This is a genomic window from Leptospira alstonii serovar Sichuan str. 79601 (assembly GCF_000347175.1).
GTDB classification, from domain to species: domain Bacteria; phylum Spirochaetota; class Leptospiria; order Leptospirales; family Leptospiraceae; genus Leptospira; species Leptospira alstonii.
Genome location: NZ_ANIK01000056.1, coordinates 1 through 56,099 on the forward strand (window position 1 = coordinate 1; position 56,099 = coordinate 56,099).

Consider the following 56,099-nt stretch of genomic DNA (forward strand, 5'->3'; position numbering starts at 1 on the left):
CTCAGACCTTGTGTTATCAATGAACCTCGTCAGAGATGGATCCTAAAGGATAATTCCTTTTGGACTGCGGATGGGTTTTATCGTTTGAAGGATACCAATGGTACGGCTATATCTCAAGAAACTCTAAGGACAATTATAACCACACCTTAGACTCTTCGATGGACGACTGGACGAAAACCGTGGCCACTCCCGGAAACATCAGCATTAAAACTTTCATAGCTTGGAACTTGGGAAACGACCGCTACTTCATTAACTCCAAAGGCTCTGAAAAAAATACCACGTCCATTTACTACAATCCAGAAAGCGGACATCTCGCTCAATATAATCCCGCTAACGGATCTCTCTATTGTATGTATTCTAAGGTGAATGATAATAAATGGAATTGGGTTCAATGGGGATTGTGCAGCGACGCAGCGATCAGTAAGGATAATCCCGCCTATTGGAACGTCCAACTTGAAACCGACGAGGGAGGGATGATCACCGACTACAAAGGTAATGTCCTAAGAGTTACCAGGTATGGATCGAATTGGGGCGTTGCATATGCAGCTAAACCTTCTTATTTGGAAAAAGATACCGCCAATAGTCCGACCTCTCTGTTTACCGTTGATAAAAATTTACTGGATTGGGCGCGTTACACGGCGGGCAATCTCGGTAAGACAGGACAGTATTGTCCGGCCGGTAACAAGGGAAGTCTTGCATATAAAAGGGTAAAAAGAACCTTACCGTCCGATTTTCAATTAACGGATGAGTGGATTCGAAGACTATTTGCGATAGCGGTTTCGGTTGGACCCGTAGGTGAGGGCGATGCCCATGGGATGTGCGGCGTTTGTCTGCTTCATAGCTTTCAGATGATAGCTGAGCTTCAGGAGTATCATTCTCAAGGACCTCTTCAGAGTGGAGGTTACTTTTTCGATACCAACTTCAATGTGGATCCTTTCGTCTCGTTTGGACAACGTTATCCGCTGTTGGATATGTTGCTGACGGATATTCCTAGAATATACGGTCCCGCCAATAGGAGAACCGTACAGTTAGCATTGGCATCGGCTAGAACTATGTTGCCTCAGTACAACTGGATTCTTTCTAACGAATACTCTACTCGGTCCGCGATACGATCCCACATTAACACACTTATAAATTCTCCCACCGGAAGCATTTGGCTGGGATTATTATGGCAACGTGATACGGATGGAACGATATCAGGGCATGCCGTTCCGATTCTTAGGACCTCTCAGGGGATCGTGGTAATTACAACGAATTCGTATTCGTATTCGTTTTGGCCGGGATTTGACCTGTTCAGGAACGATTTAACACCCACCAGCGATCCGCTCCAGGTAATAAATAGACTGGAATCGAGTAGGACTCTGACAGGATTTACAACGATACAATTAGCTGGGGTTTACCACAATACTTTCGACTTCGTAATTGCTAACAGGAATTGCACCGGAGAAGGCGAAGACAGAAGAGGTACAGGAGAATACCCGACCGGCGCATCCGTAAATCAGTGTCCGGAGGAGGGGCGATGCACACGGCTTTAAGTCGGTGATCTGGAATAAAACTTTTCCCAATTATCCCGAATAGGACATAGAGGAATGTGCCCTATAGATGAAAATTCTTCTGATTGAAAAGTCTTACTAATTAATTGGGAGATTAACTATAAATTAGATACATTTATAACGTATTTTATTTATAGTTAAAAAGAGCAATTTAGAGCAAAAAAGATATTTTACAAAGATCTGGGTACAATATATCTGGGTCTATAAGTTAGTTATAGGATTTTAGGTCATTTTTAGGTAGATTCGCTCTATAGAACCCTTGTAAGAGTTTGTTTAAATTGGTAAAATTACTGGTGAAAATATACATGGATATGCCTTTTTGCGGAATTTCCCCAAATTCAGAGTTCGATAATTTCTCTCATTTAATTTTAAGATTCTCATAAACCTGCCCAAATGAACCTAACAAATCTTTCATTTGTATTATTAGCTCAAAATCACAACCCTACCGTGGTAGTAGAAGATTTCTGGAAAAGCGTAGGCGTAATTAATGACGCTTCAGAAATTAAAAAAGAAAACCTTATAATTACACCTGGCTTGTCGCAATTACATCTGGAATCAGGTGAGAAAATTGTTGTTGATCCAAATAGATTCCAGGTTCTTAGCAACTCTAAAGAGAAATTAGTTCACATTTTAAACAGCTATTGTAAGAATCTTCGCTATATTCAGGGACAAGCACTTGGATTTAACTTTAATATAGTAACGAAACCTAACATATACAAAGAATATTTAACAAGAATTTTATGGGATGCAGTCCCCGATCTAATTAACTTAGCATTTCAAAAAACATATAATAATTCTATTGCAACAATCAATCTGGACATAAGTTCAGAGGATCAGGCCGTTTTTTCATTTAACTTTAATTATGACTTTGTAAATACGGCATTAGGTGATTTGAAAATTAATTTTCAATTAGAATGGGAAAATTGTGAAAATAATGCTAAAGATTTTGTTTCCAATTTAGAAAAAGGGAGTTTAAGCAAAGTATAAATTATGGAAGAGATCTTCAATTCACTTACTTTTTACTCAACAATAATTTCTAATGATCTAATTTCAGTATCAAATAAAATATATCAAAAGCGACTATTATATTTATTTGATATTGAATTGAAGAAAATTTCAAGTGAAACCATCAAAAAAGATTTAAAAAAGAAGTTCAATGAATTTCTCAGTATTATGTATGATATTCTTAATGGACAAGAACATGTGAAGATTTGTCCAGATCCGTCGGTTTATCTTATAGGGAACTATGGAACCAACTATAGTATTCATTTTGAAATTTTTCCCTCTTCCGAAAATGCAGATGATTCTCTTGAATGTGCCATGACAATTTTTCATAATAAAGAAAATATTGCAAATGAGTTCGGCCTTATTAATGAGATTGCAAATAGTTTAAAAGCCTTTATTCAAAAAACTACAATTAACGATGAGAATCATATTCCTAAAACGGCTCCTAGAGTTTCTGCTAGATCTCTTAATTCGATTTCAGATCAAAAATCAAATGTATCCAAATCACCTTCTACCAAAGCCTGGATACCAGCTTTATAATTTCGACAATTTAGAGTATCAAGATCATTGGTTATTGAGATTTACAGAATGTGATCTTAATGAACCAATGCTGATTGAAGAAAAATTAAACCCTGCAATTATTGCAAAAGAAGAGGGAGAGTTCACGCGGTATTCCATAAATAAAATGCCTCCATCTAGAACAGAGGATATAAAAATTAAGGTTTTAGATCCGTTTCCTCCTCCTTTTTATGAGAGTAATGCAACTGAATTTATAGAATCAAAAGATATTCGATTTTTTATTGAAAATAAACGAAGATTTTTTGGTTTAAAGGTCAAAGATTTTCATAATCATGTTGGTAAATTTCCTAAAACCTTACCAGGGAAGCCGTCCGTAGAAGAAACTAAGGAATTTAAAGTAATCGTTCTTCACAAACCGTTAATGGTTAATTTCTCTCACTGTGAATTTCAAATTACTATTGATGGAAATCCAGTGGAAAAATTAGAGAGTAAGGGTTGGGGCCAAAAAGTTCGACATCTTATGAAAGCTCGAATTGTTGAATTAGCAATTGCCTCGTGGATTTAATCGTCAAACATCCAATAGATCTTTAGGCTTTACTTTCAACCTCTTTGAAATCTTAAAAATAGAGTAAGATTATCCATTTTCGAAGTCCTTAATAATAATATGAACCTTACTAATATATTTATGGAAGCATTAGAAGTTACACCTAGAGAAGCAGGAAGATTTATTTATATGCATTACGGTATTTATTTACCAAATGAGTGTAAGATTTTCCATAATAGGTATTTACATTTAAGATATTATCTTCGCAAGATTTTGGACAAATTTTCTGAAGTAGTTTCAGCTTATCCTCTAGGGATTTTTCTTTATGAACTTTCAAAAAGGGTATATACTCCTGATATTCTTCTAGGAAAACTTTTCGCTGAAAATCCGGGAATTCCTGAAAAGATTCGTTCTGACGTACGAGAGATATATGGGGAGCCAGAAGGAGACTCACGACCATTTGTATATCGTGTGAAGCATCGTCGCCGCATTGAACGCATACAGGAGAGTTGGTTGTATAAAAACTTCCACAAGAAAAACATTTAGTGATTGTTATTGATTTACATTTTGAACAGAATACTGGAGGACTCAAATTAGACGAATACCTTTCGAGTTTTAAACATTCTTCGTTATTACATAATGTATATCTATATGAAATCATAATTTCTTTTTCTATCATAGAACATTAAAATTCATTTATATGATTTAAGTTGTCAATTTGTTTTCTATTTTATTTCCCTTATAGGACATAGGATTTGTCTTTCATAATTTTTTTTATACTAACTATATATGGATAAATCTCAAGAACAAGTTTTGGATATTCTTATAGATAATATCCATAATAAGAATAATGATGAAGAAAATCATTACTTAAAAGAAGCTTATAAGATTCATCAAAGATTATCTCGAATGCAAGATAGCTGGGTTTATAAGTTATTTTTGAAGATCCAGAGTGGCAACCCATTTAGCCATTGGAAGAAGTGAAGCTTTTAAAATTACAAACGGAAGTCTTGTAAGTTGCGTTGCAATGGGCTGTTCGTAAACAAATGCTACAAAAAACCATACATTCTCTTTATTAATTTCTGAATTAAATTGTTCAATGGAATTATTCGGAATACCAAATGATAAAGGAACTGCTTCTAAACCAGAACATTTCCATAAAGCCCAGGGCAAGTATTCATTGTCAAATAATACTATTGTTAATTCTCTTTTAAAATAGTTTGAAATACCACTTTGCCAAGGGAGGGTAGCTTGCCGAGTATGATAAATTTCTTCACTTAACTTTGAAGATAGTCTATTCGCCTCATCTTTATATGTTTCACTCATTTTGATTATTACAGTTAATAATTCAGAAATTAATTTCTGAATTGTTGTTAGGAAATGTCAATAAAATTAGATTACATTTTCTTATAGGACATTAGAAAATTAGGCTAAAATTGAGTTTCTTCTTATCGCACCGAATGATACAGATTTACCAACTCAATCCATCGAGCCAACTTTACTTCGTTTTCCTTAGATTTAGGTAAATCAGTTGGCAATTGTAAACGTAGATGGATGTCAATGTAAGCGTTAAGGAGCCTCGGATTTACTGAGAATTACGTAAGATTCCAATCTTCTTGAGTGAGATAATTCGTGATGTCAGATATCGATCCTTTGCTTTTGGGCATACTTTTTAACTCCTACAATTCTATCAGTGGGAATCATTGAAGAATGAATTTCTGAAATTTGCCCAACTAATGGAATATGGAACTAATAATCACTGAAGAATATGCAGATAAAATCGCTGAAGAATTACGACTCGCAATAAGAAAGGCATTAGTCGGCAGACCTTTTTCATCTATTGAAGATGGCATAGTTTTTGAAGATCATACAGCGATTATGGGTGGATTTGCCGACCCTGCTGGTAAATTGATCATACATCAGCATAACCAAGAACGTCCTTATTATAAAGGTAGTTATCGAAAAATGTTAGATATTACTGTTCAATTTTGTAAGGGCTATGTGAATAACTTCAAGGAAGTTTGAACTGATACTCTTTATCGTCAAGCCTCAGCAATAGTAATTTCCTAAGATCTAATTCACAACTATTAGCAATTTGTCTTAGATTTCTTTCAAAACTTTCCAGATTTTCAGTCTTGATACCTTTTAAAAAACAAGTAGATCTTGGTATCTTATCGTCATTATAAGGATGAATAATTGATAAACAAAGATCCTTTAAACTTTCATAGAATTCTTTATAAGCTTCTATCGAAGCTTCTTTGCTGTCTGGGATCTTGTGTGCGTCAAAAGAAATAAGTAAATCCATAATTTAGGATTTGTATAATGGCATTAGAATGAGTCAAACATTTTATTCTAATAAACTCCTCTCTAATAACTCATAGAATATCTTCTTATTCTTCCTATTATTGAACTTAAAAGTAAATTCATCAATATAAGCTTGCAAATACTTACCTGATACATGATGAAAAGAACCGACCAAGCCTCTTTTAAATATTGACCAAAATGCTTCCACATTATTTACATGGATTCCGTTAAATGCATATTGATGTTGACTATGATTTATCTTTTGATGCTCGTAACCTCTCTTATCAAGAATCTTATAAGATTTAAATTCATCAGTCATAATTGTAGAGTCTTTAGTTGCTACTTTTTCTAATATTTCTAAAAGCTGTTTTCCAGTTAATTTCTGACCTAGCTTATTTGGAAGAGCGACAGTTGCATAAATTTTATCTTTTTCACGATTATATACACCAACAATAGGTGTCTTTAAAGTTCCCCTACCTCTTTTTGGTTTTTGTTTAATTTTAGGACTAGTGGAAACATATGCTTCATCGATTTCAAAAATTGCTTTGAAAACATTCTTAGTTGTAACCTGTCCCATGGCCTTACGGATTTGATGAACCATTCTCCAGCTCGTTTTATAAGACCCTCTAATCTCTCTATGAACTTGACAAGCTGACATTCCTTTCTTTGCATTTGTTACAAGATGAATTACATAAAGCCATTTTCTTAAATCTAATTTTGAATCCTTGAAGATAGAGGACTTAAAAATACTGAAAGAATTGTTACATGAATTACATTGGAATTTTCGCGGAGTCTCTTTCCTGTGTACAACTCTTTTAGAATCGCAATGGGAACAGCGAACACCTTTGGGGTATTTGATATGAAGAAAATAGTCAATTACATCCATTTCTGTAGGAAACCTTTCCATTAGTTCCAGAAAAGAAATTCCGATTGCTCTGACTATAGTGGTTTGACTACCCTTGCCCATAAGCAATATTATAAGGACGGAATGGACAAAAATGGGAGAAGCAGAGAAAAAACTCTCAAAAGCTCAAGAAAAAAAGATCCTGAAAATAACAGAAAAGCTCAGAAGTAATCCTGAGCTAATTTTGTGGGTTGAATTAGCAATCTCTCAATATGAAAAAGTAACGAAAGGTAGGAAAAAATTTAAAGAGTAATTTTGCTACTATTTAAATATCAAATCACAGGATTAAAAAGATGCTAACAGAAGATCTTATTGCTAAAGATGCCATATTAGAGAGACATAGGAAACGAGCACTTCGTGATACAAATAAATCTACAGAAACAAGAATCGTTGAATTTTTAAAAGACAAACAATTTAAGATTACTGGCTTAGGTTATCCCAAAGATAAAATCATATTAACCTTAGAAATAGCTCTTCCCAATACAGATGAAGATTTTTTCATTTCAGAAGAAATATCTAGTATTCTAATAGATGCCCATGGAGGAATTAGTTAGGATTTCAATTCTCGAAAACAGAAGAATTAAGACTTTCAATATCTACTTGGGATGAAGGCAGAATTTCACTTATATCAATAACATTGAACTTTCTTAAATGTGGGCCAGGTATAATGAGGTCTAATTCAAAATTTAGATAGAGATTATCAGAGTCTATTTTTTCAAATGAATTTATTTTTCCTGTTACAATTTCATTGGAATTCGTAAGGATAGTTATTACTTCTCTATCAATTTTTCTTCGCAAATTGATTTCACTTTTTATGATATTTACATATTTATTATGGTCATCTATATTCATAATAGCAAAATGGATATACGCAAAATCAGATTGTCAATCTTTTTTATTAAAAGTATAAAAAACTAAGCATTCATTATATAATAAAAGAGAATAGAATTTATTATTTCATGTTTCTATTATATTCCGAATCAAATAATTCATTGATTAAAATCAATGATCCAACCCTTCGGCGATATTTGGATTTTTTTATTTTGCCGGAAATTTTGATGTACTTCGGTTTTCCAGGAAGCACAATCCAAGCAATAACTGGATTTGTTAAAATAAGAGATGCCGGAAGAAAACAATGATAGAATAATAGGGATCACGTATATTAGGGTAGCGGGAATTCTAAAATTGACTTTCTTGAAACAGAAAAATAAATATCCGATCACTAACATCGTGTTCGGAAGATAAAAATATCTTCCTCCTCCAATCAACAAATCGGGATACTTTGGATTCACCGCGAATATATAAGTTAAAATAGAAACAGTCGCAGAGCCGATCATCAAAGAACTTGCAAATTTATCTCTTTCTTTAATTGCAAACAAAACCAAACCTGTAAAGAATAGGAACAATACGTTTTTTAGTTTTATCCACGATTGAATATCTATTAAATTCAAGATCGAATATCTACTACCGATTTCTCCAACAAAGGAACCTAATAAGATCCTGTAAAAATAAACAAGATTAAACTCTTCCATCGAGAAGCTGAATCTATTGTGAAGAGAGTTATTGTTATTAAGTATGAAAATTGAATATATCTGAATGAGAACTGGAAATAAACTGAATATTAAAAATTTATATTTTTTCTGAGATAGGACTAAATATATATAGATTGGTAAGACAAAGATGGCGACTGGGCCGTTCAGTAATGCAATCCAGGATAAAAAAACATATAGAATATTACGTGCTTTTGAGATTTGATTCAAGTTATCCATGCCGATCAGAATCAATATCCACGGAACGACAAAATGCAAATTAATCGAATTTAGAAAAATTTCTTCCGAGGGCCCGGTTAATAATATTAACGTGAATGAGCAAATTATCTTATTCTTAAAAGAATGTAAACGTTCGTTTTGTGATAAGCTAATCAAAATATGAGGAACCAACCAGATGGAGAGGGAAAACAGGATCATAAACATCGGAACCGTTTCCAAAGGAAGTAGGCTGCTTACATACGAGAACGTTCTGGGAAGTAGGGAATAATATCCGAGTTCGGGTTTGAAGATCGTTTTAAATCCGTAAAGATACGCTTCTCGAAAATAAATTGTTCCTTCTTCCGCCCACAATTGAGGTTCTATAAAAAGACGAAGGTCTCGAATCATTATAATTAAGAAGGGAACTATAAGGAATCGGACTTCATTGAGAACTTTAACTTTTAAAAAAACTTCTGAAGTTAAGAGTCTCTTATGAATTCTAAAATGTTTAAGTGGTGATTTGAATATACATAAGACATTTCTATCATTTAAGATCATTCCAAGCCTCTATCTACGCACGTTTTTCCGTGCTACATTCGATTGACACACGAAAATCTGTGTGTTTAAAATGTCAAGTAGGGCACATAATTTCGTGTGTGGAATATGAAGAATTTATCCGGAAAGTTGGACAGAAAATAAAGGAAATCCGGGTAGCGAAAGGCATTACTCAGGAAGCGATGGACGAAGGAGACTATGCTATTTCTTACCGGACGGTGCAAGATATCGAGAATGGGCAGTCCCACCCATCGGTACGTTCTATTTTTAAGATATCGAAGAGGTTGAAAGTAAAACCGAAAGATCTATTGGATGTGTGAAATTTGGAGGGAAATTAATATAATTCTTACCTTACTATTTATATTTATACTAAGGGGAGATTTATTAAAGTTTTCTATTGACCTAAGAATCTACTAAATATATAATAAGGGGGGGGGGGTTGTATGGATAAGATTAAATTAACAGATTTACTTAGTGATCCTGAGATGATGGAAGTCCTCAAGACTATTTCAAAAGAGAGAGCAATTGTTCGTCGATCCTTACAGGCGAGAACCGGATTAACTAGAAATAAACTATCTGAGCTAGTCTCTAAATTAAAAGAATCAAACTATATTAATTCAAGTCGAACTAGTCCATTTGAAGACTTTGATTCAATTTTCATTACTGCTAATGGCTTATCTGCCGAAAGAGAATTAAATAAATTAAAAATTACTAAATGACGGATTGAGTAGATACAATTGGATATCCCCTCTATTAGTGCGTATGTATTTCTTTTTACCTTAGTGAAAGTTGCACTTGAGCTAATACACAGCTCAAAATCATCATTCAGTTCCCTTCTTAATTTTTCATCAATATTATATTTAGTAGTCTCGTCAATAGTTAATATGCTGGCTTCGATTTTGTGTTTTCCTATTTTAAAAGATAAAATGTCTAATGATCTAAAATCAAGTTTTGCTTATGCGTTTTTAGCCACGTTTGCTTCTGAAGCGTTTGTTAGAAATTTAAATATGTCTTTTTTCGATATAGGTATACTATCCATTCGAGACTGGTTAAATAAAGTAAAAGAGCTTGCGATAGGAGCCACCTTGTTTAAGGCTGAGGCAGATTCAACTCATTCAAGACACAAAAAGGTCGATGAACTTTTGAAAAAAGTTTCCGATGAACAATTGGATTTCCATATAAATAGGCTCTTTACGGAAAATGTACTCGCATCAGATATTTTAACTGATGCTGGAAATAGTAATGATCCTATATCATACAAAGCTTGGGCGATTGTCAGTAATTTCCCCTTGGAAGCAGACGCCTTAATAAAAAATAATAAATACAGACCAAATATTGCTAATGTTATTAATTAACTAATTTTAGCCTAATTTTTCAATGTCCTATTTTGGGATAATTGGGAAATTTATCAAAAAATAGCATTTACCTGTCAAAATTAGTAGGTATCCGACCATTGAGGCTATTCCTAAAATATCCCATAATTATTGTAGTATCTAACGGGACTCCTTTTTGATGAGAATTATGGATTTTTGCTAATTCTAATAATCTTCTTTTAACTTGATTAATTGCGGCTTCTTCGATCATTGATCCTTGATAAATGTAAATCAATTTTCGTAAAGAATTTAAATTGACACATAATATTAAAATTTCAATAGTTTGAATATTCTAAATGCGTCATTTGGAGAATATTTTCTGTGAAAATTATTATCGATATCAGCCCGGCTATTGTTACAGAATTAAATAAACCTGTGGTATTGTCCCAGAAGTTAAGATTTGTTGCATTCGTTCAGGTGTTATTTCTTGATTTTGATCCATAAATTTAAGTTCATCTTAATTAGTAGGTCCTATTGAGGCAAATAACGATATTATAGAAGCTATAAACCAACTTATCATTGATAAGTTGGTTATGGGAGGGCAAGACGATTCGATATTTTTAACTGATTTAGGCTATAAATATATCGAAAAAAATCTTTAATTTAGATTTTTCTAATTGGGTATTATATCTCTTATTGTAATCGGATTGTCTAATACACCTAACTTTATTTCTATATAATCTTCACGTAAATTATTTAAATCAAATTCTGGCATTTTCAAATAATTTATAGGAATGAAATTCTCTCCATTCTCACTAGTAAAGCTAAAGTTGTAAGTATCAACATAGAATTTACCATTTTCTATATCATTTTTTTTCAAATCATGGGTGACGATTTTTAAGGTAAAAACGTCTTTTATAAATTCTTCAAATGGGAATGAAATTTTCAGAGGGACCGAGCTTTGTTCAAAAACATCCATTACTAATTCAATCTGTTCTGGGAGTATTCCAGATACTTCAAATCGTTTTTTTAATTCTTCTTTGTCTATTTCTATTGCTGGATTCATAATATCTTAGTTGAAGTCAAAATTCTACTGAAATGGTAATTTACCACATTTTCAAATGTCTTATTTGGGAAATCATTAAATACAAATACTATTGACAATTTAAATCTTCGTATATTGTTTTTGTCTAAAATAAAATCAAAATAATAATGGATGTAAAAATGTATGATGAATAATAAACCAGCAAGTGCAGCACTTCCAGATAAAGGTCCCGAAAGTGATGGGGAGCGAATAGAAAGGATTAGGAAAAGAATACAAGGATTTGTATCTTTATCTACTATTACTTTGGAAGTAATGTTAACCAACGGTATTTCTATTTCTGGTGTATATAAAACGTTCTCTATTTCAAATCCGAATTTAGGGTATGCTACAACTGAAGCTTTTTTGATTCTTACATTGTCAGATGGTGAAGAAAAAAGTATTAACTTTTTGAATATTATTGATATAAAGAAGCAAAGCAATAATTAGTTATCTATTCTCTGTAAAATTTTAAATAGATCATTTTCTATTTTATTGTTCTCAGGAGAAAAGGGTAATCCATCAAATTTTACTAAAACTTCAAGAATAAATCCATCTGCTTCCAAGCTATGAGAGTATTTAATTAAGAAGGTACTTTTATTGTTTTGTTTCAATAGCTCAAGTAAAGACTCTTTAACTTCAGATTTAGTATTTTCCATAGGTAGTTAGATTAGTAGATAAAAATGGATTTGAGATTGTTAGTTTTTAGCTTAATTTCTTAATGTTTTGTTTGGATAATTGAGAAAAAATGGGTTTTATTAAACAACTTAAAAGTAGTTTGGGATACCTAATTATGAACAAATATACAGATAAAGAATTAGATCAACGCCATGTTCGTGCGATTAAAAGTTGCATTGAAAAGTTTAGGAAAGGTGATCAAATTACAATACATATATCTAATATTTACAATGCTATTATCGGAGAATTTTTGGAATTTACATTTGATGCAGATGAAGTTTCAGGTATTTTAACTTATCATAGCCAAGAAGAGAATCAAACATGTTCTTTTAAATTGATAGAATCGGTTAAATGGGTTTGAGACTGTTCACTCTTTGATATATTTTTCTCTACATACACACTCCAGATTAAATCCATAAATTTTATATAATCCTCATGATTCTCAGGAGAACTTTCTCCTCTATAAAAAACTCTGATTTTTAAATCAAAGTGATCGGCAGGATCACTTCCAAAGGCATGAGTGTGAGTAATCTTAATATCTTTATCAGCGAGGAATTCTTTTATTGTTTGTGAGAAGAGTTCTAAGTTTTTTTCCATATTTACATAGTAGTTTTAAAGCATACTAATTAGGCTTAAAAAACCATATTCTCCGATGTCTTTTGGGAAATCATTAAGCATAAATTTAATTGACAATTTAATTTTTACCATATTAATCATTGGCAATGAAAAACGATGATATTTCAGATCGGAATGAGCATGTTCGAGTAATTAATAGTCTTTTAACTTTTAGGAGGACTTTAGATAATGATATAATTACAATATCAGTTCGGAACGAAGGTATAATCATAGGGAAGATAAGGGACAATGAAAAAATTCCAACCAATAATGAGTCATTATTGTTTAGGTTTTTTCTTATCGATATAAATAGCAAGCCGTATGAAATCGATGTAGATCTAATCGAGCAAGTTTTTGAGACACCAAAAGAAACTATCGAAGAATTTAAACAAAGAGGATTTTAAAATTTCTTATTAGAAACTAATCCATCGGCTACATCCACATATAAACAAAAAAGTTCTTCTTTAAGGAAGACTGAGTCTAGATTCTCTTTTATATCTGGAAATGTGATCTTTAGCCCTATCTGACATGTGTTCTTATCTTTACCATCTTGATAATGAATAAAATCTATTCTTTTATCTTTTAAAAATTCTAAAAGACGATCTTCAATTGTATTTTCTTTCGCATCAAGTCGGTAATTTTTATGCCTTTTTAAGATAGCTTCTTTGGTAAAATTTTCTGGAATTAAATTCATAATTCATTAGTTAGTTTAAATCATCCACCATTTCATATGTCCTATAAGGGATAATTGGGAAACTTTTTTACAAACATATCGTCTTATTAAAAATGAGAGTTCCGGAGTAGACCCGCATCCGAGGCGCGTTATTCGCTTTTCCCGACCAATAATCCGATTTTTTCCTTCCCTTTGGTCCAGTGCCAATCGTTTCGAGCGTTGAAGTAAAGGAACCATCTCTTTTGCGTCGAATGAAACTTTACGTCTAAGGCGTAAATGTGGCTCCTCATCCAACCGGAAGTCGGCGCAAGAATCGGTTTCTGCGAAAGAAAATCCCAGGCGAGCCCGTCGGAAGAACGCAACAGATAGATCGCGGAACCCGAGCGACCGGCGGAATTTCGGTAGATACAGTTTTCAAAACCTACGTATCCGTCCTCCGTTTTAAGAACTTTGACGGCGCCTGCGGCCAGGTTGCGACAGGAAGTGTCCGGCGAGATCAACGGACTTTGGAAAGGTTCATAGGGTCCCGAGATTTCATTCGCTTGTGCAACGCCGACGTAGGTCGGTTCGCAAAATCCGCAATCGGGAATTAAGGTGAGCGACGCGCTGTAATAGAGTCGATATTTGCCGTCCGCCTTTACAAGACAGGGATTGCCGATCGATTTACCATAACGCGGATCTGCGTGCCAATCCAGGGACGGTCGAAGGATCGTTTTCGGCTCCGACCAGGTTTTCAGATCGCCGGAGGTCCGCATTTCAATCTGCGAGTTCCATTTCCAAAACGTAAACCAGGAAAAAACGATCTGAAACGGGGTATATCGTTCATACAATAAATAGAATATTCCTTTTTCTTTATATATAAACGGCCTCATCGCGTGTCGGAATAAAAGGCGGCCCTTATCCCATTTGAGCCCGTCGTCGGACGCGTACCGATGTATGCCGAAGAGAGTATGACAGAAAAGATGAAATTTACCGTCCGGAGATTCGGATCTTTCCAGAAACGACGGGTCTGCGATAAGCGGAGTGAAACGCGGGCTTTCCAATACGGGATTGCCCGGATATAAACTCCAATGGATCTGCTTGAAGTCGGATATTTTCAAGAAGTGCGCGCCTCTACCGTTTATTCCGTTTGCAACGGATTGGACTCCAGCAATTTCTTACGTTCCTCGTTCGAAAGATCGACGAGGGCCTTCATTCTTTCGTGGAACTTTGGGAAGTTACGGTCCGCTTTTTCGAATTCTTTGTGAAAAAAATCGGAACCGGAATGATAGCGAAGATAACCCACAAAGTCCTCGTTGTTCCAGTTTTTAGAAGCGAGTTTGTCGATGTGAATCGTTTTGAATTCTTGTTTTGCGGCAAGAAGAGAGTTTTTGAATTCGTTTAAGATCCGTTTTTTACCTTCCAGTTTTTGCGCGTCGTCCAGTTCCGAATCGTATAACATTTGCAATTTGCCCGCCGTGGAAACTAGGAGTTTCCTGAATTTCCGCGATTCTTCCTTGTGCAGAAGAATTTCCTTTTTGATCGGACTTTCCTTTCCTTCTACGGATTCCAGATAATGAAAGGCTCCTTCCTCCTCCACGAAGCTCGCATAACTTTCGTTAAACGAAGAATCGCCCGGAAAGTAAACGGTGGCGTGCGCCATTTCGTGAAACACAAGCGAGGCTACTTCGTACGATTTCGTATCGTCCAACTGGGAGGAAAAAATCGGATCTTCGAACCAACCTAGAGTGGAATAACCCGCGGTAATTCGGATCCTCGTATCCAATCCTTTTTCTTTGAGTAATTTTTCCTCTTCCTTCGCCTTTTCCAAATCAAAGTAACCTTTGTAGGGAACGGTCCCCGCAATCGGAAACCACCAAGTATAAGATTTCAGTTTGAGAGGATAACAAGCCGCAACGTGCCAACCGATTTCTTTCCGATCCAACTGTACGAAACTTTTAAACCCGGCGGAAGGATTCAGAGCCAATTCTTTGATTCCGTATTCTCGAAACGTTTCGACTTGTTGCAGTTTGGTTTTTAATTCGTCCTTCGCGTTCGCGTCTTGGAGAATCGACGGAATCGATTTTCGTTTTAATAAAATGCCCAGTTGTCCCGTTCCCAAATGCCAGAGATAACCCACACATCCTTCGAGAGTCAAACAAAGAACGAATAAGATTAAGATTCTTCCTATAACTCTTCCGAATGGGATTCCGGTTTTCGATTTACACTTGTTCGTCGAACGGAGAGAATTGAATTTAGATTCTAACATGAAATTTATACGTTCACTCCCAAATGTAGTCGTCATCAACGGAATTTTAATCGCCGTCCTCGTATCGATTCTGATTTTTCCGAAGGATTGTTCGTTGTCTTCTCTTTTCTCCGGTAAAAGACCGATCAGCGCCCGCGAACAAAAGTCGGCGATCGAAATTCAAAATTCTTTTCGAAACGTTTATCATTTCGCCAAGGATTCGGTGGTTTCCATTCGAACGAAAAAAAGCGAATCAATCGTAAGCCCGTATCACTACTTCGATTTTAGAAACGAAAGACTGGCTTCTTTCGGAAGCGGATTTTTCGTTCATGAAAAAGGTTATATCGTCACGAACTATCACGTTATCGAAGGTGCGGAAAGTATCGAAGTCATCACATCCAACGGAAGCGTTCATTCCGCAAAGTACGTCGGAAGTCACGAACGCGCGGACATCGCCCTTTTAAAAATCAGAGAAGGTTCTGGACTGCGCGCCGTTGTATTCGGCGATTCGGATAAAATCGAAGTCGGAGACTGGGCGATAGCGATCGGTTCTCCCTTCGGTTTGGAACGTTCCTTCAGCGTGGGAGTCGTTTCCGCAAAGTACAGGGAAGACTTGGACGAGACCGGACAAACTCATATTCAAACCGACAGTATGATCAATCCCGGAAGCAGCGGAGGACCGCTCTTAAATATTTACGGAGAAGTGATCGGAATCAATCGATTGATCCGAAGTGAAACGGGTCGGAACTCCGGAATCGGTTTTGCGATTCCGAGTAACTACGCGCTTAAGATCATACGAATGATCGAGTCGAGTCCAGGCAGACATATTCGTCCGGCGATTCTCGGAGTGATGGCGACGGTTCCGCTTCCGGATCATAGGATCGCATTGGGAATTCCGGAGTCTTGGACGGGAGTTTTGGTTTACGATATGGATCCTCAGTCTTCCGCCGAACTGGGAGGAATCAAACGTTACGATTTTATTCTGGAAGCGAACGGAACTCCGATCAAAAATATTAATGATTTGCGCGAACAGGTTGGAATAGTGGGACTTGGGGGCAAGATCAAGCTCCGTATCTACCGGGAAAAGTCGATGTTGGAACTGCCGGTTAAACTGATTCAGAAATAACGAGTGGGAATTTTTTAGAGGATAGACGGGATGAGAAGAAACATCGTTCACAGCGGAGCGGACGCTCTGATCTATGAAATCAGACAGATCGTAGCCGTCGCAAAAAAATTGGAGCTTCTGGGCCTTCGGATCACCTACGAAAATATAGGAGATCCGATTTTAAAAGGGGAATCCGTTCCCGATTGGATGAAAGAAATCGTATCGGGCCTGGTGATGAAAGACAAGTCTTGGGCTTATACGGCCACGCAAGGTCACGAGCCTACTCGTAAATTCCTCGCCCAAAAAGTGAACGAAAGAGGAGGGGCCCAGATCACCGCGGACGATCTTTTTTTCTTCAACGGACTCGGGGATGCGGTCGCAAAAATTTTCGGTTTTATGAGAAAGGAAGCGAGAGTGTTGGGACCGAGCCCCGCGTATTCCACCATTTCCTCCGCGGAAGCCGCACACAGCGGATATGAACACCTAACGTATAACCTTCTTCCGGAACACAATTGGATGCCGGATCTGGAAGAGATCGAAAACAAGGTGCGTTACAACGATTCCATCGCCGGAATTCTACTCATCAACCCGGACAATCCCACGGGCGCAGTATATGATAAAACTCTAATGAAAAAGATCGTTTCCATCTGCGAAAAATACGATCTTATGCTAATATGCGACGAGACCTACGCGCACGTGAACTATTCGGATCACGGACCTCTTCATCTTTCGGAGGTCATCGGAGACAAGGTTCCGGGAATGGCGCTCCGATCCATTTCCAAGGAATTTCCTTGGCCGGGCGGTCGTTGCGGGTGGTTGGAGGTGTTCAACAAGGACAAGGATCCGGTATTCAGCCGTTACATAAAATCGTTGTTAGACGCCAAGATGCTCGAAGTATGTTCTACGACTTTGCCTCAGATGGCGATCCCGGAGGTGTATTCCCATCCGGATTTTATTCCTCATTTGAAAAGAAGAAACGAAAAGTTCAAAAAACGAGCGCACGCGGCGACCGAATACTTTGCCGGATTAAAAGGCGTAAAGGTCGTGGAACCCAAGGGGGCGTTTTATCTAACCGTGGCGTTTGACGAGGACGTATTGAATTCCTCCATGAAGTTGAACGTGGAGAACAAGAAGGCGGACGAATTCATCCAACCCCTTTTGGCTTCCGCCGCAAACGACAGAAGATTCGTATATTATCTTTTGGCTTCCACCGGGATTTGTGTGGTTCCTCTCTCGGCCTTTTGCACGTTAAAGGACGGATTTCGGGTAACGTTACTCGAAGAGGACGAAACTAAGTTCGATTGGATCTACAAAACTCTTCGAGATAAGATCGGCGAGTATATCGCTTCCGCCTAACGCAGATCTTAAACGGAAATGGGAATTCGCATTTGAAAGGGCCGCTCAAGATCGGACTTATGGATTCGGGGATGGGCGGTTTGTCCGTTCTTAAGGAAATTCTAAAATACGAAACCGATTTCGAAATCGTATATTACGGAGATCTAAAGAACAGTCCTTACGGGGAAAAAGACGCTTCTGCGATTTTAGAACTGACTCGGAACGTATGTTTGCGTCTCGTTCGGGAAAATGTGAACGCCATCCTGTTGGCTTGTAATACCGCGACTTCAGCCGCCGCGGAGACTCTTCGAAAAGAATTTTCCATTCCCATATTCGGAATGGAACCCGCGATCAAACCCGCGGTTCTGCAAAATCCCGGCAAAAAAGTCGCGCTTCTCGCGACTCCCGTCACACAAAGGGAAGAAAAATTACAGAAACTGAAAGCGGAGCTGAACGCGGAAGAGTTGATCGTTCCGATTTCCTGCCCAGGTCTCGCCGGTTTTGTGGATCGCGGGGATTTTACGGGCGCCGAAAACTATTTGATTCCGATATTGAACGATCTTTGGGAACAAACGATCGAAATCTTGGTTTTAGGTTGTACACATTACGTTTTTCTAAAACAAATAATCCTTAACAACTTTCCCGGAGTGAAACTCTACGACGGAAATCCGGGAACGGTCAGGCATCTCTTGAATACCCTGGGAGCGGAAAAGAGGAACTCCGGTAGGAAAGAACGATCGGCCTATAATCTGATTTTAAACGGGGAAAACGAGTTTCATATCCGACTCGCCGAAAAACTTTTAAATTTGGACGACACGTTCTGACTCGTTGCGGGTTATTGCGAGTGGTTTGGTTTTTACATACAATAAAACGCAAGCGTTCCGACAGGAACCACACTAATTTTTGACAAGCCTATTCTTGGAAATAAATTTCCAAAACGATTTTAAAATTTTTAAAATAAATTTCCAAACTTTATGCTAAAAAATGAATCCGTTTTTTTCGATATAGAGTATAATACCAAAACTCCTCTGTAGAGGATTCAATCGGAGTGTATATGATCCGTATATTAATCGCGGTCTCGATTTTATTTCTTTTCACCGTTTGTAAACCCAAGTCGGCCGAAAGCGCGGACGCGGTAGTCACCTTTCTCAAAGGAAAGGCTTCCGTAGTGGAAACGGGCAAGGACCTTTCCCCGCTTGCAAACGTGACCGAAAAACAATCCGTAAAGACGGATTCGGACGCGGTCTTGGATCTCACTTCCAAACTCGGAAGTTTCCGTCTTTTGGGCGGAAGTACGGCGACCTTAGCCGCTCTCAATGCGGACAGCGCATCCTTTCAAGTTTCCGAAGGAAACGTTCTGATCAAGGCGGCTAAACTCGCAAAAGGTCAGAGCCTACTCGTGGACACTCCGACCGTAGTCGCCGCCGTTCGAGGAACTCAGTTCTGGGGAAGAGTGAACGGTAAGGACGAGACCGGAACCTTCGCGGTACGAGAGGGAGCCGTAGAGATCACTCGTAAATCCGATAACGCCAAAGTTCTGATCGAAGCGGGACAGGCAGTGGATTTAAAACCGGGTGAGAAGGATTTGAAAGCGAGAGCCGCCGCCAAAGAAGAATTGGCCGCAATGGAACAGATCGACCAAATGAAATGATTTCCTGAATTCCCGAATCTTCGTCCTTAAGTGCCGGATTTCCCGTATGGATCCGGTTTTTTTTTGTGTGCAGGGATTTTGATTTTCTAAAGGCTATTCTAAAAAGAATCGGAACCGTTTAGAATGGAAGAAAAGATCACATACAAAAGCGCCGGTGTGGATACGGAAAAGGGAAGGGAGTTCGTTCAAAAGATCAAACGAAACGTAGAATCCACACACGGTCCCAGAGTGTTAGGCGGTCTTGGCGGCTTTGCGGGAGCTTACGACGTCAGCGTCCTTAAAAAATACGATCAACCCGTTTTACTTTCCGGAACCGACGGCGTCGGAACAAAAATAGAACTCGCGCGACTGTTGAATACGTTCGATACGGTCGGCATCGATCTTGTGGCGATGTGTGTGAACGACATACTCGTTTGCGGAGGAGAACCTCTTTTCTTTTTGGATTATATCGCATGCGGAAAGTTGAATCCTGAAAAGATGGATCGGATCGTAGCCGGAATCGTTCAGGGATGCAAGCTGTCTAACGCGGCCTTACTGGGGGGAGAAACCGCCGAACATCCGGGAACGATGGAAGAGGACGAGTTTGATCTCGCCGGTTTTGTGGTCGGCGCGGTCGAAAAGGATTTGATGATCGACGGATCGACGATCCGACCGGGAGATAAAATTTTGGGACTCGAATCCAGCGGACCTCACAGCAACGGTTTTTCGCTCATTCGTAAACTTTTATTGAAGGACGGAAAACATCTTCCTTCCGATCCGGAGCGGGTAAAATTTTTAAAAGACTACGCACTCAAACCGACTCGGATTTACGTATCTAGTATATTAAAACTTTTGCAAAAGGTTCCGGTCAAGGGAATGGTCCACATCACCGGAGGCGGTTACCAGGAAAACGTACCGAGAGTTCTTCCGCAGGGAACTCGGGCGAAATTCTATAAGGACAAAATTCCTTCCGGATATTTTTTCGAGAGGATCAAAAAGGATCATAAACTCGACGAGATGGAACTTTTTGCGACGTTCAACATGGGAATCGGTTATATGCTGGTCGTTTCCGAGGAACACTCGGATATCGCCCAAGAATTTTTAGAATCGACGGGAGAATCCGTTCACAGAATCGGAGAAATCGTTTCCGGCAATAAGGAAGAGGTTCTTTTCGTTTAACGGCGTATCTATGATCACGATCGTCAATCTGCTTCGGTCTCCCATTCTGGTTCTTTCCAGAAAAAATCCATTCATGCTTTCCAGGCTTACTTTTTTTTACGTGATCTTAGGAATCGCGGGAGGACTTTTTTCGGCGGCGTTCTGGATGTTTTTGGAATATCTCACTCGTTTTACTTCGGCGATTTCCGGAATTTATACCGTACCGTTTATGACGGCGACCGGATTGTTTATCGGGCTCATCATTCATTTTTTGGGGGAACCGGGAGAAATCTCATTAGTAATCGATAATATACGATTTCGAGGCGGAAAACTGGACGCGGGCCAGAATCCTTCCATGGCTTTTTCTTCGATCTTGAGCATTTCCGCGGGGGGAAGCGCGGGCCCGGAAGCGCCTCTCGTTCAGATTACGGGTTCTTTCGGGAATTGGTTTGCGGAAAAACTGGGTTTAACCGGAGAGGAATATCGTTCGATGACGATCGCCGGAATGGCCGCGGGTTTTACTTCTCTTTTCGGATCTCCTCTGGGAGGCGCGTTATTCGCGCTTGAGATTTTACAACACAGGCACGTCGTGGAATATTATAAGGCTCTTCTTCCCGCGTTTTTATCCAGTACTTCGGCGTTTTTTGTTTTTCTTTGGATGACACATATCGGTTTACAACCCACTTGGCAGCTTCCTCAATACGTTCCCGGAGACATTCAAGATTTCTTATATGCTCTTTTGTTAGGGGCGGGCGGGGCGGCTCTCGGATGGATGTTTTACGGCTTATTCATCGTCAATCGTTGGGTTTATTCCAAAATTCCCGGACAAATCTATTGGAAAACGTTATTCGGCGGTCTCGTGTTGGGTTTGATCGTCTGGCAGATCCCACTCACCCGTTTTTTCGGACACGATCAAATGAATCGAATCGTGGAAGATAAATTTACTCCGATCTTTTTGTGCGCGCTGATTTTTTGGAAAACCTTTGCGATTACGACCACGGTTGCGAGCGGTTGGAGAGGAGGTGTGATCATACCTCTGTTTTTCCTCGGAGCCTGCGCGGGAAAACTTCTGTTCAATTTTTTTCCGAGCGAAAACGAATCGTTTCTGATGATCTGTTTGATGGCAGCGGTAAATTCTTCCGTGACTAAAACGCCGATCTCAACCACGATTTTGTTATCCGAATTGACGGGCCTTTATAGTTTTACACCCGTTTTGATCGCGAGTCTGAGCGGTTACTTTTTATCTCCTAAAGAACCGTTCATTTCCACTCAGGGCAAAGAAAACTAGAACCGTTCAAAAAAATCCGCCGTTTTTTTAAACCTCGTTTTGAAGGAAAAAAAGGTGTCGTAGCGGCCGAAATTCAATTTTTGCGAGCGGACGTTTAATTTTTCTTCTTGAGTTGTGAGCTGTGCGTCGCCTGATTTCTGCCGTTCGTTTTCGAATGATAGAGGGCTTTGTCGGCGTTTTCTATTAGAGACGTTGAATAATCGAATTTCTTAATTTGTGTGTTTTTATCGAAATTTTCGGTTGCTACTCCGACACTGATGGTAACGGATCTTTTTTCCCATGCAAATTCTCTCGTAACGGTTACCAATTTTTCCGCCAATTCGATCGCTTTGTCTTCGGATGTATTGGGAAGTGCGATGATAAATTCTTCTCCTCCGTAACGGGCCAAGACGTCGCTTCCGCGAAGTGTTCGGGTCAAAAGAGAGGCCAAAGTCGTCAGAACCTGATCTCCCGCGGGATGACCAAATTGATCGTTGTAATCTTTGAAGTGATCAACGTCGATCATCAACAACGACAAAACATTTTCTTGCCGTTGTGTGAGACTGATGAGATAATTCATCTCCTCGTTGAAGGATCTTCTGTTTTTCAGTTTTGTGAGAGGATCGGTATACGCCTGTTCGAACAACTTATTGTTTGTGTTTTTAAGTTCTGTTGCCAGTTGACTGATCTTTTGATTGGACTCGACGAGATCGGTGATATCTCTCGCGATCGCGTAAATCAATCCGGTTTTTTGATTCGGGAAAGCGCTCCAGGAGAAGTGTCTATAACTTCCGTCGACACAACGATATCTATTGTAAAATGCAAGAGTGGGGGCCCCGAATTTCAATTTTTCGACTTCATTTACAGTAGCTTCAATATCCTCGGGATGGATAAAGTCAAGGAAAGTGTGGGTAAGAAGCATCTCTTCGGACCATCCGAGAATTCTCTGAAAAGAAGGATTGATTAGTTTGAAATAGCCGTCCGTTCCTGCGATACAAAGCATATCCAAAGAGACGCTAAAAAATTGAGTCAGATCGTATTGGTTTTCATCGTTCATATTTGATTTTGTTTAATAAGTATAACGCTTTTGCGAATATTTACTCGTATCTCCTGATTGATAATAAATCAAAAATCGTTACGATTTAGTTTGAAAATTATGCGTAACTTGATCCCTTCCGTTGATTTTGGAATGGTACAAAGCCCTGTCCGCATCTTTGATTAGGTTTATCGAATAATCAAATTTATTAATTTGGGAATTTTTATCGAAATTTACGGTTGCCGCTCCGACACTGATGGTAACGGATCTTTTTTCCCATACAAATTCTCGGACAACGGCGACCAAATTTTCCGCTACTTGTACGGCTTCTTCCTGCGAAGTGTTGGGTAACGCGATTATGAACTCTTCTCCTCCATAACGTGCGGCGAGGTCGTTTGTACGAAGCGTTTGCTTGAGTAGAAACGCTAGATTGATTAAAACTTTATCACCCGCGGGATGACCGAATTGATCGTTGTAATTTTTAAAACGATCGGCATCGATCATAAGCAAGGACACGGAACTTCCTTGTTTTTGTGCAAGCTAGATGAGGCAATTCAATTCTTCGTTAAAGACACGTCTGTTTTTGAGTTTGGTAAGAGGATCGGTGGAGGCCTGTTCGTACAACTTATCGTTCGTTTCTTTGAGTTCGGAAGCGAGTTGACTGATTTTTTGATTGGATTCGACGAGCTCGGTAATATCTCTTCCGGTTATGTACACCAAACCGGCCTCCAGATCCGGAAAGCCGGTCCATGAAAAGTGTTTGTAGGTTCCGTCCGCACATTGATAGCGATTTTGAACGGACGATCTAGGAACTCCTCCGTCCAATTGTTTGAATTCTTGCATCGATTCTAAATCGTCCGGATGTAATAAATGAAAGGGATCTCGTCCGAGTAGTTCTTCTTCCGACCAGCCAAGAATCCTGTGAAAGGACGGATTTATGGATATAACGGTGCCGTCTAATTTTTGAATGGAAAATAGATCCAACGAGTATTTGTAAAATTTTTCAAAATCGCATTTGTTATCGTTTTTCATTTTAATTCTCTCCGAATTCTTCCTAAATTATTAGAACTTCGCCGACGATACGATTTGAGAACCGTGTGTTACGCGATTTCTTCCTCTCGCCTTGGATTGATAGAGGGCTCGATCCGCTTCTCCAATAAGGTGAGTTGCGCGATCTTCGTTCAAAATCGGTTCGTTTTTCTCAAAATTCGAGGTGGCAATTCCGACGCTGATTGTAATCGATCTTTGATCCCAAGAAAATTCTCGGATTATCGTTACCAATTGTTCCGCGACTTCGATCGCTTTTTCCTCGTTAGTGTCGGGTAACGCGACTACGAATTCCTCTCCTCCGTAACGCGCCAAAACGTCGCTTCCACGCAGTGTTCGAGTTAAAAGAGACGCCAGAGTCGTAAGAACCCGATCTCCGGCGGGATGACCGAATTGATCGTTGTAATTCTTAAAAAAATCCACGTCGATCATCAATAAGGAAAGATGGCTCGAATGTTTTTGGGCTAAATGAACCGAACGATTCAATTCCTCGTTGAACGCCCTTCTGTTTTTCAGTTTTGTGAGAGGATCGGTATAAGCCTGTTCGAACAGCATATCGTTCGCTTCTTTGAGTTCCGTTGCCAGTTGACCGATCTTGCGGTTGGATTCGATCGTTTCCGTAATGTCTCTCGCAATCGCATAAACCATTCCGCTTTTATATTCCGGTACCGCCGTCCAAGACAACGTTCTGTAATATCCGTTTGTACAACGATAACGATTTTCAAAGGAAACGATCGCGGAGCCGGATGCGAGATCGCCGGCAATTTTTTGAGTGGATAAAAGATCTTCCGGATGAAGGTAATTGTAAGATCCTAACCCGAGCAATTGTTCTTCGGACCAGCCGAAAATCCTCAGAAAGGAAGGGTTTACGTGAAGTACGTGTCCGTCGTCCATCCGCGCTATGACGAGTATATCCAATGAATTGTGAAAGAATTTTTCGTAATCGTATTGCATAGCCGGATTTTTTTTACCTTTTTGACTTTATTCGAATCGAATTCGCGTAAAACGATAGTTCGTCTTGGATACGTTCAAATTAATTTTAAAAAAATATCATATTCAAATCAATTAATGTATTTGAGAGCTATGTGTCGCTCTGTTTCTTCCGTTCGTTTTCGAATGATAGAGGGCCTTGTCGGCGTCTTCTATCAGAGACGTTGAATAATCGAATTTCTTAATTTGTGTGTTCTTATCGAAATTTTCGGTTGCTACTCCGACACTGATGGTAACGGATCTTTTTTCCCATGCAAATTCTCTCGTAACGGTTACCAATTTTTCCGCCAATTCGATCGCTTTGTCTTCGGATGTATTGGGAAGCGCGATGATAAACTCTTCCCCTCCGTAACGGGCCAAGACATCGCTTCCGCGAAGTGTTCGGGTCAAAAGAGAGGCCAGGTCGGCTAAAACCCGATCTCCCGCGGGATGGCCGAATTTGTCGTTGTAATCCTTGAAATGGTCTACGTCGAGCATCAGCAGGGATAGAACGTTTTCTTGTCGTTGTGTGAGTTTGATGAGATAACTCAATTCTTCGTTAAAAGCCCTTCTGTTTTTAAGTTTTGTAAGCGGATCGGTCGATGCCTGTTCGAACAACATCTCGTTGGCTTCCTGGAGTTCGACCGCCAAACGACTGATTTTCCGGTTCGACTCGATGGTTTCAGTAATGTCCCTTCCGGTCATATAGACTAAACCGGACTCTAAATCCGGAAAGCCGGTCCATTCAAAATATTTATAACTTCCGTCGAAACAACGGACGCGGCTTTGAACCGATAATTTCGGCGCGCTTGGGTCCGAAGTCTCTAATTCATGTTGGATGGATTCCAATTCTTCTGGATGTAAAAGATGAAAGGTGGAACGGCCGATCAGTTCCTCTCTCGGCCATCCCAGGACCCGTTGAAAGGACGGATTTACTTCAATAACGGTTCCGTCCATTCTTTGGATGGCAAATAGGTCTAAAGAATAATTAAAAAATTTTTCAAGATTAAATTCGTTTTCGTAATTCATATTGAATCTTCCCAAGATATAATGAATGTATAATGTTCCTTCGTATTCGAAATCATGCAAAACTTTTTTAAAAGAACGAAAATCAATATAATATGAAAGCGGCTCAATGTATTTGAGACCTATGGGTAACTCGATTTCGTCCGTTGACTTTCGACTGATAAAGAGCCTGATCGGCGTTTTCAATCAGGGAGGTAGAATCGTCTTCGATTCTTACCTGTTGTTCGGAAGAATCAAAATCGGAGGTGGCAACGCCCACGCTAATCGTTAACGACATTCCTATCCATTGGAAGTCTCGGATTGTTTTTACCAGTTTTTCGGCGACCTCGATCGCTTCCGCTTCGGGAGTATCCGGCAGTGCGACCACGAATTCTTCCCCGCCATATCTCGCCAAAATATCGCTTTCACGAATTGTTTTCGCAAGTAAAGACGCAAGATCGATTAAGGCCCGATCTCCTGCCGGATGACCGAATCGATCGTTGTAGTCTTTGAAATGATCCACGTCGATCATCAATAAAGACAAGGAATCTTTCTGTTTTCGCGTAAGATTGACGAGATAATTCAACTCTTCGTTGAAGGATCTCCTATTTTTGAGTTTAGTGAGAGGATCGGTCGATGCCTGTTCGAATAATTGGTAGTTCGCTTTTTTAAGTTTTGCGGCGAGTTGTCTGATTCTTCGGTTCGAATCGATTCGTTTCGTGACGTCCCTTGCGATTGCATACAATAAACCCGCCTTAGGATCGGGAAAAATGGTCCATGAAAGATGTTTATAAGTTCCGTTGGAGGATCGGTATCGATTTTGAAAGGATAAGACGGGGACTCCTTGTTTTAATTTTTCAATTTCTTTTAAGGTAGGTTCTATATCTTCGGGATGTAATAAATCAAAAGGGCCGAGCCCGAGTAATCTTTCCCGGGGCCACCCAAGAACGCGTTGAAACGACGAATTAATTCGAACCACGGAACCGTCTTTCAATGTGGAAATACAAAACATATCTAACGAATAATCGAAGAATTTTTCAAAGTCGTATTCATAGTCTTCATCCATTTTAAGTCTCCTTTGAATTTCGCGGACATATATAGGGAACCTACTTCAAAGCGATTCTTAGAAAATGGTAACACGTTTGGTTTTATTTAATTCAAATTTATTTTAGGATTTTATCTTAGAACTGTGTACGGCTCTGTTTCTACCGTTTATTTTCGAATGATAGAGCGCCTGATCCGCATCCTCTATAATATTCATAGAATGATCTAAGTTAGTCGCCGTCGGGCCGAGATGATTCAGATCGGATGTCGTAATTCCTACGCTGATCGTAACGGACCTTTTTTCCCATTGGAATTTTTCGATCACGTTCACCAGCCTTTCCGCGATTTCGACCGCCTCTTGTTCGGATGTATTCGGCAGAGCCACGATAAATTCCTCTCCGCCGTACCGCGCCGTCACGTCGTCCTTTCTAAGAGTTTTCGTCAAAAGATGGGCTAATTCGATCAAAACCTTGTCCCCAGCGGGATGCCCGAACTTGTCGTTGTATGCTTTGAAATGATCCACGTCGATCATCAGTAAGGAAAGAGGATTCGTTTGTTTTTGAGAGAGATGAATGAGAAGACTCAATTCCTCGTTGAACGCCCTTCTGTTTTTGAGTTTTGTCAGCGGATCGGTCGATGCTTGTTCGAACAACTTGCCGTTGGCTTCCTTAAGTTCCGCGGCCAGTTGGCTGATCTTACGGTTGGATTCGACCAATTCCGTAATATCCTTTCCGGTCACATAAATCAAACCGGAAGTAAGATCGGGAGAGGCGGTCCAGGAAAAATATTTATAGGTTCCGTCCAAACATAGGAAACGATTTTGAAAGGAAAACGACGGTACACCTTGGTTTAATCTTTCGAATTCTTGAGCGGTACTTTCCCTGTCTTCGGGGTGAAGTAAATGAAACGGATTTCTTCCGAGCAGTTCCTCTTTTTTCCAACCCAGAATACGTTCAAAGGCCGGGTTCACTTGTAGTACGGTTCCGTCCAATCTTTGAATCGACAATAAATCCAAGGAATTATTTACAAGTTTTTCAAGATCGTATTCTTTTTCAAAGTCCTTCATTCTATAGTTCCATGGATCCGATTTTTACGGGGAAACATCGCTTTCGTTTTGAATCCGGGAGAAATGAGTGATTCGATTTCTACCGTTCAGTTTTGAGAAATAGAGCGCCCGGTCCGCTTTGTCGATTAGATTAACGGAATATTCCAAATTTATATTTTTACAGTTCGGGTCGAAATTGGAAGTGGCAGCGCCCACACTGACCGTCACGCTTCTTTTTTCCCAATTGAATTCTCTCACGATTTGAACCAGCCTTTCCGCGACTTCGATCGCTTTGTGCTCGGATGTGTTCGGTAGGGCTACGATGAACTCCTCTCCGCCGTATCGGGCGAGGATATCGTCTTTTCGAAACGTTTTCGTCAAAAGAAGAGCCAACTCGACCAAAACCTTGTCCCCGGCCGGATGACCGAATTTATCGTTATAATCCTTAAAGTGATCTGCGTCGATCATTAACAGGGAAAGAGGATTCGTTTCTTTTGAGGAAAATTGAGCCAAACGATTCAATTCTTCGTCGAACGCCCTTCTATTTTTGAGTTTTGTCAACGAATCCGTAGAAGCCTGTTCGAATAATTTGTCGTTGGCCTCTTTTAATTCTTGGGCCAATTGACTGATCTTTTGGTGGGATTCGATCAGCTCGTTGATATCCTTTCCCGTAACGTAGACCAATCCGGACTCTCTATCGGGAGAGGCGGTCCAAGCAAAATATTTATAGGTTCCGTCCGCGCAGATGTATCGATTTTGAAAGGACAAGGTTTGTAAACCTTGATTCAATTTTTCGAATTCTTGAAAGGTAATTTCCCTATCCTCGGGGTGAAGCAGATGAAACGGGTCGCGACCCAGTAGCTCCTCTTTTTTCCAACCTAAGGCTCGTTCAAAGGCGGGGTTTATCAATAAAACCTTACCTTCCAAGTCCACGATCGACAATAAATCCAAGGAATTATTCACAAGTTTTTCAAGATCGTATTCTTTTTCAAAGTCCTTCATTTTATAGTTCCATGGATCCGATTTTTACGGGGAAACGCCGCTTTCGTTTTGAATCCGAGAAAAATGGGTGATTCGATTCCTACCTTTCACTTTGGAAAAATAGAGGGCCTGGTCCGCTTTTTCAATTAGATGAACGGAATATTCCAAATTTATATTTTTACAGTTCGGATCAAAATCGAAAGTGGCGACGCCCGCGCTGACCGTTATACTTCTTTTTTCCCAATCGAATTCTCTCACAATTTGAACGAGTCTTCCTGCGATTTCAATCGCCTCTTGTTCGGATGTATTCGGCAACGCCGCGATGAACTCTTCTCCGCCGTATCGGGCGAGGATATCGTCTTTTCGAAACGTTTTCGTCAAAAGACGGGCCAATTCGATTAAAACCTTGTCCCCGGCGGGATGACCGAACTTATCATTGTAATCCTTAAAGTGATCGGCGTCGATCATTAATAGAGAAAGCGGGGCTTTCTGTTTTTGGGAGATTTGGATCAGTTGATTCAATTCCTCGTTGAATGCCCTTCTGTTTTTGAGTTTTGTCAACGAGTCGGTACAGGCCTGTTCGAATAACTTGTCGTTGGCGCTTTTGAGTTCCGTCGCCAGTTGACTGATCTTACGGTTGGATTCGATCGCTTCGGTGATATCCCTTCCCGTAATGTATACCAAACCCGCTTCCAGATCCGGATAACCCGTCCAAGAAAAATGTTTATAAGTACCGTCCGCGCACCGGCAACGATTTTGAATGGAATATTTAGGAATCCCACCGTCCATCGCTTTGAATTCCTCTATGATCGATTTCTGATCGTCCGGATGTAATAGATGAAAGGGACTGCGGCCTAAAAGTTCCGCTTCCTTCCAGCCGAGAATCCTTTCGAAGGACGGGTTTACGGAGATGACCGTGCCGTCCATTCTCTGAATGGAGAATAGATCCAAGGAGTAATTGTAGAATTTTTCAAGATTGTATTCGTCCTTATATTTCAACTGATTTTCCCTCTTTATAAAATTGAATGGAAAGCCGCACGGACTTTTAACGGTGATCTATTTTCGACCGCAACGGTGGAACCGTTAGGCGTTCGTTCGAGTTTGTTTTTTTTAAAAGTCGGATCACGATGGGATTTGTGAACAATGAGTGGCTCGGTTTCTTCCATCGGCTTTGGATCGATAGAGCGCACGGTCCGCGTCTTCGACGATTTCGACGGAAAGATCGGTAGTATTACAATAGTTCGGGGAACGATTGAAATCCAGGGTAGCGATTCCTACGCTGATCGTGATGATGGATCTGTTGTCCCAGGATTCTTTTCTAACCGTGGTCACCAACCGATTCGAAACCTCGATCGCCTTTTCCTCACCGGTGTCGGGTAACGCAACTACGAATTCTTCCCCTCCAAAACGCGCCAATAAATCGCTGATTCGGAGGGTATACGTAAAAACGGAAGCCAAACGGATTAAAACCCGGTCTCCCGCCGGATGGCCGAACTTATCGTTGTATGCTTTGAAATGATCCACGTCGATCATCAGTAAGGATAAAAATCCCTTTTTTCTGTTCGTGATAAGGATGAGATCGTTTAATTCTTCGTTGAAGGTTCTCCTATTCTTTAACTTTGTGAGAGGGTCCGTAGAGGCTTGTTCGAATAATTTATTGTTTGCGTCTTTGAGTTCGGCCGCGAGTTCGTTGAGTTTTCGATTGGATTCGACCAACTCGGTGATATCCCTTGCGATCGCGTAAATCAATCCCGCGCGAAGATCGGGAAAGGCCGTCCAGGAAAAATTTCTATATTCCCCGTCGCTGCAACGATAACGGTTTTGAAAGGATACAATGGGCGCTCCCTGTTCCAATCCTTTTACAACTTGAGAGGTCGGTTCTACGTCCTCCGGATGCAGAAAGGTGTAAGAGCCGAAAGCGAGAAGATCTTCGCTTTTCCAACCGAACGCTTTTTGGAAAGAGGGATTGATTCTGAGAACGTATCCGTCGAGTTTCGCTATACAAAGCATATCCAGAGAAAAATCGAAGAATTTCTCGATGTCATATTTCATTTCCTCATATTTCATACTTTTCCTCGAATCAGAAGGAAATAAATAAAATTTTGAAAAAGAAGTTCTGTCATAAAGATTCGGTTCGAGAGGTTGGATACGTTTTGCGAAAAGGGTCTTTGTATGAAAGAAAAACGATTCCTTGCGGATGTTTTTCTTTTGCCTCTGGGATAAAAGTCGTTTACTGATAAAACCAACTTTATAACTGAAAAGAGGGGCTGCAAAGTAAAAAACGAAAATAAGAAACGAATGCAATATAATTATTTGTATTCGAATTATAGAATGTTTACCTTGGAGCAATTGAAATTATAAAAACGGATGAACGTTAGATGTAATATATATTCTTTGTAATTCCAAACGAAAAAAAATTCGCCAGTTGATAATGTGAATTTAAGATACGATCCAATCATAACGTCGCAAAAGTTTCGCACATTTTAGAAAGGGAATCGGATCGGATGTTTTCATTTGAATTCATAGAATAGAGTTGTTGAAAAATTCAATAGTGAAGATTAACAAAACTGCTTCAATCGTCCATTTCAATGAAACGGAAACAAATGGGGAGTTAATTTTTCAACCACTCTATTGTGTAAGAACTTCCACTCAGTGGATCTTATAGATCTGTAAAAAGTCGACGCTTCTTACACTGGTTCCCGGAGCTCCGGAGAGAATCACGACCTTGTCGCCCGGAAAAAGAATTTCGTCCTCTTTGAGTTTCTGATTCATGTATGCGATCATATCCTCCAATCTCGTAAAAAAAGGCATTACAAAAGGAATCACTCCTCGATAGAGTTTCATCTTTCTCGCCGTGGTTACAAACGGAGTAAAAGAATAGATCGGAACCTTCGGTCTCATCTCCGAAGTGATCAACGCGGAATAACCGCTTCTCGTAAAATTGACGATCGCTTTTGCATGAATCCCGTGAGCGATTTCTCTTGCGGCGTTACCGAGCGCGGTCCTTTCGGATTCTAAGAAAGTTTTTTTAATATTCCAGTGGATTTCGTAGATATGATCGATGGTTTCCGTTTCTCGAATGATCTTAGACATGATTTCAACGGACTCGACCGGATAATGACCGTTAGCCGATTCTGCGGAAAGCATGACCGCGTCGGTTCCGTCCATGACCGCGTTTGCAACGTCGCTCGCCTCCGCGCGGGTCGGTCTAGGGTTTTCGATCATCGATTCCAACATCTGAGTCGCGGTGATCACCGGTTTACCCGCTTGATTGAGTTTGTAGATGAGTTCTTTTTGAAGAATCGGAACTTTCTCCGTATCGATCTCGACTCCGAGATCCCCTCTTGCGATCATGATTCCGTCCGCGCGTTCTATAATTTCTTCTATGTTTCCGAGCGCTTCCGGTCTTTCAATCTTCGCGATCAATCCCGTGTAGGTTCCCTGTAATAAGGATCTCGCCAATTCCAAATCGGCGCCCGTTCGAACGAAGCTGAGAGCGACGTAGTCGACTCCGAGAGAGAGCGCAAATTTCAAATCTTCCACGTCCTTTTCGGAAAGCGCGGGGGCGGAGATGGGTGTTCCGGGAAGATTGATTCCCTTGTTGCTCCATAGGATGCCGCCTACGATCACCTTTAAAATCGCCGAGTCCGATTTTTTAGAAGCGACTTGCAAAACTAGTTTACCGTCGTCGATGAGGATCTTATCGCCTTCTTTGATGTCCCCGATCAGATTCGGATAAGTACAACCGATCGTATGTTCATCGCCTTGAAAGTCCGGGTCGGGAACGATTTGAATCTCTTGGTTTTTATGGAGTAGAATGGAATTGAGTTTTAATTTTCCCGTTCGGATTTTTGGGCCTTGCAGATCGGCCATGATTCCCAAAGGAGATCCGGAAATTTGTTCGCATTTGCGTAACGTGTCGTAAACTCTTTTGTGAGAATCGTGAGTGCCGTGCGAAAAATTCATGCGAGCGATATCCATTCCGGCCTTGAGGATGGAAAGGACCGTCTCTTCGGAAGAGGAAGCCGGGCCGATGGTACAGACGATTTTGGTTTTTTTCTCGTTCCTGATTTTCATGAACGGCAATTGTAGACAAACACCTTCCGTTGTTCCAGCGAATATTTCCTCTTTACGAACTGAAACCGGAAAATAGAATGAACCAAAAATAGGCGCCCTCTTCTTGGAGAAGCAGTTAGAACGAATTGGTTTGGTATATCACCCGGATTATAACTTAGATCTGGGACCTCATATATTTCCGGCAAGGAAATACCAAATGGTTTATGATCTTGTAAAACAAGATCATAAACTCGCGGATCTGTACGTATATAAGCCGGATCCGGCTAAGGATAAGGATCTCGCGCTCGTTCATACCAAAGAATTTTTAAAAGATTTTTTTTCCCTCAAACTTACGGAAAGAACTCAATATTCCGAACTTCCACTTACCGAACAAATCGTGCATAGTTTTGTTTTAGCGGTGGGAGGTACGATACTTGCCATGGAACTGACTCAAAAATACAAGTTCGTTTATCATATCGGAGGCGGTTTTCATCACAGTTTGCCCGATCGGGCGGAAGGGTTTTGTTATTTGAACGACGCGGCGATTGCCGGTAAATTATACCAAAAGACATATCCCGGTAAAAAAATTCTTTTTATCGATTTGGATCTTCATCAAGGCAACGGAAATTCCGTCGTATTTCAAGAAGACCCGGACGCGTTTACATTCTCCATGCATCAGGAAAATTTATATCCAAAGAAGGAAAGATCCGGACTCGACGTTCCTCTCGAAGAAGGAACCGAGGACAAAAAATATCTCGAACTTTTGGTAGAATCCTTACGTAAAATCGAATCGGAGTTCAAACCGGATTTGATTTTTTATATCGCGGGCGCCGATCCTTTCGAAGGGGATTCACTCGGGGATTTGAAACTTACGTTTCAAGGGTTACGAAAGAGGGATAAGATCGTCAGAGACTTTGCAAACAAATTAAACGCACCCACGGTGATTCTTCCCGCGGGCGGCTACGCGAAAGACTTTTACGATACGGTAACGATTCATTACAATACGATTAAAGTATTTGCGGCCGATTGACTATGAGCATTTTTTCCGACTCCGATAAGAAAAAAGGAAATCCGGGATTTTTAGACGGTCAAGAGCTGGGAATGATCGATATTGCCGGAGAACTTCATACTTCCCTCGGAATTGAAAATAGACTTTTCAATCGTTTTTCTCGGGAAGAAATGAAAGATATGTTCGAAAGTGCGGGGATCTTTCGAATTCTTCACGCGAGAGGTTATCACGACTATGGGATTTTTTTGGACGGAATTTCCGATATGGACAATCGGATTTATATCAAAGATCCTTCGGGCGGAATTCTCGTTCACATGCGTTTAAAATTTTCCGACTTTCAGTTTAAAAAGCTGGATCAATCCTATAAGCTCGTTTATATTGACTGGCTCTTGACCCAGAACTTAAAGATGAAGAATATGAAAGCCAAAAAGAAACTCTATCAAGGACAGGAATATCCGGGGCTTTCTCTAATGAACGAGATCACTGGTTTTATCAGAATTCTCGCCGCCAAATTGGGAGCTTACGGAGCCTTCAACATTCCGGAATATTTTCACGATGCGGTCCTATTTCATAAGTCCTTTCAATTTGTGGATCCGGAAAAGGAAGGCCGGTTTCGTGCGATTCTTCAGTCCTTCAGCAGGACCAATTTGAGGGAATTGAGCGATCAAATTCACAACGAAAAGATTTACGAGGCTTCCGCAAAAGAACTTTACGTTTGGAAATACGGGGAAATGGTTTCCTGTATCAACGGTTATCTTGAATCGACGCTTTTCGACGAAGAATATTATAAAAAAGTGGAAAAGATCGTTTCGGGGACTCAATATATAAGGAAAATTTAATATGTTGGAGTTTTCCCTAAAACCCGAAATTATCATTCTCGACGACGACAGAGACGTCGGCGAAACCCTCGAACTTATTTTAAACAAACTCGGATATCGGAGCATATTTTTCGATTCCGTGGAACAGGGAAAACAATACTTCGAAAAGGAGTTGAACCCGATCGTTTTTCTGGATATTCATATGCCCGGCACGAGCGGTCTTGAAATTCTGCCTTACTTTAAGAATTTGGAATCCAAAACGCAGGTGATCATGATGACCGGAGAAAGGGACATCAACAACGTGGTCACTTCGCTTACGCACAAGGCAAGCGACTTTTTGCTCAAACCTTTTTCGATTCAAACGGTTCAGATCGCGATCCAAAAAGCATACGATTATTATGTTATTCTAAAAGATAAGGATATACGCGAAGAGGTTATCATGCGGGATCTTCGTCTCGCTTCCCGGGTCCAGGGGAAAATCTTTTCGATTCCCGACTTAAGTCCGTATAAAGTCGAAGCCGACGTAACTCCGATTTCCTTTGTGAGCGGGGATTTTAACGTGATTCTTAAAAAGGCAAAATCGACGCTTTTACTTTTAGGGGACGTGGAGAGGATCACGGCGTCACTTCCGGGCTGATCGCCCTTCTGATGACAACTCTTGCCAGGGAAGAATTTAAACATTCGGATAATCCGAGCGACATCCTCAAAAGAATGAATCAAGAACTTTGTTTGAACATCGGCACTCATAGTATGACTGCGGCCTGTGTGATTCTGTTTCCGAACGAAAAGAAGTTGGTTTATGCGAGGGGAGGACATCCGTTTCCGGTCCATTTTCATAAGGACGGATTTTCGTTTTTAAAGGAAAAATCGGGTCAACTGATGGGGCTTTTGGAGGACTTGGATTTTCCTAGTCATGAAACGGGCTTCGAAGATAAGGACGTTATTTTTCTTTTTTCGGACGGAATCGTCAACAATCTCAATCATCCGTTGATTTCAGAGTTGGACCGCATCCACAAATCGGGCGAGGATACCGTCAAACGTATGAAAAACGCTTTGGACGATTATGTTCGTTTGTCGATTGCTTCCAGAGAATACAGGGACGACGCTTCGTACATTCTATTAGAAATTCATTGAACGTTTTGAAGGATCGTTTCCGGGAAAGAGTTATCTTTTTGTGTTTTGAAAAGCCCTATTTTTTTCTCATTTTATTGCTTATGAGTCAAAGTTTGTTTCTTAAGAGGTAATCGAATACCTCCGACAAACACGTATCTGATCTTTCCATCAGTCATCATCTTATGAATGGATTGTCTGCTTAATTTCAATTTTTTCGCCATTTGGTCGACGCTTATTAAATCTGCGACAATGGTCACTTGCGCGTCTTTCTTTGCTTTAAATTCTGCCACAACGGAATTGATATGGTTCTGTGATTTTCTGGTAAAAATTCCGTCTTTGCAAACTTTACAAAAATGTCCGTTTAAACCTGTGATTTTAAGGAAACCATAACCTTTAACTGAGTAATTTTCGGTAACATTGGACTTAAGAAGCATGCTATTTTTGGCGCCGCAGGAAGGGCAATCGATCCATTCTTTATTTCTCATAAATTTTCGTTTCCTTTAAATGATATAATAACGGTATTTTGATTGAAAATTTGAATTTTAATATAGGTTTTGAGATTCACAATTTCCTTTTTATAGACATCTTGCCAAAGTTTATGGTCATGATGGGAAGTCATTGATTTGTAAAAATCCGAAGTTTGTAATCCAATAATTTCGTTTAAAATTTCTTTCTCAGTAAATCCAAAATGGTTAAGAGCCGTTTTTTGCGCGCTTTTGGTAACCGTAAACTTATGCTCTATAATCAGTTTCTTAATCAATTTTAGCGGATAATGGCATATCTTTTTCTCCATTCCTTTTTAGTGTATTTAATGAGTAGACATTGTCAAATCAATAAAAGTGATTGTTTTACGTGCCTTGAATAGAAGTTAATCCTCGTCCTGAAACTGGAAAAGTTCGTCCGGAATTTCCTCTATGGAAACCGTAGGAAACGTCCCCTTTCGAATATTAAAAAAAGCGAATTCGGGAAGACTGAAGAATAGGGATTGGAATCCTTTCTGCAATCGTTCCCCTTTGTCGAAGGGCGAAGCGAAGATTCCGATCGTAGTCGCTCCGATTCCCGCCGCCAAATTTACGGTTCCGTACAAGGGACGCACCCAAAACACGTCGTCCGTAAAAAGGGGAAAAAAGTGATCTTCGCGATTGGGTTTGTAGATCGAAGAACCGAACGTGAAAGATTCTTTGAAACGCGTTTTCAAGCCTGGATTTTGTTTTAACAGTTCCGCCAGTTTCTTTCTTCGATAGGAAGGAAGTTCTTTTTCTCCCTCGTTGTTCCAGTTGTCGGAAACGGAACGAGAGGCGTAAAAAGGGACGAACGCAAACGAAAATCCGAAGTCGATTTTTGTTCCTGGAAAAGGGACTTCCTTTGGATCGAACGAGTTCTGGACGTTTTTAAGGATTTCGGTCGTGCAGTTTTCGAACAAAAGACGGAACGGATAGAGTTTTTTTAAACGGACATGGTATTCTTTTTCCCTTTCCTTTGCGAGTTTCAGATAATCCGCAAGTACGGAATTTTCCGGTAAACGCATCGGAATCAGAAACTTGTTTTCTCTTTGAGGAAGTAGTTTTCCCGAGGTCACTCGGACGGGGATCGAGGTTTCGACCTGAAGTTCGAATGCTCGGTTGGATGCGTCCTCCCAAATCTGGTATTCTTTTTCCGTAAGTTCCTTCAAGGTGGAAATTTTTTTACGAGCGAGCGAGACGACCGCCCGGGTTTCCTTGGAGATATGTCGAAGAGCTTGTTCGTCGTCCGAATCTTCCTTGTAAATGATCTGTGAATCGTCCGGAAAACTGGATAAAAAAACGGGGGTTCCGGTGCGGAGACTTTCTTCGATCGTGTGGAGTCTTCCGAGGGATACAAGAGCGCTGTAAGCCCAGCCCGGGTCTCTTTCGGATAGGATTTGCGCGAGTCCTTCCGATTGTTTTCTGTAGAAGTTTTCCAGAAGTTTTTTCTCTTCCGCAGTTAATGAATCTTGTATATTCAGAATTTTGAATTCTGGATCGAGATTCCATTCTTCTCTTAGAATTTGACAGAATAGGATTCCTTCGAGTATATCACGGATTTTTAAATAAGATCCCGGTTTGAAAAACGGAAATTGGTCCCGATTCATCTTTTCCGGAAGAGGGGTGAACTCCATTTTAAGAAGTTCGCTGTTCGGAGATAGGATTTCGTCTTTTAGGTTTTGTTCCAGACGTTTTAGAAAATTTTCCCCTAAAACGATTTCAAGATTCGATTTTAAATCTTTGGCGAGAAGCGATTTGTCCTTCGGAGTAAAATACGCGGTCGCCCGGAGCCCGATTTTTTTTTCAGGAGAATTCAGTTCCTCAAAAAACTTGGTTTCCCGCTTTAATATCTCCAGGTTTTGCAGATGTCGGAACTGAACCAGATAAAGACGATTGAGCCCCGATTCCAAGACGGAGACCTCTTGTTGTGTGAGTTTTAATCTCGTAAGAACGCTGCTACGATTGGAAATGACGTTGTAATCGAAAGCGAAGTCGTCGTAAGATTCCCGAACCAAATGAAAGATGTCGTCCGGAAAAAATTGATAGTGATAGACCTTGTTTCCGACTCGAATTCCGGTATGTCCGCCGCTGGACTGCCCGATGTTTGCATTCACATAAATGAAATCGACCGTTGTGGGAGTGGAGTAAAGCCCCGTCGTTAAGGACAGGGCTATCAAAAAGGAAGGAAGAAAAAATTTCAGAGTTGATGAAATCCTTTTCGGATGGAGTCGACGATTTCCGGACGGGAGGTCCCGAGTCCTTGTACGAAGGTTTGAAACTTATCTTCACTTACTCCCGCTTTTTTCAGTCCGCTTCCGATTCCGAGATACGTTACGCGCAACGACTTCCAATTTGTGAGCCCGTTTTGAAGAGCCAACGTGGAAAGATCGTTTTTAAATTCGATTTCTTGAAATCCGTTTTCAACGTGCATGGCCGTCAGATCGCGAACGTCTTTGAGATACGCCTTTTCCTTTTTTTCATCGTCGTCCGAGGAAGAGGAAAAAATGGAACTCACAGAGGTGGAAAGCGATTTGATCGACTTGGAAAGGCTTTCCAAAGAATCGGATGATTTGCTGAGGGAATCGATCACCTTAGAGACCGAATCGGAAATTAAACAGTCGTTAAGAGAGATTATAGTCAGTCCGAGTATCAGGGCAATCAGTAGTTTTTGAATGCGTTTCATCAAGTTGGAGTCTCCTTGTTTTTTCGATTGGAATTCTATAAGATACGGCGATGTCGTCAAACAACTTTTGCGGTTTGTAATACCACGGAACCGAACGCGGGAAGTTTTAATTTGAGCACTCCGGTTTTTCCGGAATACTCAAGAGATTCGGGAATTTGTCCGGTCCAATAGTCCGGAAATTGTTTGAGTTTGGAAACGAAAGGGGTTTGGATCTCGATCATATTTTCCTCTTCGCTCGGATTCCAAATTCCTAAAAAACCCGCGGGATTATAAAGCGCCGGAGGAAAAAGTCCGGAAGCGATTCCGATCGGAATCGGAGTTTTGTTTCTGCACTTGGCGGAGAGTTCCAATGTTCTTTTCAAAAACGACAATCGTTCCTCTCCGATCAGAGACAGATCGTCGCTGACCAAGATCATCCCGCCGCTTACGGCCATCACGCTCGCCATCAACTGAGTTTGTGCGGGAGTCATTTGATTTTTGCTTTCTCGAACCAAAAGACAATCCGGATCGTTGTACCATAAATTTCTGTGCATTGATGAACGTGTGATGTCGTTGATCAAAGCCCTTTCGGTGCAGAGTGCGTGTTTGTCCTTTGCAAGAATTCTCGTTTTTTCCCTTCCCCAGAAAGGCGCGACGTCGCAGCCGATTCTCATCGCGTCGAAAAGTCCGATCGACGGGTAGATGGGCGCTCCACATCCGAGAAGGAAAACGTCCTTGCCCACCACTTTACGGATGAAACGAATCGTATCCGCATAACGCTTGTGAGGCGAGATTCCTCGGTCGTACGTCCAGCCCGGAAGGAGCGCCGAGTATAAAAAGTCGAGTTTGAGATACGAATAACCGTATTCTTTTACGATCGTCTTTAGGACGTTTTCCAAAAAATCCCGGGAAGTGGGATGGGTGACGTCTATACAATACGTGTAATCCATTCCCCAGAGAGGATTCCAAAGAGCGGGAACCGGTTTTCCGTCCCGATCTTTCAAAACGGCTTCGGGATATTTTTGATAGAATGTGGATTTTTTTCTCACAAGAAAAGGTGCGAGCCAAATTCCCGGAGTCAGTTTTTCTCTTCGGATTTCTTCCGCTAAAAGTCTCATTCCTCCGGGAAATTTATCGTTGGTCGTCAGCCAGTCTCCGATTTCCTTTTGATAACCGTCGTCGATCTGAAAGAATTGAATCGGAAGTTTTTTTTCTTTTACGAGCGCGAGATTCTTCAGGACGATCTTTTCGGAAATTTTGGTGTAGTATTGATACCAGGAACACCATCCGGTCGGAACGGGCGTTGCGGAGAGTTTTACTTTATGAGCTTTTCCTAATTCGCTAAAATACTTTTTTAGATAGGCTTCGGGGCTTACTGTAAAACGGGATACGGAAATCGGAGTGAGTGCGATTTTATTTCCTCTGAAATCCTCGTAACGATAAAAATCGTAGATCATGGAAATTCCGGAATTGGAGATCCAGGTTTTCTTTTTGGAACTTTCCGGTTCTCCGGAAGAAGCCAGAACTCTGAACTTCACTCCTTGTTCTCCCGGACCGACGGCTCCCGCAAAGTAATGCGGATCTTTTGTGGAAGAAATCAGAAGAAGCATTCCCTCGCTTTGCCAATCATCGGCGACGCCGGAATGGTTCGTGTAAAAGTTTTCCTGAGAATACCGAAGAAAGTCGAGTCTAGGAGATTCGTCCGCGTCGGAAAGAGAATGAACGCCGGAAAGACTCCAGGATTGATAACCGTGTTGAAAGATCTTCGGTGCGGTCAACGCGTGCGGCGGAAGTTCTATTTCCAAGGTGAGTAGTTCTGTTCCCGCCTTGGGTCTTTGATCGCCGATCCATTCGAGATGCGGTTTGAAAGTCTCGTTCTTTCCCGTTTTTTTATGACCGAGAGAAAGGGAGAAATTTCGGCAGTCGCTCTTCGTTTTGATTTCTTTGTCCGAAATTTCAAAAGAGGAAGTAAAGAAATCCTCATAGACTTTGTAGTTTAAAATGGCTCTCATATTCTCTATTGTTTCCGATGTTTTTTTTATTTTCGAACGGGAACTTTTCTATAATTAGAGAGGTTCCGTTTTTTATTTTTGATTCCCGAAACCGTGCGGTACGGATTATTATGAAATTATGCCTCCAAAACCTTCAACTATAAAACCGGAGCTTTTTCTCGGGGATCTTTCTCAGAAAAGATTTGAAGAATACAACGCGGACGATCATCTCGCGGTGGATTGCGAAATGATGGGACTCAATCCCAGAAGAGATCGTCTCTGCGTCGTGCAGATCTGCGATTCCTCGAATAACGTAAGTTTGGTTCAAATTCTTCCCGATCAAAAAGAGGCTCCGTTACTTAAGTCCTTATTTGAAAATCCGGAGATCGTAAAAATTTTTCACTTTGCGAGAATGGATTCTCTCTTTTTGCGTTATCGTTTGGGGATTTCTCTGCAAAACGTTTTTTGTACGAAGATTGCGAGCAAACTCGCGCGGACCTACACGGACAAACACGGTCTCAAGGATCTCATCCGGGAATTTTACGACGAGGTTATGGATAAGAAAAATCAGTCTTCCGATTGGGGAAAAAAAATTCTTACCAAGGATCAGGTCGAATATGCGAGCGGAGACGTGAAGTATCTGATCTCTCTCGAACAAAAACTCACCGAAATTCTAGTAAGAGAAGGTAGGGATTCCCTGGCAAGAGATGCCTTTCATTGTCTTCCCGTTTTCAATCAGATCGATTGGCTTGAGATGCCCGCGCTTTTCGAACATTGAAAAAGAAACTATCTCGCACTTTTATTTGTCAATCCTGCGGTCAGGATTATTCCCGCTGGGCGGGTAAGTGCGAGTCCTGCGGAAATTGGAATACGATCTTAGAGGAAATCGGCGGTGAAAGGTTTGCTCCTTCCAACGGAAATTCCCAGAAAAACAAATCGTATAAGGAGCCGATTCCTTTAGACAAGGTCGAGGAAGAATCTCTCAAAAGAATGGGAACGGGTTTGAAAGAACTGGATCTCGTTTTGGGAGGAGGGCTCGTTCCGGGATCGCTTACCTTGATCGGAGGAGAACCCGGAGTGGGAAAGTCCACGTTGATCCTCGAAGTTTCACGTTATCTGACACAGGCAAACAAAAACGTTCTGTACATTTCCGGAGAAGAGTCTCCTTCTCAGATTCGGATGCGGGCGGAAAGAATGGGGATCAGCGCGTCCAATCTTTTGCTCACTTCCGAAACGGTGGCGGAAAATATTTCCGCTATGATCGAAGGGGAAAGGCCCTCCGTGGTTTTTGTGGATTCGATTCAAACGATTGCGAGAGAGGCTCTTCCGAATCAGGCCGGAACCGTCACACAACTCAGGGAATGTACTCAAGTGTTACTCGAAACCGCAAAACGATCCGGGATTCCGATTTTGATGACGGGTCATATCACCAAGGAAGGAACGATCGCGGGTCCGAAAGTTTTGGAACATCTCGTGGATACGGTTCTTTATTTCGAAGGGGATCGACTCAATTACTATCGATTGTTGCGCGCCGTTAAGAATCGTTTCGGCGCGGTCGGCGATCTCGCCATCTTTGAAATGTTTTCCGGCGGTTTGCGGGAAGTAGGGGATCGAAATCGTATTTTTGTCAGCGCGGGTGCGGAGGAAAGAAGCGGTTCCGTGATCAGCGCGGTGTTGGAAGGAAGCCGGGCTCTTACGGTGGAAGTGCAGGCCTTGGTAAGTAAAACGGGATTTGCCCAAGCGAGAAGGATGGCGGAAGGTCCGGACACACGTCGTGTGATCCTGCTCGCCGCGGTGATCGAAAAGTATATTAAGATTAAATTAAGTGAATGCGATCTATTCAGCAATCTTGCGGGGGGCTTAAACGCTGACGAACCCGCTTTGGATCTTGCGATTTGTACTTCGATCATTTCCAGTTATCTCGATCAACCGCTTCCCAAAGGGACCTGCGTTTTGGGCGAAGTCGGTCTTTCGGGAGAGGTGCGAAGTATCGGACAAGCCAATCTTAGGGTTAAGGAACTGGCCGGGGTCGGAATGAAAAAGGTGATTCTTCCCGAAGGGAACTTGGGTGAGTTGGATCAAAATTCGGACATTCAGATTTTCGGGATTCGTTCCTTGAACGACTTGCGTTCTTTATTTCCGGGAGCGAATTGAAACTCACTTGCACTTCAAGCGGATGAGTTATAGGAATTTGGGGGCGGCTCCATTCAAGTTATTGTGTTTTATTTTAGTACATTCAATTTTTTTAATGCAATAACTTGACTCCGCTTCGATCCCTGCCGCGCGACCTGCAACGCGACCCATAGGGAGCGTTGCAAACAAAAGCCGCGAAGCAAAGGCGTTGTTTCTCAGCGTAGCTGAGATGAGGGACCCATAGGGAGCGTTGCAAACAAAAGCCGCGAAGCAAAGGCGTTGTTTCTCAGCGTAGCTGAGATGAGCGATCCATAGGGAGCGCGGCAAACAAAAGCCGCGAAGCAAAGGCGTTGTTTCTCAGCGTAGCTGAGATGAGCGATCCGTAGAGAGCGTTGCATTGAGTTTCCCCTAATTTTGGGTGGTGGGGAGAGTAAACTCTATTTCGCTCTCTACGGGTCGCGAAATTGGTAGAAAGGCTCGGGGAGGCTTTTCTATATCAGAAAATCATACTTTTTGCAAGTAAAAACTCTCGTTCTTGTCGGAACACTTGAAAAATATGCGTTTTTGATTCTTCTTATTCCAAAAACCTTCTCAACTTGTGGGGTTGGTTATGATAGGAAGCGTTGCATGAGTTTTTTTAACGCGGCGTTTTAGGAAAATTTTTAGGTTACGGAAAAAATACGATTACGTTCGGTCTAAATACGATGACTTCGCAGGAAATTCAAAAATTCAAAAAAATCGTGCCGACGGAAATCACCGAAACTCGTTGGAAACATTCTTTGCGTGTGGCGGAAATCGCAAAAGAACTCGCGATCATTCATTCCCGGGAAGAGGCGGAGTTCGCCTATCTTGCCGGAATCGTACACGATATCACAAAACAAAAAACTCCGGAGTTTCACATAACGTTATTCAGAGAATCGGGCAGGGAAGATCTGGAAAAACTTCCGTCCGCGGCTTGGCACGCCTATTCGGCGGCGATTTATCTCAAATCGCAGTACAACTTACGACACGAAAACGTTTTATCCGCGGTAAGAAATCATACGTTGGGAGCGGAAACTCCCGGACCTTTGGATCTCATATTGTACGCGGCCGATTTTTTAGGTTCCGAATACGCCGAAAAAAATCCGCTCTATAAGGATTGGAGAGAACAGGCCAGAAAGAATTTGTATCTTGGAGTTTTGTGTAAGGCCAAAAACACGATGGAGGAACTGATCGCATCCGAGAATTCGATCCATCCGCTGACGGTTTTTACGTACAATCTTGCGATTTCGAAATGTCTCCAATGACTTTCGCCTTTTACTTGTTAATCGAACGATCCGCAACCCAACCGATCGTGAAAGAGATAAAAATCATCGTAAGATAACGCAGGCCGATTTGGATAAAATAATCGCCCGTGCTCATTTTCGACATCGGAATCAAAATTAAAAAGTCGAGTCCCCAGTTGATTCCAAGCCAGATAAACCCGGCGCTCAAAAGAACCGGAAATTTCCTGCCTGAAACTTTCAAAGCGAGAGAAGCAAGCAATACACAACCCGTAAGAGTTCCGACAAGAATCATCACGGTCTTAAACAAAAATAGATCCGTTTGTAACTTTCCGTCCTTGGAGTAAAACGGAATCGCGACGATAAAAGGAATCAACCAAACCAAAAAACCGTAACTAAAAATTCGAATTAAATACTGTTTCATAAAAAACTCCCGTGTGATATATCAAGTCCCGTCTTTGTTTTACAAAAAGTAGTCTTTTTCCGCGGCGATTCCGCGAAAGAATTTGTCGGAATCGAATCAAACTCCCGATAAATTTACGGCAGTTTTACGGACAGCCTATGGAAATTCAATCTTTTAATCTTGCGTTCGATACGTTTGAGTTATCCTCTCCGAATTTTTCCTGAAAGTATTTTCCCCAATGCGGTTTGCTTCGTCCAAATCCGTAAAGTCGTATTCTTCGGAAAGTTTTCAAGTGCTCGCGCCGTGCCGGTTTTCGCAATTACATTAAAAAAATCCGTTATAGTTAGGAAATTATATATGTCATTCTTTGTCATATATCAAAAGTAGAATTGAAATATGCGCGCGAGCCGATTACTTTCCATACTTTTACAACTTCAGGCAAGGGGGAGAATCTCGTCTAGGGATCTCGCAAAAAAACTTGAAGTCTCCGAAAGAACCGTTCACAGAGATATGGAAGCGTTATGCGCTTCGGGTGTTCCCGTATTTGCAGAACGAGGTTCTCGGGGAGGTTGGGAATTATCCGAAGGTTATAGAACCAATCTTACCGGAATGAAAAAGGAGGAGGTATTTTCGATGATCTTGACGAGTTCGACTCGAATCGCATCCGATCTCGGAAAGAAAAAAGATTTGGACTCGGCCTTTATGAAGTTCATGGCTTCGCTTCCGCCCGCCTATCAAAAAGAAGTCGAGATCGTTCGGCAAAGGATTCACATAGACGGCGCGGGTTGGAGCGGCTCGGAGGAAAAATTTCCGTTTTTACCTCTTTTACAGGAGGCGGTTTGGAAGGAGAAAAAAATCATTCTTCGATACGGATCGGACGACAAATCCAAAAAAAGAATCGTCTTTCCTTTGGGACTTGTGGCTAAGGGAAGAGTTTGGTATTTGGTCGCAAAATACGGAAAGGAATTCAGAACCTTCCGTATTTCCAGAATCTTAGAAGCGACATTATCGGGCGATTCTTTCGAAAGGCCGAAAAAATTCGACCTGGAAAAATACTGGAGCGAAAGTACCCGGGATTTTTTTTCAAAACTTCCTTCGTATCGGGTTCGTTTGAGGATCAAAACGGATAGGTTCGATTTTTTGAATACGATTTCGTATGTGCAAATATTAGAATATTTAAGAATAGATTCGGATTGGAGCGAAATCGAAGCCGATCTTGGGAGCCGGGAGTTCGCCTTACATCATATACTGGGTTTGGGAGATTCCGCTCTTTTGTTGGAACCGAAGGAATTGCGCGAGGTTCTGTTGAGTTCCGCGGAAAAAATCATAAATTCCTATTCTAAAACTTCTGACCCCTAACACCCTGACATCTGACTCCTAATAACTTCCGTGTTTTCGCGTCTTTCTTTTCTTCTTTCGATCGGTTGACAAAGAGTCTTTCGATTTTAAGATCGACCTCATGAAAATCACAGACGACGTTTTTAAAAATGCGCTTTCTCATTTTCCGTCCGGTGTTACAGTTATCACCTATTCCCATCTTGGAAAACACAGCGGTCTAACCGTAAGCAGTTTTAGTTCTCTTTCTCTCAATCCTCCGTTGGTTTTATTTTGTCTTCAAAAGAACATAACGAGTCACGATCCGATCCGTGATTCCGGAAAATTCGTAGTGAACATTTTGGCGCAGGGACAGGATTCACTTTCGAATCAATTCGCCTCCGGAAAAATCGAAAAACACACTCTCATCGAGGAGCTTGGATGTAAGACCGGCGAGTTAACGATTCCCATTCTACCGGGAATCCTTTCTTATATCGAATGTGAAGTGAATCAATTTGTGGACGGGGGAGATCATTCGATCGTGATCGGAAAAGTGATTTCGGCGGGAGCGGACGACGGTCTGAGGCCCTTGTTGTATTACAGAAGGAATTACTATTCGATTTAGGATTTTCGCATATCGATCGATACGCCATTAATTTTAATACGACGATATACTCCCTTTAATACATTCATTATTTTAAATGTATTTCCCTTCCGGAAAGAAAACGATTTTTTTCAATTCCGGGTTTCAAAAAGATAACCGCGAACCATTTTAATGTGAGTTCGGTATAACAAATGGGATTAAACGTTGCGATCCATGGAGAGCGAAATTGAGTTTATTCCCTGAATTGCGCCGCAGGAAACTAAAGCGCAGAGTTTTCAATTAATATTCACTGAGTTCAGAGTCTCGAGTTCTTAGGATGATTCGATGATTGAAAATTTATCTTTACTCTAACAGTGCAAAAGTCTATGTGGAGTAATGATCTCAGGTTTGAAAGGGACTCTCAAAAAATTAGAAGTCGGATTTGCACACGTTGAAACCGGCGGAATCACTTACGAAGTAACGATTTCCTTCAAGACCTATTTGGAACTCAAAAGCCTGCCGTCCCAAAACGAGATTCAGCTCCAAATCTTTCACGCGATGAGCGAAAGAGGGCAGAAACTTTTCGGATTTTTAACCGAACAAGACAAGGAATTCTTCAAGGTCATGAAAGGACTTCAAGGAATCGGAGAATTGACGGCTCTCAAAATTTTATCTTTTTTTTCGGCTGAGGAGTTGTATCGAATCGCTCAGTCCGGAGAAGCTAAAGAGCTCGAAAAGATTCCAAAGGTGAAAGGCAAAACCTCGGAAAAGATTTTTTTCGAAGTGAAACAAAACCTCAAAAAACTGGAACTCTTTTTATCGGGAACTGCAAAAGAACCTTCGATCGTTCTTCCTTCCTCTTCGCAAACTCCGGAAGAGGCCGCCGTTTCCCGGAAGAGGGAAATCGCGATTTTGGGTTTGGTTCAACTCGGTTTTGAGGAAAAAACGGCCAGCAAAGAAGTGGATAAGATCCTTAAAAGTTTTTCATCGACGGATCCGGGAGAAATCATCCGCGAAATCTTGAAAAGCCTCTGAAAGTTGTCTTAGTTTTATTAGGAAAATTTTATAAACTAAAATTCTAATATGCTTTTCTTTGGAATTTTCGGAGAAGTATCAAGCAGACAATGTGAGCAACGCGGTTCCGTCTTTATTTTGATACCTTAGAAACTGGAGAATTTCTTTTTAAAATCCGGTGATCGTAAAAATTTCCCCGTCGTTTTTATAAAGATAGGCTCTTTCCTGTTCCATAAGTATGGCGCATACGCCTTGGGCAAAATGTTTTTTGCAAACCAAATCGGGGAGTTGATATTCTTTTGTATGATTCGTATCCGGTTCCCAAATCGCGAAGCTGTAATTGTTCGTATTTTTAGCTCTGGATAACAACACGAAGTAAAATCGGTTTTGAAAACGCTGCCATGCGACGACTCCTTTTTTTGGAAAAAATCTTACCGGTGTATTGATTTTTTTATCCGAGTAAACGATCAAATGCAACGCGAAACCTCCATCGGGATCTTCGTTTTTTTCGGCGACAACGATCCTGTTTTTATCCAACATTGCGATCACTTCCGGTTCGAAAATCGTATTATGTGATTTTAATATTATACGTTTTACAGAGGAAGCTTGCAATTGATAGAGAATTACTTCGTCCAGCCCTACCAACCAGAGTAAATCTTCTCCGATACAAATGTCCGCGGCTTCGACGTGGGATTTATATTTGTTCATCGCATCGTCCAATTTCAGCGTCGTTTCGGTTTTCAAATCGTAAATGTGTAATCCGCGCCATTGAACGACCGAATTTGAGAAATATATTTTATCTTGATAAACTCTAGCTCCGTGCATCGGTCCGTCTATTTTTTTCAAAGGATGAAATTCACGATCCTCCGATTTGACGAAATAGATACAATGGCCGTGAAGCAGTTCCAAAATATTTTCCCGCATACGAGCCTTTTCAAATGAAATCTCCTTTTCCGATTTAAGTAGGATCGGGCGACTCGGGTCTTGGATATCATAATAAGCCAATCGATCGGAATTGATCGCTTGCGAATCCACTTTTGCGACTAAGAGTTTTTGTTCTGGAAAAACAAACGACCGAATATATCGAATGTTGGTAACATCCGTAAGAACGAGAGTTCCCGTTTTTTTGATTTCAAGTCGATTCGTTTCGGTTTTTTTCGCGGGTTCGGATTCCGAATTGAGACCGAGTAATTGCGCGCTTCGTTTTAGAAATGCCGCACCGATATTGAAGTCGGGCGTAAAATCCAGGATTCCACCGTGATCGAAAAAAATAAGAGAAGGTTCGTTCGAGGAATTTTTTTCCTTTGGATGATACAACCAACAATCCGAAAAATCGCTCATCGGTATTTTTATCAATTTGAGGGGATATTCGTTCAACTCGGTTTCGTCCAATTCAAGGTCGTCGACGGGATCCAAATCTATCTCTTGTAAAAATATACCGGTGCGATTTTCGTCTATAAGTGCAAGAGAAGAATGATAGATCATCTTCTCTTGAAATGTTTCGGGCCATTTCGTATAATTTTTTTTATCTCCGGGAGGTCCGGCTATCCATTGGAACCCTTTATTAAAAAGAAGCGTTAGACTTTCATTTTCGATTTGGACTTTCTCCACTAAGTTTATGATGGAAGTCAGGACCTGATGATAACCTTCCGTGTCCGCTAAATATGCAAAATGTTGAATTAATGTTTTACGAAAATCCTCGGCTCGGACGATTTTTTCCCATTCTTTGAGATGATCTTTTACGTCGGATTGGGTAGCATCCGTTGTTCGGGCGGTCTTTCCGGTTTTGTCCCGGTCTATATAACCTTTTTTTAATTTTTCGGCGAGTAGTTTCTTCGCTTCTTTGAGGCATTTCTCCTCGTCGTCGAAGGTCTTTGTTTGTGTTTGCCCGTCGGTTCCGGCTTTGCCGAAGGTAACCGTGAACGATTTGCCCGAAACTTCGATATTCCAGAATTTGTGGGATGTTTTGTCTTGATACGTTAAGTGGTGTTTCATCAAATTGCACCTCGATATTCTTTTTGGGGTTTTAGGTTTAGAGTTCGTTCCAAATGGATTTTCTTTTAACTATTGTCCATAAAAAAACGGTAGTCGAAAGAATATAAAACGACGGTATCGTCTTTTCCGTAACAAACGCGGTCCGCGACGTTACATTTTAATTTCCGAATCGGATAAGCGCCGTTTTTTACAATTTCAAGTAGAACATATTTCAGTAATATTGATCTATATAATTGAGCGCCTTGAATTTAGAGACAAATTCCCGTTTTAAATGTGGAATTCAGAATACTCTATCATATAACTCTGAGTAATTTTCGAACCTCGTCGAGAGTCCCGTCCGACAAATTGGGATACGATCGTCTGGAGAGCGCGTCTAACTCGTACCTTAAAGGCGGGAAACTTAGATCGTCCGTTTCCGTAGGGCTCCCGTGAGTTATAGCTTATTATGAAATACTAATTCTTAGGTTTGCGTCGGTCGCGTAGTAAGGGATTACTCCACGCGTTTTAGACTGAAACAAAATCCGATCATACTTACGTAAACCGTCATGATGATCGGGCTAAACCACCAAGCAAAACTTTCAAAGTAAGAGCCGTCTGCGGTTGCCATATAGTAGACATGACCGGGAATACTAGCCGTTACGTAAGTGGTCATAAACCAATAACCGATTTTGTGTCCCAGTTTGTTCGTAAATCCGTAGACTTTAAAAAATATCTTATGTTCCCAGATGAGGGCGAATGCGCTATAGATCATAACTGCAAACAATCCTAAATCCACAATCGGAGTCATAACTTGTGCGGGATCCGCTTTTCCGTCGCGTAGATAATGCGCGAAGTTGATTAAATGAAGCGTAAACCCCATCGTAAATAAAAGCGGTAACGATTTCTCGGCGTGAAATTTCAACATAGTTTCCTCACTTGTAATCCACTCGTCTTTTTTCAAAAGGTAAGTGGTCCTTACTTTTTAAAGAAAGGTAAGTAACCCATTCATTGTCAAAACTTTTAATATACATTTGCAGGGTCGAAATTGTATTCTAAACTTGCAGTTCAGAAGTTCCACTCACTTATTGGCGTCAAATTGGTGAGTGTAGCTTACTTTTGAGGAAGCTAAAGTATCTATTGATCGTTCAAAATGGGTTTTGGAACAAGTTGTTCATACGCCTTTTTCTCCGAGATCGAATCGAACCCGGATTTTTTCGTTCCATAATTCCTCCGATTCCTTTAATAATACCTCCTGATCGGAAAAGACTTTAGCGTCGATCCTCCTGTTCTTTCCGAGTTCGCCTAACGTAGTTACGAGTAGGTTATCGAAGACTTCCTGCTGCCAATTCTTATTAATTAAGTATTTTCTAATGTTCCTGATAGGAGCTCGATTTTCTGAATTTTCAAACTTTCATTTTCGGTTGGTTTTTTATTTTTTAAGAGTTTAATCTCGAAAACTTTCCACCGATTTTTGAAATATCGCCGTACGAATGAAAGAGCTTTTTAAGACAAGTTCTAATAACCCGATGCGTGTTCTACTTTCATTGCGGAGAAACCTTCTTTTGTGAGTATTCCGAACGTAAAAATGCTTCCGACATGAGATCCTGTGGAGAAATAGAGTTTGTCCCTCCCGGAATGAATCAATCGATTTTTGTTATCGTCTTCTTCGACGAACCTACTTACAAAAGAGGGGATGAGCAAAATGGAAAAGATAATCGATCCCGTAAGCATCCGATCCGCTTCGTTTAGACGTTTGAGTGTTTGGGATATCGATGTATTTTCATGGATCGTGGATTGGGAATCAAAATCCGCAGCCCAATCGGAATCTTCCTCCGACCAATCCGGACAAGAGTTGGCGGTGATCATCGTTTCAAAAATTTCAAAGTTGATAACCGGATGATTTTTAAAACCTTCGTATTCGTCGTAATCTTTTTCGTTATCGAAAAGAAAAGATTTCATCCATTCCACAAACTCCGTATAGGCCGTTTCGTAATCGAAATTTTCTACGATGTGAAATTTTTCGCTCTGTTCGCGTTTGAAAATTTCGTTCGTTATTTTGCATCTTTCCGCAAAACCGATGTTTTGTGTCGAAATCGCAAAATCCAATATTAATTCTTCTTCCATTTTTTTTTACCTTCTTGATTTGCGGCGTTGTATTTGTGATATTTATTTTGAATATTCTACTTTTAGAATTAATGCTTACGTTTGTCGATATTGCCTACGATAACTTTCTCATCCAGTGATCGAACGCTTTGAAGCTAAGGTTCCGCGAAGTGCAGAATTTGCTTTCGCTTAAGCCAATCTCTTTCCATTCCCTTATCAAACTTTTCCAACGTTCTTCGGAAAATTTTACGTTTCCCTAAAGATCGTTTCTACGATTTCCAATCGGGAACCCAGACTTTTGGCCTTGCGCGCGTATTTGGCCGCGGTTTGTTTATCTCCGATTTTCCAATACATCTCCGCGAGATTGGCCGGATAAATCGATTCTTGGTGGTCGATTTCTGCGGCCTGTTGAAAGGTTTGAATCGCCTCTTCGTATCGACCGAGTTCGTCTAACGCGCATCCGATCATATTGTAAAGTTTTCCTATTCCCGCCGTATCGAACCTGGTCGCCTTGAGCAGATTTTCCCGGGCGCGATTCATTCCCGTTTCCGCGGAGCCGGAACTCAACCAATAAAGTCTCGCCTCCAAAAAAAGGGCTTGTGCGTCTTCTGGATAATCTGCGAGAGCCGATCGGACAAATTCTTCTGTTTTAGAATATTCTTTTTTCTTTAAGTGTTCCCAACCTTTGGAGATTCGATCGGCTACGTTTTTGGAGCGAACGAGATGTATTTCTTTTGCCGGGTAGCTCCCTTCGGGAGCCGATAAAATTAGATTACGAATTTGTAGAATGACATCTGCGATCGAATTCAAAGCCTTCCGATTTTTCCTAAGTTCATCGTTGGATAACGTAAGTCCCCAGCGTTCCGCCGTTTCCAAACATCGAATAAGATGAGGAGCATAGTTCGGATTTTCGGCAAGTTTTACGATTTGAGAATCGATCTTCGGATGATCGTTGAAAAGCGCGGAAATCAAATCCGCACCGCCTGCGTATTCGGGTTGTTTCTTACCTTTGTCTAAAAGTTTTTGAAAAATTTGGATTCCAAAATCTGCCGATATCCAGGAACAAATGGCGGCCGTTTCTTTTTCGTGATAGAATCTACCTTTCGGATGATAGTTTAAGATCGTTCTGCATTTCTCTCGCCATTCGTTTTCTTCGTTTGGGTTATTAATTCCAAGAATGTAATATACTTTTGCAAGCGCGGTGTAATCGGATTCCAAGGATATAGATCCGGGATGACGCAGGATGGCTTGTTCATGTTTTTTGAGGAAAATGAGACATTCCGAAGCGGAAATATTTTTTACCGCATTTATTAAATCGTACTCTATAAAATCGAACGCCCCCGGATATTTGTTCGGGTGTTTCACAATCAAATGTTGAATCTTATCCTTTCCTTTATAACTTCCCCATTGTGCTTCTATATAGGGAATAAGATTCGATTTCATATCCGTCCAGGTCTTGTCCGGAAATACATGCAGTTCGTCGTGGCTTGAATCCCAAGCTCCGTACATTTCCAAACGAGGAAGCCAGATCAAAGCCTCGGGATAAATTTCATAGTGTTCCGTATCTTTTACGAGGCCGACCGCCTCCGTATGATATTGACCGTTTTCTTTACTGCCGAAAGGACCGATTTGTATGGAAGTAATTTTTACTTCTTCGATGGAAGCGAGATCGAACCAACCTTGTGATTTCGTTTCAATCCGTCGTCTTCCGATCTTCAAATCAGAGACGAGATCTTCGGGGAGATTATTTTTGTTCGATTGATCTTTCATATGATTTAGACAATTGTAATTCGCGGTGTTTGCTCAATAGATGCGTTCGATGAGTTGATATTTGAAGTTCGATTCAACCGATCAAAAATTCCACGTTCATCCAAGTCTTTCAATAGCGCCCTCAGTTCGGAATCGAGTAAACCTGCTTCCAACGCCGACGATCTTTAAATGAGGGTTGAGAGAATTTTTATTTTCATCGTTTCCGTTTAAATAGTCAACGATAAGACGACAACCGTTTCCCTTCGCTCTCCCCAATGCGGTATAACCTTCCCGGTTTTGTGTATTCGGATCCGCACCACATTCTAAAAGAAAACGGAAAGGTTCCAGATAGTGATTTTCGGACGCTAAATAAACCAAACATTCTCCGAGAATGGTCTTGTGAGTTCTTTGTACGATTTTTTGCATGATACGGATCGCATCGGAAGTATTCAACTTTTCGCATAAATGGCAAGCAGCCGCTAAGGGTAAGAATTCGGCGGAACCTTTTGGAGTTAAGATCTTCATGGATAAGAAAGATGGTATCAATGGAAGTAGCTTTTCGAAACCGGGATAATCGACTTCTTCTACGACTTTCTGAACCGTATCCCGGATTTCAGAGTATTGATCAAGAGTCGTTAGGAAATCGGGATCGTTAACATAGGATTGAAAATCCGCGTCCTTCAAAAAGATATTTTTTGAATAGCCCATGATCATGTTCTTTTTTACACCAATATACTAATGCCAAAAAATCCCAGCCAAACGACCCCTGAATCTCATCGTAGCCTATAGCCAGAATGGTACTGGGAAAATGACTTCTGGATCTTTCCGGGTTCATACGTTCTCCATATTTTGAATCAAAGGATTTGTTTCACTTCTTTAAGATTTTTTAAAAATTTTTCTTCGTTGTCTAGTTTTTATCTTGGAGCGTTACTCTTTGTTTCCATCTTTTTTCCGGAGCCTCATAATGTGAAGTTTGATCGTTTTGACGAAAGGCGCAAAACAAGGCTCCGATAAAAAAGGAAAGGTTCGATCGAATGAAAAACATTCGGTGACAAAATGCAACATTCTACTTTCGTTTTGTGTTATGGCGTGATAACGAGCCAGTTGAATCGCTAAGTTGTACGTGATTTTCTCAGGCATCAGCGCCGAGGCGACTTCGAAAAATGTTTCATCCTGGGAACGAATTGCAAATTCGAGTGCGGTGGAAGCCATCTTTTCGCGCAGTGAAATGGAATTAGATACGGTGATATTGTCTCCATAACCGATACTAGGCGCCAATCGTTTCCAATAAAATTCAAGGATTGTTTTGGCCGCAGTCAAATCCTCTTGCCTTTGTTTTTCCCAGAGGAAACGGATCCTCAAAATATCGGCGACGTACTCGTTCAAAATTTTTCCGATTTCAATTTCACAATCCCGAATTTCGATTATACGATCTAAAATTTTCAGGTAACCTTCCAAATTTTGTCTTAAATAAGATGAATCCGAATCATAGATATAACGGTACAACTCGCCGGAAATTTCCACGGCGATTTTCATCTGATTGCCGAAGGACGAAGAGTCGATCCGTTCTTGAATCCATTGTTTCTTTCGGCTATAGAAAGAATGAGCCTCGTCAAAGCTCATGTCTAACTCGGCTAACAATCCTTCAACGTGTTCGGGATCGTCGAGGTATTTCAACAAATTGTTACATGAGTCGAGCATAATACCAAACGTTTGGATCTTTTCGTGTTCGGAAAGAGAGGGTAGAATTTTCTCTCCAAGTTCTATGGTGTGATAAAAAGATCCTTCCTCTAAAAGTTTTTTTATTCGATTGTTCATCTTACAAATGTATTCCCATTTCGCTTTGAATTTATATCCAATTTCCGTTTACTATAACGCCGATCGGTATCGACCAACGCTCATGGCGAGTCATCGTTACCCAGAACGGAGATCTTCGTTCCAAACGTTTTTCATGATTTTTCAAAGTTTTACAAGCTTCGACACCGATCCTATAATTCCAGATTTGGAATAGATCCGTAAATACCGTTTCCGATTCAAAAGGAATTTTCTTTTTGTCTTCTGCGTCTTCAAT

Annotated in this window: 59 protein-coding genes and 3 pseudogenes (1 of these 62 running past the window's edge); 29 read left to right on the forward strand and 33 right to left on the reverse strand. The window is 40.7% G+C overall.

What is annotated here, in order from left to right:
• The 5 genes and pseudogenes from LEP1GSC194_RS11810 to LEP1GSC194_RS11830 all read left to right on the forward strand — a co-directional run.
• Positions 1-1,535: pseudogene (locus LEP1GSC194_RS11810) on the forward strand (DUF1561 family protein); the annotation flags it as partial.
• 411 nt (positions 1,536-1,946) lie between these two features.
• Entirely contained in the window at positions 1,947-2,540 is a 594-nt protein-coding gene (locus LEP1GSC194_RS11815; protein WP_020773851.1) for a hypothetical protein, read from the forward strand.
• Positions 2,541-2,543: 3 nt separating this feature from the next.
• Complete coding sequence (locus tag LEP1GSC194_RS11820) at positions 2,544-3,098, forward strand: hypothetical protein (protein WP_036042550.1); 555 nt, start codon at positions 2,544-2,546, stop codon at positions 3,096-3,098.
• Positions 3,099-3,165: 67 nt separating this feature from the next.
• Complete coding sequence (locus LEP1GSC194_RS11825; protein ID WP_039947313.1) at positions 3,166-3,642, forward strand: hypothetical protein; 477 nt, start codon at positions 3,166-3,168, stop codon at positions 3,640-3,642.
• A gap of 120 nt (positions 3,643-3,762) precedes the next feature.
• The gene (locus LEP1GSC194_RS11830; RefSeq protein WP_155826380.1) at positions 3,763-4,167 is read left to right on the forward strand and encodes a hypothetical protein; all 405 of its coding nucleotides are present in this window, start codon (positions 3,763-3,765) and stop codon (positions 4,165-4,167) included.
• A gap of 387 nt (positions 4,168-4,554) precedes the next feature.
• Here the strand turns inward: LEP1GSC194_RS11830 and LEP1GSC194_RS11835 are convergent, their stop codons facing one another.
• Positions 4,555-4,947: a hypothetical protein gene (locus LEP1GSC194_RS11835; RefSeq protein WP_036042558.1), complete on the reverse strand. Its 393-nt coding sequence runs from the start codon at positions 4,945-4,947 to the stop codon at positions 4,555-4,557.
• Between the two features lie 417 nt (positions 4,948-5,364).
• Here LEP1GSC194_RS11835 and LEP1GSC194_RS11840 point away from each other — a divergent pair, with 417 nt between their 5' ends.
• On the forward strand, positions 5,365-5,646 hold the full coding sequence (locus LEP1GSC194_RS11840; protein WP_036042561.1) for a hypothetical protein: 282 nt from the start codon (positions 5,365-5,367) through the stop codon (positions 5,644-5,646).
• Here the strand turns inward: LEP1GSC194_RS11840 and LEP1GSC194_RS11845 are convergent.
• Both LEP1GSC194_RS11845 and LEP1GSC194_RS11850 read right to left on the reverse strand, forming a co-directional pair.
• Positions 5,633-5,926 (reverse strand): hypothetical protein, encoded by a 294-nt coding sequence (locus tag LEP1GSC194_RS11845; RefSeq protein WP_020773902.1) that lies wholly within the window; start codon positions 5,924-5,926, stop codon positions 5,633-5,635. The two genes, LEP1GSC194_RS11840 and LEP1GSC194_RS11845, sit on opposite strands and share 14 nt — an antisense overlap.
• A 42-nt stretch (positions 5,927-5,968) precedes the next feature.
• The gene (locus LEP1GSC194_RS11850) at positions 5,969-6,892 is read right to left on the reverse strand and encodes an IS1595 family transposase (RefSeq protein WP_020773849.1); all 924 of its coding nucleotides are present in this window, start codon (positions 6,890-6,892) and stop codon (positions 5,969-5,971) included.
• Positions 6,893-6,923: 31 nt separating this feature from the next.
• Here LEP1GSC194_RS11850 and LEP1GSC194_RS22675 point away from each other — a divergent pair, with 31 nt between their 5' ends.
• The 5 genes from LEP1GSC194_RS22675 (at position 6,924) to LEP1GSC194_RS11880 (ending at position 10,487) form a co-directional block, all read left to right on the forward strand.
• On the forward strand, positions 6,924-7,082 hold the full coding sequence (locus LEP1GSC194_RS22675; RefSeq protein WP_020773819.1) for a hypothetical protein: 159 nt from the start codon (positions 6,924-6,926) through the stop codon (positions 7,080-7,082).
• 40 nt (positions 7,083-7,122) lie between these two features.
• Positions 7,123-7,383 carry a hypothetical protein gene (locus tag LEP1GSC194_RS11855; protein ID WP_036042564.1) on the forward strand — a complete coding sequence of 87 codons (261 nt, stop codon included), beginning with the start codon at positions 7,123-7,125 and terminating at the stop codon, positions 7,381-7,383.
• Positions 7,384-9,233: 1,850 nt separating this feature from the next.
• Positions 9,234-9,452, forward strand: coding sequence for a helix-turn-helix domain-containing protein (locus LEP1GSC194_RS11870; RefSeq protein ID WP_016753132.1), 219 nt, complete (start codon positions 9,234-9,236; stop codon positions 9,450-9,452).
• A 123-nt stretch (positions 9,453-9,575) separates the two neighbouring features.
• Positions 9,576-9,851, forward strand: coding sequence for a hypothetical protein (locus LEP1GSC194_RS11875; RefSeq protein WP_036042569.1), 276 nt, complete (start codon positions 9,576-9,578; stop codon positions 9,849-9,851).
• 207 nt (positions 9,852-10,058) lie between these two features.
• On the forward strand, positions 10,059-10,487 hold the full coding sequence (locus LEP1GSC194_RS11880; protein ID WP_017808400.1) for a hypothetical protein: 429 nt from the start codon (positions 10,059-10,061) through the stop codon (positions 10,485-10,487).
• A gap of 631 nt (positions 10,488-11,118) precedes the next feature.
• Here the strand turns inward: LEP1GSC194_RS11880 and LEP1GSC194_RS11885 are convergent.
• Positions 11,119-11,511, reverse strand: coding sequence for a hypothetical protein (locus LEP1GSC194_RS11885; RefSeq protein ID WP_036042573.1), 393 nt, complete (start codon positions 11,509-11,511; stop codon positions 11,119-11,121).
• Positions 11,512-11,673: 162 nt separating this feature from the next.
• Here LEP1GSC194_RS11885 and LEP1GSC194_RS11890 point away from each other — a divergent pair, with 162 nt between their 5' ends.
• Positions 11,674-11,976, forward strand: coding sequence for a hypothetical protein (locus LEP1GSC194_RS11890; protein WP_036042575.1), 303 nt, complete (start codon positions 11,674-11,676; stop codon positions 11,974-11,976).
• Here the strand turns inward: LEP1GSC194_RS11890 and LEP1GSC194_RS11895 are convergent.
• Positions 11,973-12,185 carry a hypothetical protein gene (locus tag LEP1GSC194_RS11895; RefSeq protein ID WP_036042576.1) on the reverse strand — a complete coding sequence of 71 codons (213 nt, stop codon included), beginning with the start codon at positions 12,183-12,185 and terminating at the stop codon, positions 11,973-11,975. The two genes, LEP1GSC194_RS11890 and LEP1GSC194_RS11895, sit on opposite strands and share 4 nt — an antisense overlap.
• An 89-nt stretch (positions 12,186-12,274) precedes the next feature.
• Between LEP1GSC194_RS11895 and LEP1GSC194_RS23100 the strand changes: the two genes are divergently transcribed.
• Positions 12,275-12,565 (forward strand): hypothetical protein, encoded by a 291-nt coding sequence (locus tag LEP1GSC194_RS23100; RefSeq protein ID WP_036042578.1) that lies wholly within the window; start codon positions 12,275-12,277, stop codon positions 12,563-12,565.
• Here LEP1GSC194_RS23100 and LEP1GSC194_RS21425 read toward each other — a convergent pair.
• Positions 12,520-12,801: a hypothetical protein gene (locus LEP1GSC194_RS21425; RefSeq protein ID WP_081605091.1), complete on the reverse strand. Its 282-nt coding sequence runs from the start codon at positions 12,799-12,801 to the stop codon at positions 12,520-12,522. The genes LEP1GSC194_RS23100 and LEP1GSC194_RS21425 overlap by 46 nt on opposite strands.
• Positions 12,802-12,920: 119 nt before the next feature.
• Here LEP1GSC194_RS21425 and LEP1GSC194_RS23105 point away from each other — a divergent pair, with 119 nt between their 5' ends.
• Positions 12,921-13,223 carry a hypothetical protein gene (locus LEP1GSC194_RS23105; protein WP_232424465.1) on the forward strand — a complete coding sequence of 101 codons (303 nt, stop codon included), beginning with the start codon at positions 12,921-12,923 and terminating at the stop codon, positions 13,221-13,223.
• Here the strand turns inward: LEP1GSC194_RS23105 and LEP1GSC194_RS11910 are convergent.
• From LEP1GSC194_RS11910 to LEP1GSC194_RS11920, 3 genes are all read right to left on the reverse strand, one after another.
• A complete protein-coding gene (locus LEP1GSC194_RS11910; RefSeq protein ID WP_036042583.1) occupies positions 13,220-13,513 on the reverse strand; it encodes a hypothetical protein in 294 nt (97 codons plus the stop codon). The genes LEP1GSC194_RS23105 and LEP1GSC194_RS11910 overlap by 4 nt on opposite strands.
• Positions 13,514-13,641: 128 nt before the next feature.
• Positions 13,642-14,592: a glycoside hydrolase family protein gene (locus LEP1GSC194_RS11915; protein ID WP_020773885.1), complete on the reverse strand. Its 951-nt coding sequence runs from the start codon at positions 14,590-14,592 to the stop codon at positions 13,642-13,644.
• Between the two features lie 20 nt (positions 14,593-14,612).
• Positions 14,613-15,740 (reverse strand): aminopeptidase, encoded by a 1,128-nt coding sequence (locus LEP1GSC194_RS11920; protein WP_017809955.1) that lies wholly within the window; start codon positions 15,738-15,740, stop codon positions 14,613-14,615.
• Here LEP1GSC194_RS11920 and LEP1GSC194_RS11925 point away from each other — a divergent pair.
• The 6 genes from LEP1GSC194_RS11925 (at position 15,739) to LEP1GSC194_RS11950 (ending at position 22,235) form a co-directional block, all read left to right on the forward strand.
• On the forward strand, positions 15,739-16,845 hold the full coding sequence (locus LEP1GSC194_RS11925; RefSeq protein ID WP_020773847.1) for a S1C family serine protease: 1,107 nt from the start codon (positions 15,739-15,741) through the stop codon (positions 16,843-16,845). The genes LEP1GSC194_RS11920 and LEP1GSC194_RS11925 overlap by 2 nt on opposite strands.
• A 30-nt stretch (positions 16,846-16,875) precedes the next feature.
• Positions 16,876-18,180 carry a pyridoxal phosphate-dependent aminotransferase gene (locus tag LEP1GSC194_RS11930; protein ID WP_020773804.1) on the forward strand — a complete coding sequence of 435 codons (1,305 nt, stop codon included), beginning with the start codon at positions 16,876-16,878 and terminating at the stop codon, positions 18,178-18,180.
• Positions 18,181-18,212: 32 nt separating this feature from the next.
• Complete coding sequence (gene murI, locus LEP1GSC194_RS11935; RefSeq protein WP_020773806.1) at positions 18,213-18,983, forward strand: glutamate racemase; 771 nt, start codon at positions 18,213-18,215, stop codon at positions 18,981-18,983.
• Positions 18,984-19,201: 218 nt separating this feature from the next.
• A complete protein-coding gene (gene lsa19, locus LEP1GSC194_RS11940) occupies positions 19,202-19,810 on the forward strand; it encodes an adhesin Lsa19 (RefSeq protein WP_173644585.1) in 609 nt (202 codons plus the stop codon).
• Positions 19,811-19,933: 123 nt separating this feature from the next.
• On the forward strand, positions 19,934-20,968 hold the full coding sequence (purM, locus tag LEP1GSC194_RS11945) for a phosphoribosylformylglycinamidine cyclo-ligase (protein ID WP_020773879.1): 1,035 nt from the start codon (positions 19,934-19,936) through the stop codon (positions 20,966-20,968).
• Between the two features lie 73 nt (positions 20,969-21,041).
• Positions 21,042-22,235 (forward strand): chloride channel protein, encoded by a 1,194-nt coding sequence (locus tag LEP1GSC194_RS11950; RefSeq protein WP_173644584.1) that lies wholly within the window; start codon positions 21,042-21,044, stop codon positions 22,233-22,235.
• Positions 22,236-22,329: 94 nt separating this feature from the next.
• Here the strand turns inward: LEP1GSC194_RS11950 and LEP1GSC194_RS11955 are convergent, their stop codons facing one another.
• The 10 genes and pseudogenes from LEP1GSC194_RS11955 to pyk all read right to left on the reverse strand — a co-directional run bounded on the left by LEP1GSC194_RS11955 (position 22,330) and on the right by pyk (position 33,418).
• A complete protein-coding gene (locus LEP1GSC194_RS11955) occupies positions 22,330-23,271 on the reverse strand; it encodes a sensor domain-containing diguanylate cyclase (protein ID WP_020773816.1) in 942 nt (313 codons plus the stop codon).
• A 78-nt stretch (positions 23,272-23,349) separates the two neighbouring features.
• Positions 23,350-24,282, reverse strand: a pseudogene (locus LEP1GSC194_RS11960) (sensor domain-containing diguanylate cyclase).
• A 30-nt stretch (positions 24,283-24,312) separates the two neighbouring features.
• Positions 24,313-25,251 carry a sensor domain-containing diguanylate cyclase gene (locus LEP1GSC194_RS11965; protein WP_017809581.1) on the reverse strand — a complete coding sequence of 313 codons (939 nt, stop codon included), beginning with the start codon at positions 25,249-25,251 and terminating at the stop codon, positions 24,313-24,315.
• A gap of 111 nt (positions 25,252-25,362) precedes the next feature.
• Positions 25,363-26,295: a sensor domain-containing diguanylate cyclase gene (locus LEP1GSC194_RS11970; RefSeq protein ID WP_020773836.1), complete on the reverse strand. Its 933-nt coding sequence runs from the start codon at positions 26,293-26,295 to the stop codon at positions 25,363-25,365.
• 103 nt (positions 26,296-26,398) lie between these two features.
• Complete coding sequence (locus tag LEP1GSC194_RS11975; protein WP_020773840.1) at positions 26,399-27,337, reverse strand: sensor domain-containing diguanylate cyclase; 939 nt, start codon at positions 27,335-27,337, stop codon at positions 26,399-26,401.
• A gap of 102 nt (positions 27,338-27,439) precedes the next feature.
• Positions 27,440-28,381 carry a sensor domain-containing diguanylate cyclase gene (locus LEP1GSC194_RS11980; RefSeq protein ID WP_020773824.1) on the reverse strand — a complete coding sequence of 314 codons (942 nt, stop codon included), beginning with the start codon at positions 28,379-28,381 and terminating at the stop codon, positions 27,440-27,442.
• Positions 28,382-28,405: 24 nt separating this feature from the next.
• Positions 28,406-29,362, reverse strand: coding sequence for a sensor domain-containing diguanylate cyclase (locus LEP1GSC194_RS11985; RefSeq protein ID WP_020773857.1), 957 nt, complete (start codon positions 29,360-29,362; stop codon positions 28,406-28,408).
• A 24-nt stretch (positions 29,363-29,386) separates the two neighbouring features.
• Positions 29,387-30,340 carry a sensor domain-containing diguanylate cyclase gene (locus LEP1GSC194_RS11990; RefSeq protein ID WP_020773899.1) on the reverse strand — a complete coding sequence of 318 codons (954 nt, stop codon included), beginning with the start codon at positions 30,338-30,340 and terminating at the stop codon, positions 29,387-29,389.
• Between the two features lie 123 nt (positions 30,341-30,463).
• The gene (locus LEP1GSC194_RS11995) at positions 30,464-31,408 is read right to left on the reverse strand and encodes a sensor domain-containing diguanylate cyclase (protein ID WP_036042599.1); all 945 of its coding nucleotides are present in this window, start codon (positions 31,406-31,408) and stop codon (positions 30,464-30,466) included.
• A gap of 582 nt (positions 31,409-31,990) precedes the next feature.
• Positions 31,991-33,418 (reverse strand): pyruvate kinase, encoded by a 1,428-nt coding sequence (pyk, locus tag LEP1GSC194_RS12000; RefSeq protein ID WP_020773896.1) that lies wholly within the window; start codon positions 33,416-33,418, stop codon positions 31,991-31,993.
• 103 nt (positions 33,419-33,521) lie between these two features.
• Here pyk and LEP1GSC194_RS12005 point away from each other — a divergent pair, with 103 nt between their 5' ends.
• The 3 genes and pseudogenes from LEP1GSC194_RS12005 to LEP1GSC194_RS22335 all read left to right on the forward strand — a co-directional run bounded on the left by LEP1GSC194_RS12005 (position 33,522) and on the right by LEP1GSC194_RS22335 (position 36,358).
• Complete coding sequence (locus LEP1GSC194_RS12005) at positions 33,522-34,427, forward strand: histone deacetylase family protein (RefSeq protein ID WP_086005180.1); 906 nt, start codon at positions 33,522-33,524, stop codon at positions 34,425-34,427.
• Between the two features lie 2 nt (positions 34,428-34,429).
• A complete protein-coding gene (locus LEP1GSC194_RS12010) occupies positions 34,430-35,245 on the forward strand; it encodes a hypothetical protein (RefSeq protein ID WP_020773865.1) in 816 nt (271 codons plus the stop codon).
• A 1-nt stretch (position 35,246) separates the two neighbouring features.
• A pseudogene (locus LEP1GSC194_RS22335) lies at positions 35,247-36,358 on the forward strand (SpoIIE family protein phosphatase).
• 71 nt (positions 36,359-36,429) lie between these two features.
• Here LEP1GSC194_RS22335 and LEP1GSC194_RS12020 read toward each other — a convergent pair.
• The 5 genes from LEP1GSC194_RS12020 to LEP1GSC194_RS12040 form a co-directional block, all read right to left on the reverse strand.
• Positions 36,430-36,822, reverse strand: a complete 393-nt coding sequence (locus LEP1GSC194_RS12020) for a type II toxin-antitoxin system MqsA family antitoxin (RefSeq protein WP_020773853.1) — start codon at positions 36,820-36,822, stop codon at positions 36,430-36,432.
• A complete protein-coding gene (locus LEP1GSC194_RS12025) occupies positions 36,819-37,130 on the reverse strand; it encodes a type II toxin-antitoxin system MqsR family toxin (RefSeq protein ID WP_036042587.1) in 312 nt (103 codons plus the stop codon). Before LEP1GSC194_RS12025 ends, LEP1GSC194_RS12020 begins: the two co-directional genes overlap by 4 nt.
• A 75-nt stretch (positions 37,131-37,205) precedes the next feature.
• Positions 37,206-38,954, reverse strand: coding sequence for a hypothetical protein (locus LEP1GSC194_RS12030; protein ID WP_021064685.1), 1,749 nt, complete (start codon positions 38,952-38,954; stop codon positions 37,206-37,208).
• Positions 38,955-39,037: 83 nt separating this feature from the next.
• Complete coding sequence (locus LEP1GSC194_RS12035; RefSeq protein WP_020773831.1) at positions 39,038-39,523, reverse strand: putative lipoprotein; 486 nt, start codon at positions 39,521-39,523, stop codon at positions 39,038-39,040.
• Between the two features lie 56 nt (positions 39,524-39,579).
• The gene (locus LEP1GSC194_RS12040) at positions 39,580-41,514 is read right to left on the reverse strand and encodes a glycoside hydrolase family 36 protein (protein WP_020773903.1); all 1,935 of its coding nucleotides are present in this window, start codon (positions 41,512-41,514) and stop codon (positions 39,580-39,582) included.
• A 118-nt stretch (positions 41,515-41,632) separates the two neighbouring features.
• On the opposite strand from LEP1GSC194_RS12040, the gene LEP1GSC194_RS12045 reads away from it, so the two are divergent.
• The 3 genes from LEP1GSC194_RS12045 (at position 41,633) to yqeK (ending at position 44,912) form a co-directional block, all read left to right on the forward strand.
• On the forward strand, positions 41,633-42,271 hold the full coding sequence (locus LEP1GSC194_RS12045; protein WP_017808863.1) for a ribonuclease D: 639 nt from the start codon (positions 41,633-41,635) through the stop codon (positions 42,269-42,271).
• Positions 42,268-43,647: a DNA repair protein RadA gene (gene radA / locus LEP1GSC194_RS12050; protein ID WP_020773900.1), complete on the forward strand. Its 1,380-nt coding sequence runs from the start codon at positions 42,268-42,270 to the stop codon at positions 43,645-43,647. The genes LEP1GSC194_RS12045 and radA overlap by 4 nt, the downstream gene beginning before the upstream one ends.
• A gap of 683 nt (positions 43,648-44,330) precedes the next feature.
• Positions 44,331-44,912: a bis(5'-nucleosyl)-tetraphosphatase (symmetrical) YqeK gene (yqeK, locus tag LEP1GSC194_RS12055; protein ID WP_017808862.1), complete on the forward strand. Its 582-nt coding sequence runs from the start codon at positions 44,331-44,333 to the stop codon at positions 44,910-44,912.
• Positions 44,913-44,922: 10 nt separating this feature from the next.
• Here the strand turns inward: yqeK and LEP1GSC194_RS12060 are convergent, their stop codons facing one another.
• Positions 44,923-45,312: a hypothetical protein gene (locus tag LEP1GSC194_RS12060; RefSeq protein WP_020773887.1), complete on the reverse strand. Its 390-nt coding sequence runs from the start codon at positions 45,310-45,312 to the stop codon at positions 44,923-44,925.
• Between the two features lie 375 nt (positions 45,313-45,687).
• Between LEP1GSC194_RS12060 and LEP1GSC194_RS12065 the strand changes: the two genes are divergently transcribed.
• The 3 genes from LEP1GSC194_RS12065 (at position 45,688) to ruvA (ending at position 48,223) form a co-directional block, all read left to right on the forward strand.
• The gene (locus LEP1GSC194_RS12065) at positions 45,688-46,650 is read left to right on the forward strand and encodes a helix-turn-helix transcriptional regulator (RefSeq protein WP_020773802.1); all 963 of its coding nucleotides are present in this window, start codon (positions 45,688-45,690) and stop codon (positions 46,648-46,650) included.
• A gap of 100 nt (positions 46,651-46,750) precedes the next feature.
• Positions 46,751-47,230 carry a flavin reductase family protein gene (locus tag LEP1GSC194_RS12070; RefSeq protein WP_020773874.1) on the forward strand — a complete coding sequence of 160 codons (480 nt, stop codon included), beginning with the start codon at positions 46,751-46,753 and terminating at the stop codon, positions 47,228-47,230.
• Between the two features lie 354 nt (positions 47,231-47,584).
• Positions 47,585-48,223, forward strand: coding sequence for a Holliday junction branch migration protein RuvA (ruvA, locus tag LEP1GSC194_RS12075; RefSeq protein ID WP_020773858.1), 639 nt, complete (start codon positions 47,585-47,587; stop codon positions 48,221-48,223).
• 147 nt (positions 48,224-48,370) lie between these two features.
• On the opposite strand, the gene LEP1GSC194_RS12080 is transcribed toward ruvA, so the two are convergent.
• The 8 genes from LEP1GSC194_RS12080 to LEP1GSC194_RS12110 form a co-directional block, all read right to left on the reverse strand.
• Entirely contained in the window at positions 48,371-50,197 is a 1,827-nt protein-coding gene (locus LEP1GSC194_RS12080) for a WGR domain-containing protein (RefSeq protein WP_020773828.1), read from the reverse strand.
• A 490-nt stretch (positions 50,198-50,687) separates the two neighbouring features.
• Positions 50,688-51,101 (reverse strand): hypothetical protein, encoded by a 414-nt coding sequence (locus tag LEP1GSC194_RS12085; RefSeq protein WP_017809719.1) that lies wholly within the window; start codon positions 51,099-51,101, stop codon positions 50,688-50,690.
• 590 nt (positions 51,102-51,691) lie between these two features.
• Positions 51,692-52,300 (reverse strand): hypothetical protein, encoded by a 609-nt coding sequence (locus LEP1GSC194_RS12090; protein WP_020773864.1) that lies wholly within the window; start codon positions 52,298-52,300, stop codon positions 51,692-51,694.
• 94 nt (positions 52,301-52,394) lie between these two features.
• Positions 52,395-52,499 carry an IS66 family insertion sequence element accessory protein TnpA gene (gene tnpA, locus LEP1GSC194_RS23610; protein WP_408605334.1) on the reverse strand — a complete coding sequence of 35 codons (105 nt, stop codon included), beginning with the start codon at positions 52,497-52,499 and terminating at the stop codon, positions 52,395-52,397.
• Between the two features lie 26 nt (positions 52,500-52,525).
• A complete protein-coding gene (locus LEP1GSC194_RS12095; protein ID WP_017809716.1) occupies positions 52,526-54,049 on the reverse strand; it encodes a tetratricopeptide repeat protein in 1,524 nt (507 codons plus the stop codon).
• Positions 54,050-54,145: 96 nt separating this feature from the next.
• The gene (locus LEP1GSC194_RS22680; protein ID WP_196809725.1) at positions 54,146-54,736 is read right to left on the reverse strand and encodes an ankyrin repeat domain-containing protein; all 591 of its coding nucleotides are present in this window, start codon (positions 54,734-54,736) and stop codon (positions 54,146-54,148) included.
• A 219-nt stretch (positions 54,737-54,955) separates the two neighbouring features.
• Positions 54,956-55,846 carry a hypothetical protein gene (locus tag LEP1GSC194_RS12105; RefSeq protein ID WP_020773856.1) on the reverse strand — a complete coding sequence of 297 codons (891 nt, stop codon included), beginning with the start codon at positions 55,844-55,846 and terminating at the stop codon, positions 54,956-54,958.
• Positions 55,847-55,877: 31 nt separating this feature from the next.
• Positions 55,878-56,099 carry the final stretch of an LIC13197/LIC10919/LIC10469 family protein gene (locus LEP1GSC194_RS12110; RefSeq protein ID WP_020773872.1) on the reverse strand. Its footprint extends 450 nt past the window's final position, so 222 of the gene's 672 nt are visible here — the last part of the coding sequence; its start codon lies off the right edge, out of view; it ends in the stop codon at positions 55,878-55,880.

What these genes read in the sequence shown, in the direction of transcription:
- LEP1GSC194_RS21425 (WP_081605091.1), bottom strand. Translation starts at nt 12,801, where the DNA reads ATGGAAAAAAACTTAGAACTCTTCTCACAAACAATAAAAGAATTCCTC.
- LEP1GSC194_RS12105 (WP_020773856.1), bottom strand. Translation starts at nt 55,846, where the DNA reads ATGAACAATCGAATAAAAAAACTTTTAGAGGAAGGATCTTTTTATCAC.
- yqeK (WP_017808862.1), top strand. Translation starts at nt 44,331, where the DNA reads ATGACTTCGCAGGAAATTCAAAAATTCAAAAAAATCGTGCCGACGGAA.
- LEP1GSC194_RS11965 (WP_017809581.1), bottom strand. Translation starts at nt 25,251, where the DNA reads ATGCAATACGATTACGAAAAATTCTTTCACAATTCATTGGATATACTC.
- ruvA (WP_020773858.1), top strand. Translation starts at nt 47,585, where the DNA reads ATGATCTCAGGTTTGAAAGGGACTCTCAAAAAATTAGAAGTCGGATTT.
- LEP1GSC194_RS11975 (WP_020773840.1), bottom strand. Translation starts at nt 27,337, where the DNA reads ATGGATGAAGACTATGAATACGACTTTGAAAAATTCTTCGATTATTCG.
- LEP1GSC194_RS12085 (WP_017809719.1), bottom strand. Translation starts at nt 51,101, where the DNA reads ATGTTGAAATTTCACGCCGAGAAATCGTTACCGCTTTTATTTACGATG.
- LEP1GSC194_RS23100 (WP_036042578.1), top strand. Translation starts at nt 12,275, where the DNA reads ATGGGTTTTATTAAACAACTTAAAAGTAGTTTGGGATACCTAATTATG.
- LEP1GSC194_RS12090 (WP_020773864.1), bottom strand. Translation starts at nt 52,300, where the DNA reads ATGGAAGAAGAATTAATATTGGATTTTGCGATTTCGACACAAAACATC.
- LEP1GSC194_RS11855 (WP_036042564.1), top strand. Translation starts at nt 7,123, where the DNA reads ATGCTAACAGAAGATCTTATTGCTAAAGATGCCATATTAGAGAGACAT.
- LEP1GSC194_RS11980 (WP_020773824.1), bottom strand. Translation starts at nt 28,381, where the DNA reads ATGAAGGACTTTGAAAAAGAATACGATCTTGAAAAACTTGTAAATAAT.
- LEP1GSC194_RS11815 (WP_020773851.1), top strand. Translation starts at nt 1,947, where the DNA reads ATGAACCTAACAAATCTTTCATTTGTATTATTAGCTCAAAATCACAAC.
- LEP1GSC194_RS12010 (WP_020773865.1), top strand. Translation starts at nt 34,430, where the DNA reads ATGAGCATTTTTTCCGACTCCGATAAGAAAAAAGGAAATCCGGGATTT.
- LEP1GSC194_RS12060 (WP_020773887.1), bottom strand. Translation starts at nt 45,312, where the DNA reads ATGAAACAGTATTTAATTCGAATTTTTAGTTACGGTTTTTTGGTTTGG.
- LEP1GSC194_RS12035 (WP_020773831.1), bottom strand. Translation starts at nt 39,523, where the DNA reads ATGAAACGCATTCAAAAACTACTGATTGCCCTGATACTCGGACTGACT.
- LEP1GSC194_RS12020 (WP_020773853.1), bottom strand. Translation starts at nt 36,822, where the DNA reads ATGAGAAATAAAGAATGGATCGATTGCCCTTCCTGCGGCGCCAAAAAT.
- LEP1GSC194_RS11830 (WP_155826380.1), top strand. Translation starts at nt 3,763, where the DNA reads ATGGAAGCATTAGAAGTTACACCTAGAGAAGCAGGAAGATTTATTTAT.
- LEP1GSC194_RS11885 (WP_036042573.1), bottom strand. Translation starts at nt 11,511, where the DNA reads ATGAATCCAGCAATAGAAATAGACAAAGAAGAATTAAAAAAACGATTT.
- LEP1GSC194_RS11840 (WP_036042561.1), top strand. Translation starts at nt 5,365, where the DNA reads ATGGAACTAATAATCACTGAAGAATATGCAGATAAAATCGCTGAAGAA.
- LEP1GSC194_RS22675 (WP_020773819.1), top strand. Translation starts at nt 6,924, where the DNA reads ATGGGAGAAGCAGAGAAAAAACTCTCAAAAGCTCAAGAAAAAAAGATC.
- LEP1GSC194_RS11890 (WP_036042575.1), top strand. Translation starts at nt 11,674, where the DNA reads ATGATGAATAATAAACCAGCAAGTGCAGCACTTCCAGATAAAGGTCCC.
- LEP1GSC194_RS12040 (WP_020773903.1), bottom strand. Translation starts at nt 41,514, where the DNA reads ATGAGAGCCATTTTAAACTACAAAGTCTATGAGGATTTCTTTACTTCC.
- LEP1GSC194_RS11820 (WP_036042550.1), top strand. Translation starts at nt 2,544, where the DNA reads ATGGAAGAGATCTTCAATTCACTTACTTTTTACTCAACAATAATTTCT.
- purM (WP_020773879.1), top strand. Translation starts at nt 19,934, where the DNA reads ATGGAAGAAAAGATCACATACAAAAGCGCCGGTGTGGATACGGAAAAG.
- LEP1GSC194_RS11910 (WP_036042583.1), bottom strand. Translation starts at nt 13,513, where the DNA reads ATGAATTTAATTCCAGAAAATTTTACCAAAGAAGCTATCTTAAAAAGG.
- LEP1GSC194_RS11950 (WP_173644584.1), top strand. Translation starts at nt 21,042, where the DNA reads ATGCTTTCCAGGCTTACTTTTTTTTACGTGATCTTAGGAATCGCGGGA.
- LEP1GSC194_RS12095 (WP_017809716.1), bottom strand. Translation starts at nt 54,049, where the DNA reads ATGAAAGATCAATCGAACAAAAATAATCTCCCCGAAGATCTCGTCTCT.
- LEP1GSC194_RS12045 (WP_017808863.1), top strand. Translation starts at nt 41,633, where the DNA reads ATGCCTCCAAAACCTTCAACTATAAAACCGGAGCTTTTTCTCGGGGAT.
- LEP1GSC194_RS12025 (WP_036042587.1), bottom strand. Translation starts at nt 37,130, where the DNA reads ATGGAGAAAAAGATATGCCATTATCCGCTAAAATTGATTAAGAAACTG.
- LEP1GSC194_RS12070 (WP_020773874.1), top strand. Translation starts at nt 46,751, where the DNA reads ATGAAAATCACAGACGACGTTTTTAAAAATGCGCTTTCTCATTTTCCG.
- LEP1GSC194_RS22680 (WP_196809725.1), bottom strand. Translation starts at nt 54,736, where the DNA reads ATGGGCTATTCAAAAAATATCTTTTTGAAGGACGCGGATTTTCAATCC.
- LEP1GSC194_RS11845 (WP_020773902.1), bottom strand. Translation starts at nt 5,926, where the DNA reads ATGGATTTACTTATTTCTTTTGACGCACACAAGATCCCAGACAGCAAA.
- LEP1GSC194_RS11955 (WP_020773816.1), bottom strand. Translation starts at nt 23,271, where the DNA reads ATGAACGATGAAAACCAATACGATCTGACTCAATTTTTTAGCGTCTCT.
- LEP1GSC194_RS11825 (WP_039947313.1), top strand. Translation starts at nt 3,166, where the DNA reads ATGCTGATTGAAGAAAAATTAAACCCTGCAATTATTGCAAAAGAAGAG.
- LEP1GSC194_RS11970 (WP_020773836.1), bottom strand. Translation starts at nt 26,295, where the DNA reads ATGAATTACGAAAACGAATTTAATCTTGAAAAATTTTTTAATTATTCT.
- LEP1GSC194_RS11880 (WP_017808400.1), top strand. Translation starts at nt 10,059, where the DNA reads ATGTCTAATGATCTAAAATCAAGTTTTGCTTATGCGTTTTTAGCCACG.
- LEP1GSC194_RS11835 (WP_036042558.1), bottom strand. Translation starts at nt 4,947, where the DNA reads ATGAGTGAAACATATAAAGATGAGGCGAATAGACTATCTTCAAAGTTA.
- LEP1GSC194_RS11875 (WP_036042569.1), top strand. Translation starts at nt 9,576, where the DNA reads ATGGATAAGATTAAATTAACAGATTTACTTAGTGATCCTGAGATGATG.
- LEP1GSC194_RS12080 (WP_020773828.1), bottom strand. Translation starts at nt 50,197, where the DNA reads ATGAAACACCACTTAACGTATCAAGACAAAACATCCCACAAATTCTGG.
- LEP1GSC194_RS12065 (WP_020773802.1), top strand. Translation starts at nt 45,688, where the DNA reads ATGCGCGCGAGCCGATTACTTTCCATACTTTTACAACTTCAGGCAAGG.
- LEP1GSC194_RS11895 (WP_036042576.1), bottom strand. Translation starts at nt 12,185, where the DNA reads ATGGAAAATACTAAATCTGAAGTTAAAGAGTCTTTACTTGAGCTATTG.
- LEP1GSC194_RS11925 (WP_020773847.1), top strand. Translation starts at nt 15,739, where the DNA reads ATGAAATTTATACGTTCACTCCCAAATGTAGTCGTCATCAACGGAATT.
- LEP1GSC194_RS11930 (WP_020773804.1), top strand. Translation starts at nt 16,876, where the DNA reads ATGAGAAGAAACATCGTTCACAGCGGAGCGGACGCTCTGATCTATGAA.
- LEP1GSC194_RS11995 (WP_036042599.1), bottom strand. Translation starts at nt 31,408, where the DNA reads ATGAAATATGAGGAAATGAAATATGACATCGAGAAATTCTTCGATTTT.
- LEP1GSC194_RS11920 (WP_017809955.1), bottom strand. Translation starts at nt 15,740, where the DNA reads ATGTTAGAATCTAAATTCAATTCTCTCCGTTCGACGAACAAGTGTAAA.
- LEP1GSC194_RS11985 (WP_020773857.1), bottom strand. Translation starts at nt 29,362, where the DNA reads ATGAAGGACTTTGAAAAAGAATACGATCTTGAAAAACTTGTGAATAAT.
- pyk (WP_020773896.1), bottom strand. Translation starts at nt 33,418, where the DNA reads ATGAAAATCAGGAACGAGAAAAAAACCAAAATCGTCTGTACCATCGGC.
- LEP1GSC194_RS11850 (WP_020773849.1), bottom strand. Translation starts at nt 6,892, where the DNA reads ATGGGCAAGGGTAGTCAAACCACTATAGTCAGAGCAATCGGAATTTCT.